This is a genomic window from Halalkalibacter kiskunsagensis (genome assembly GCF_037027555.1).
Classification (GTDB): domain Bacteria; phylum Bacillota; class Bacilli; order Bacillales; family Bacillaceae_D; genus Halalkalibacter; species Halalkalibacter kiskunsagensis.
This window is the reverse complement of sequence record NZ_JAXBLX010000014.1, coordinates 1-57,671: the sequence shown is the minus strand read 5'-3', so window position 1 is coordinate 57,671 and position 57,671 is coordinate 1. Positions and strand designations below refer to the sequence as shown.

Genomic DNA, 57,671 nt, shown 5'->3' with positions numbered 1-57,671 from the left:
TATCTTCAAAAAACAAAAAAGAACTCGCTCCCTCACCCACTACTTCAAGTTTGAAGGTAGTATGTAAGGGAGTATGAGTTCTCTCTTATTCTGAAGACTTAACAATAGTAATATCAATCTTTTGATGAGTTATATCTAACGGAAACTCTAATTGTTTATCATTAATATACAAATTTACAAACTGTGACGCTCCAAAATTAAAAATAACTTGTTCTTCAGCTTCGATATCTAGAGGAACTTCATCCCCCTCAGATGGCGTTCCACTATAAAAGGTTTTTCCTTTTGCATTTTTTACATCAATATAGGATCTACCAATTAATTCAATGCGTACATCCGAGAATTGACCATTTTCTAATTCGAAAAAAGACGTATTCCCTACGCTTTCTTTGAAAGTAAGCGTAACCTCTGGTTCAACCTCTTCTTGCTCCTCTTGTTCTTCATGTTCTTCTTGCTCTAATTCTTCCGGAACATTTGATTCTTCTTCATCTGATTCTGGTTCCACTACACCAGGATCTTCACCTACATATTCAGAAAAATCCGCTTCGAGATTTTCACCGTCATCTGGAGCAACTGCACCATCGTCCCCGGTTCCTCCTCCTTGTGCCATTAGCCATATCCCCACTATAATAATGGCTATAAAAACAATAGCAACTAAAGCAGGTAGAAAGGATCCTTTTCTTGGTCTTTTTTTGGGCGCTGAAGCCGGTTTACTACGTTCAGTCCTTGAAGGTAATGTTACAGCCTCACGTTGTGGATTTGGAAGCTCATTTTTATATTGGTCAAATAACGGATCTGGATCAAGTCCAATTGCTTCCGCATATGTTTTGACAAACGCCCTCGCATAAAAAATTCCAGGCAAAGCATCAAAACGCCCTTCTTCGATGGCAATTAAATATCGTTTCTGAATTTTTGTTGTACGTTGAAGGTCCTCTAAAGAGAGCTGCTTTTGTTCACGTTGTTCCTTTAAATGCTGACCTAATTCTGACAATCCTAACACCTACCTACACCTTTAACTTATATCAAAAGAGGAAAATCCTGATTCAACTACCTCGTATGTAATCTGCTCTCCCTCATCATTTCTTAGTTCTATAATACAGTCAAAATCTTCTAATTCATATTCTGTTTCACGGACAAAAATATCTGGATGCTCGACCACTTTTACTGCAGGTAATCTCATGATATCACTAACAAGAGTACGATGTTTTTCCGTCGATCGCATCGTTGTTACGATTCCATCGATAATAAAAATATGATCTTCACTCATTTCATCATCCGCCAATTGACTGCGAACCGTTTGTCTTAATAAAGTCGAAGAAATAAACGACCATCTCTTATTGGCACATACACTAGCTGCTACAATTGATTCGGTTTTTCCAACACGAGGCATACCACGAATTCCTACTAAAAAATGTCCTTCACGTTTAAATTGTTCTGCCATAAAATCAACAAGCAACCCAAGCTCCGTTCGAATAAAACGAAAAGTTTTCTTATCATCGGCATCACGTTCAATGTAACGTCCGTGCCTAATCGCAAGACGGTCACGTAGTCTAGGTTCCCTTACTTTTATTACGGAAATATCTTCAATGGTTTCTAATATAGCTCTAAACCTCGCTACCTGATCATCACTAGAGCTTCGAATTAACATACCACGTCGCATATTATCGACACCATTTATTGTCACGATGTTAATCGCTAACATCCCAAGTAAAGACGAAATATCACCAAGGAGCCCAGGTCGATTTTTATGTATTTGATATTCTAAATACCATTCTTTTAAAGCCATTCGCGTCACCCTTTTAAGCTGATTGAGTATCTTCTTAGGCTAATATAGATTCTCTCTCTACAATGATAATTGATTTTGATTATAAATGAAAGAACTTTGTCGGAAATAATTGTAGGTTGACATACTAAATTTAATTATGTGAAAAATCTACAAGGAGTAGTTTGCTTCACAAATGTTTCCATTATGTATAGGTCTAAGTGTTTCTAACATATGAGATAAAAAAACGCCGCAAATGCGGCGTTTTTTTATCTCATATGTTAACCTTCGTTTTGAACAAGCTTCACCATCATATTTGCAATTGCATGTTGCTCTTGCTCATCAGCTACTTTCCACAGCTCTGCAAGGACACGCTCTTGTTCATTTTTCGGATCGACCTGTTGAGCCAAATATTCACCAACTTGATACGCGACATCAGACACAACATTTTGACTCATTCCTTCAGTTTCAGCTTGATTTAAACGGCTACCTAAGAAATCTTTCCATTGTTCCCAGTTGTCAAGTACAGACATGTAAGACCCTCCTTGATAATGTACTTCTCTTCTATTTTTTCTTATTCTACCTATAATATTCATCGTTTCTTTTGTTTTTTAAAGAGTAAGTACAAAAAGGGATGCCCTTTCCCTTTTTGTACTTACTCTAAGCAATGTGCGAACCGCTGCCGGCTTTTAAGCTTTTTATGAGTGATCTTCTCATAAAAAGCTTGCAGCGTGTGGAGCCATTGCAACCTCTTGATTAACCCAATCAAATAATCAAAAAGGGATGCCCTTTCCCTTTTTGTACTTACTCTAAGCAATGTGCGAAACCGCTGCCGGCTTTTAAGCTTTTTATGAGTGATCTTCTCATAAAAAGCTTGCAGCGTGTGGAGCCATCGCAACCTCTTGATTAACCCAAATCAAATAATCAAAAAGGGATGCCCTTTCCCTTTTTGTACTTACTTTCAACAATACCAAGCACCATTTATCGATAGAATATGACCATTTATGTAGTTTGCTCGACTTGAACTAAGAAAGGCAACCGCATGAGCAACATCACTTGGCTGTCCCAGTATGTTAGCAGGAATATCAGCTTTTAACTCTTCCAAAGAATCGATCCCTTGATCACTAAGCATATTTGTCTCTATTGCCCCAGGAGCTATCCCGTTTACTTGAATATTACTAGGCGCCAATTCTTTTGCCAGACCTTTTACAAAGCTATTCACTCCACCTTTCGCAGTGGAATAAATCACTTCACAAGATGCACCTGTTAACCCCCAAATTGAAGAAATCATAATAATTTTCCCTTTGCGCTTGCGGATCATATTCGGTAACAAACTTCTTGAAATTTTCATCGGATTTACTAAATGAATATTCAACATTTCTGTCATTTGCTGATTGGTCACATCGGTAAAAAGACCAATTTGACTCACCCCTGCATTATGTATAATTGTATGAAAAGCAACTTCTTTTGGGATCGTCTTAAGTAACTGTTCATCGCCTCTATTATTCGATAAATCGGCTTGTAAAAGCGTTACTTTTGCTCCTTTTCTTTGACACTCTATTGCAAGATATTCCGCAGCTTCTACATTTTGATAATAATGCAAAAAAAGAGAGCAGCTAGGAGATGCCAGCTCTCTTGCTATTGCTGCGCCAATCCCTCCAGATGCTCCAGTAATTAAAATGTGTTTCATTCTATTCTTCAAACCCTTCTGCCTTTACTTGACATACGGTGAAACGTTCAAATTGAAAATGATCTTCTAACACTTGTTGTAAATGGTCTACTGTTAGGGTCTCTAGCATGGAAACGACATCAAACAAATTCATATTATTAAATTCATAACGTGTAAATTGATTAGCAATATATTCTGGTGAATTTAATGAACGTAAAAACGAACCAATCTTCTTTTTAATAGCTCTTGTTACTTGTTCATCAGTTAGTGATACTTGCTTAAACGACTCAATCATTTCTTTAATTTTGGAGGCAAGCTTATCAGGGTGCTTCGTATCTCCACCTATAATGGTGAAACCGAACCCTTCTTCTGCTGAATGATCAAAAGAGAAAGAATCGTCAATAAGTCCTTCATCAAATAACGTTTGATAATTTTCAGAACTTTGTCCAAACATTAGGTCAAGTAAGATGTTAAGCGATAATTCGCGCTTTAACAAATCATCCCCTTGACGCGTTGCTCCAGTTTCTTTAAAGCCGACCAAGCATTTAGGTGTTTGAACTGGCATCGTAATGACATTCTTTTCTTTGTCTACTTGTTCTGGTTCCTCTTCAAAGAATCGTTTGATTTCTTCAGGTTGAGAGAACTCTTTATTTCCTTGATTTTCTTTGACTTGTTCCATAATTTTTTCAGGATCAACTGGCCCTATAACAAATAAGAGCATGTTACTAGGATGGTAAAAAGTTTCGTAGCACGTATAAAGTAAGTCTTTTGTAATATTTGAAATTGACTCAATCGTACCAGCAATATCAATTTTGACAGGATGGTGATGGAACATGTTCTCAATCACCCCAAAATAAGCACGCCAGTCAGGGTTATCATCATACATCGTTATTTCCTGATTAATGATCCCTTTTTCCTTTTCAACACTTTCCTCAGTAAAATATGGGTGCTGAACAAAATCAAGTAATGTTTTTAGGTTATTTTCTACATTTGTCGTACTAGAGAATAAATATGCTGTACGAGTAAAACTTGTAAAGGCATTGGCTGAAGCACCTTGCTTACTAAAATCTTGGAATACGTCCCCTTCTTCATCCTCAAACATTTTATGTTCAAGGAAATGAGCAATTCCATCTGGCACCTTTATGGACTGTTCTTTTCCAAGTGGAGTAAATTGCTGATCAATCGAACCATATTTCGTTGTAAAAGTTGCAAATGTTTTATTAAACCCTTCTTTTGGCAAGATATAGACATTTAATCCATTATCTAACTTCTCATGATAAAGCGTTTCGTCTATTTGTGAGAATTGAACAGGTTTCATTTTGTTTCCTCCTTGCCTTTTAAGAAATAAATCGTATCTAATTTTACTTTCCTAGCAACTTGGACAATATCTTCTTTTGTTACTGCATCAATTTGTTGTAACCATTCGTCAATCGACCGTTTTTTCCCGCTTACGACTTGATGATAAGACAACTCAACAAATCCTCTTGCAACATCAGCTGTTTCTAAAAGCTGATTTTTCAGCATAGCCTTCGTCTGTTCAACTTCAGCTTCTGTAAAATCACCTTGCTTCATTGCTTCAAATTGCTCTTTAATAATTTCAACAGCGCGATCGTATTTAGAAAATTCAATGCCGGACATAACCATCATAATTCCCTTATGACTTTCAAATCTTGAGGCTGCATAATAAGCCAAACTTTCTTTCTCTCGAACATTAATGAACAATTTTGAATGAGAAAAAGCCCCATAAAGACCGTTACAAACTTGCATCGCAACATAATCAGAATCTGCATATGTCGTATATGTTCGAAAACCCATATGGAGCTTCCCTTGTTTTACGTCTTGCTCCTCATTGACAACACGTACGTCTTTTATCTCTGGGCTAGCAGAAGCTTGAAAAGGAGACGCTTCTTTATTAGTCGAAAGCGTTTTAAAATTTTCTGCAACGATCGTCTCAGCTTGCTCTGAATCGATGGCTCCGACCATATATAAATCAAATTGATCAGCACTTAGTATCTCTTGATAGTAATCGTAAATAGATTGTGATGAAATCGAATCCACTTCACTTTCTGTTCCAAAGGCAGTAAGAGCAAATGGTTCGTCTTTACACATTTCCTCAGTAACTCTGACATTTGCATAACGCATTTTGTCATCATAAACTGACTGAATTCTCTGTTTAAGTGAACGTTTTTCACTTTCTACTACACTTTGACTAAAGGCACCATTCTCAATATGAGGGTGCAACACAATTTCTCCTAACAATGCTATTGCTTGTTCAAATAAAGGAGTCGCATCAGATAAAAAACGCTCATTTGCCACATCTAAGCGAATGGTAATAACATGCTCTTCTCCTTTTTTTTGAACATCCGTAGAGAGCATAGCCCCATACATATCATCTAATCGTTCCCGTAACTGTTTTCTCGTTGGGCTGTTAGCCGTACCATTTTGCAAAATGTGAGGAAGTAAGGCTCGCATGGCTACCGTTTCTTTAGTTAATGGTGCTCTCATCATCAAAATGAGTGAATTGGTTTTGTATTTATCAGTTCTTACCGTATGAACCGTTAACCCTTTCAATTCTTGAATACGTTCCTCTAATTGAATCAAGTCCATCATCTCCTTTTTACCAATCACGCTTATGTTATGCTTAGACTCTTTTTCTTACTACGTGGAATTTAAATTTATCTGCACGAAAATAATTTAATGAATAAAGCAACGGTTGTTCTGACTGATCATAGTGCATTTGCTTCAATAACAATAGCGAAGAGCCGGGTTCACATTCTAGGATTTCAGAAACATGCTCGTGATAACCAATTGGCTCAATATACGTAACAGCGTACGTAATTGTTCTACCTAGCTCCTCTAAAAAACGAAAAATTGATTTTGTTTCATGGATAGAATGATTTTTCACTAAATCGTTTGGAATCTTGTCTAAACAGTAGACAACAGGTGACCCGTCAGCCGTTCTTACCCGCTCAATCTCCATGATTTCAGTTAATTCATCTTTATTAAATTTCCGCCGATCCTCATCTGTTGCTTCTTGAACAGACGAAGATAAGAAAATAGTTCCAGGTTTCATCTTTGCTTTTACTATCATATCTGTAACACTATATAACTCTTCAATACCTGCTGAGAAAAGGGGTTTTGAATGAACAAACGTACCTACTCCATGCCTGCGTACAACAACCCCTTCTTCTTCTAATAGACGCAATGCTTCACGTAGTGTCGCTCGACTTACACCGAGGATCTTAGAAAGTTCGAATTCTGAAGGTAATTTCTCGCCTTCGTCATATACTTTCTGCTCTATATCTTCTTTTAAACGGTCGATCACTTGTAAATACAATGGTCTGTGGTCTGCTCTGATCACTCTCTCCACCCCTTCTACTTTTCCCCTTTTCCATTTAAGAAGAAGCCTCATCTTCTCTAGGTTTTTCAATAAGTACTTCTCTAGGTTTGCTACCTTCATATGGCCCAACGATTCCCCGAACTTCCATCTCGTCAATTAACCTTGCAGCCCTTGTATATCCAATTCTAAATCGTCTTTGTAACATTGAAACAGAGGCTGTATTCATTTCTGTTATTAATTCAACAGCTGAATCATATAAATCATCTTCTACTTTCCCAGTCACAACTTGCTCTTCAGAAGGCGTCATATCTTCTTGATACTGAGCTTTTTGTTGTGAAATAACAAATTCAACTATTTCTTCAACTTCACCATCTGATAAGAATGCTCCTTGTAATCTCTTTGGTTTTGTTGCTCCTACTGGCATGTAGAGCATATCCCCACGCCCTAACAGTTTCTCCGCACCGCCTGAATCTAAAATCGTTCTAGAATCAATTTGCGAAGAAACACCAAATGCGATCCTTGAAGGAATGTTCGCCTTAATAACACCGGTGATCACATCGACTGATGGGCGCTGTGTAGCAATAATCATATGGATACCTGCTGCACGAGCCATCTGTGCAAGTCTAGCTATTGAGTCTTCTACGTCTCCTGATGCAACCATCATTAAATCTGCTAACTCGTCCACGATGACCACTATATATGGCAAGGTCGGTTGTTTTGCCTCTTCTGTTTCATTTTGGCGCTTTACAAGATCATTATACCCTTCAATGTTTCTCGTTCCGCTATGTGAGAATAAATCATAACGTCTCTCCATTTCTGCAACGACTTTCTTCAACGCTTGAGAGGCTTTTTTCGGTTCTGTTACAACTGGTGTTAACAAATGCGGAATTCCATTATAAACGGTCAACTCAACCATTTTTGGATCAATCATCATTAATTTTACTTCGTGTGGCTTCGCTTTAAGTAAGATACTTGTAATGATTCCATTAATACATACACTCTTACCACTACCTGTTGCCCCAGCAACGAGTAAATGTGGCATTTTATTCAAATGTGCAAGTACCGGTTCTCCAGAAATATCTCGTCCAAGACCAACTGCTAATACATTTTCCTCAGAATTAGATTCTGGTGAATCGAGTACTTCTCTAAGTGTTACGATCGCCACCTCATGGTTTGGCACCTCAATACCTATTGCTGATTTCCCTGGGATCGGTGCTTCAATTCGAATATCTTTAGCTGCAAGTGCCAGTGCTAAATCATCAGCTAAGTTTACGATTTTACTTACTTTTACCCCAACACTTGGGTTTACTTCATACTTAGTCACAGCCGGACCTAAATGCACCTTTGATACTCGCGCCTTCACTCCAAAACTTTCTAATGTTTGTTCAAGTTTTCTTGCATTTGCCGTTAGTTGTTTCTTTTCATTTGTCTGACTTGGATTATTTGGCAACTTTAAAATGTCAACATTCGGTAGCTTATAGGACTCATTCGTTTCTTGAGCGGTCACTAAAGGAACTTGAACTTCTTCTACCGTTTCCGGCTCTTCCTTTTGGTTTGTTGGCAGCTTCTTTTCTTCGGCTGGAGTTCTGTATGCCTTTTGAGTGAAATCAACAATTTCCGGCTCAATTTCTTCCGTTCCCTCTTCAGAAGCTACTGGTGCACTCGATTGTTGCTTTTCTGCTTCCCGTTCTTTCTTTCTAGCACGCTGAGCTTCTCTCTCTTCTACTATCCGTTCCTTTGCCTTTTGGCGAACAAGCCTTATTTCTTCTAGTAGACTACTAAATGTATCAATTACAAATAAATAAAATCTTCTAAAACCTTTACCTACTAATTCAGATAGAGATTTCCCTGTCATTAAGATAAACCCAATGATAAAAAGAATGAAGCATAAAAAGTATGTACCCATCTCGGCAAATAAGAAGTGGCTAACCGCAAACGCAAGCGATCCAACCATCCCACCACCTAAATCAGAAGGTGGAGTTTCACCTCTCATTTCCATCCAAAATAGGTTCCAAGTATTCCGGATGACCGATTGATCTTGAAATCCTTCTCTGGCACTTAGTTGATGAAAGAGTCCAACATGACTAAATAACACAAATGAAAGGATCGTTACATACAATCCTGAAAGTCTTCTTGTCCAAAGTTTCGGATTTTGTCGTTTTATCATGATATACAGTGAAACAACTAATAGTCCGATTGCCAGCACGACAAACCATTCGCCGAGAAAAAAACGAAATAGTCGGACAAACGTTTCTCCTACTGTCCCTAATCGTGCAAATGTAACGACGGCAATGACTAGTAAGCCGAGACCGATCAATTCATACGTTAGCTGTGATTTCCACTCGGTTTTTCTTTTTTTCTTTCGCCTTGCCATACATTTCACCCTTTACTACTATATCTTACCATCACATTTTAAAAAGCAGCCAAAATTGGCTGCTTCGACCATGCTTGGATGAAATTAATTATAGCATAAGACAAACACTCTCTACATAGCTAAAGTTGAGGTTTTGCTTGAATGATCGATCCTGGTGCATATTTATCATCTAAATAATTCATGGCATTTCCACTAATTAGGCGAACAACACGAAATTGACTATGGTTAACCTGTTCCACGACTAGATGCCCTGCTTCACAAGAAATCACTTGCTGTTGCGTAAAGTTTTGATCCTCCTCCGGGAAAATCATTTCATGTGGCATCATCGTATAGAGAATCATTGAACCACATCTCCTTCAAAATTTGGCTTATTTTGATCAATTAATTCATTTAATTTTTTTAATGCTGGTCCGATTCCGCCAACTTCATTAATTAACCCATATTCCACTGCATCTGTTCCAACTACATTTGTACCAATATCACGAGTCAGATTTCCTTTTGAGAGCATTAACTCTTTAAATTTCTCTTCAGAGATTGATGAATTTCTTGTTACAAAGCTAATCACACGTTCTTGCATTTTATCGAGATATTCAAATGTCTGTGAAACACCTATGACCAAACCTGTCAAACGAACTGGGTGGATCGTCATTGTTGCGGTTTCAGCAATAAAAGAATAATTAGCTGCTACTGCAATGGGTACACCAATAGAGTGTCCACCACCTAATACAAGCGTAACAGACGGCTTTGACATTGATGCAATCATTTCTGAAATCGCGAGTCCCGCTTCTACGTCTCCTCCAACCGTATTAAGAACTAGAAGTAGACCTTCAATTTTCGGGTTTTGCTCAATTGCAACAAGTTGTGGAATAATATGTTCATATTTCGTCGTTTTGTTTTGTGGCGGGAGTTGCATATGTCCTTCAATTTGTCCTACCACTGTCATACAATGAATATTTGAATGTCCCATATCTGGAACATTTGTTTGACCTAGTTCTTGTATTTTTTCAATGATACCTGAGTTTTTTTGATCTTTTTGTGGTGCAGGTGCTGGTTGCTGTTCAGGGTTCGGGTTTTCCATTGTCATCAACAACTTCCTCCTTTTACATATCTAGAAGTAGTATGATCCGGTTATCACTTTATCATCCAAAAAAAGAGAAGCAAATTTGTTAAAGGATTATTTTATAGGTGGACTTTTAAATTAAAAAAAACCGCACTAATATGTGCGGTTTTTCTTAAAAGAAAGTTTTATGAAAGACGCCTACGCCTTCTTTTTTATACTTCCATTATAATTGGTAAGATCATTGGACGTCTTTTTGTTTTTTCAAATAAAAAACGGCTCAACCCTTCTCTTACACTGCTTTTTAAAGAAGACCATTCATTTACATTTTCACTGACGCACTTCTTTAGAATAACACCAACTAGTTCATTTGCATCTTCTAGTAACTTCTCTGATTCACGTACGTAAACAAACCCACGTGAAATAATGTTAGGCCCAGATACAAAGTCACCCGTTTTCTTATTTAACGTGACAACAACCACTAAAATACCATCCTTTGAAAGCAAACGGCGATCTCTAAGGACAATATTTCCAACGTCTCCTACACCTAATCCATCAATCAACACATTCCCAGATGGAACCTTACCTGTTTTTCGAGCCTGTCCATTTGTAAACTCAACAACTTCGCCTTTATCAACAAGAAAAATATTTTCTGGTGCCGTCCCTGTTTGTACAGCAAGGTCACGATGGGCATGTTGCATCCGAAATTCTCCATGAATAGGAACAAAGTATTTAGGCTTCATTAAGTTTAGCATTAGCTTTAACTCTTCTTGACTACCGTGTCCAGATGCGTGCACCTTAGCTTGACCATAGACAACTTCTGCGCCAATACGGTGCAATTTATCAATGATTGCTGAAACTGATTTTTCATTACCAGGTATGGCTGAAGCTGCAATAATAACTGTATCTTCTTCAGTAATTGTAATTTGACGATGAGCTCCTTTAGCCATACGTGTTAGAGCAGACATCGGTTCTCCTTGACTACCAGTTGTTAAAATCGCTAGTTGCTGATCACGATATTTTCTAATCTCATCAATTTCGATAAACAACTCTTTCGGTGCTTCAATATACCCTAATCTAGTAGCAATTGTTATAACACGGATCATACTTTTCCCAACAACAACAAGCTTTCTTTTCGTTCTGATTGAAGCTTCGATTACTTGCTGAATCCGATGAACGTTTGAAGCAAATGTCGTGACAATAATACGTCCTTCAGTTTTTCCAAAGACTTCAGATATTCCTTTGCCTACCTCTGTTTCAGACTTTGTAATACCTGGGCGTTCTGCATTTGTGCTATCGGATAATAAACAAAGAACACCACGTTCCCCTATTGCAGCCATTTTTCCAATGTCTGCTTGTTTGCCATCAACGGGAGTTTGATCAAATTTAAAATCTCCTGTATGAACGACAGCTCCTTGAGAAGTTTCAAAACATATACCAACTGAATCTGGAATACTGTGATTTGTACGGAAAAATGACACTGATGTAGATCCAATGGTAAGACGTGAATTTTCATCAATTAACCTTAACGTCGTATGACGGATGATACCTGCTTCTTTTAACTTTTCTTCTACTAGGCCAAGGGTTAGTTTGGTCCCGTAAACTGGGACATTTATTTTCTTTAATACGTAAGATAAGCCACCAATATGATCTTCATGACCATGAGTTAAAAATATTCCCTGCACACGCTCGGCATTTTCAACAAGGTATGAAACATCTGGAATAACAATATCAACACCTAACATGTCATCATCTGGAAACATTAAACCAGCATCAACAACAAGGATGTCTTCATCTACTTCAACTACGTACATGTTTTTACCTATTTCACCGACTCCACCTAAGGCAAACACACGTACTTTCTCTATATTTTCTTTTGACAATGGACGTTCCTCCTACTAAACGAATCTCTAACCGAATTTGTTTTGTTTTATATTATTATTTTTTAATGTTACTTCCGTTCGCTCACCCTTGGCGTAGATGATAAACTATTCGCTAAAATAACAGATGATCGTAAAGACGATCCTATACAACCCGAACAAATCAATTACATTTAGTATACCTTATCGAGGAATTGAAAAACAAGACTGAACTTCCTAATTTGGGAAGGCAAAGAAAAATTAGATAAAAGTTAGTCAAATAGGTAAAAGGAAACAATTCCAATACATAAAGTCGCACATCCTCTTATTTACCTAAAAAAAGCTAACCCATTATATAATGGATTAGCTTTTTTTCTGTAACGTTTGTATTACAAATTGTTGTTGGTCATAAGAAAGAGACGTGAGCGGAAGTCGTACTCCTCCAACATCAATTCCAATAGTCTTAAGAGCATATTTAACACAAGTGGGGTTTGGTGCAACAAACATTGCTTTCATCGTTGGTAATAATGCACGGTGAAGACTAGCGGCATCCTCAACTTCCCCATCTTTATATAGTTTTAACATCTCTTTCATCTCATTACCAATCAGATGAGATGCTACCGAAACAACCCCATGTGCCCCAATCGCAACAGCCGGAAGCGTATTAGCATCATCACCTGTATAGAGCAGAAAGTCTATATCTGTAGCTGTAATAATCGCTGACATTTGCTCTAAATCACCGCTAGCTTCTTTAATAGCGACGATGTTTTCCACCTTTGATAGAGCAATTGTCGTATCAGCTTCAATCTGTACTCCTGTTCTCCCTGGCACATTATAAAGCATGACTGGAAGAGGAGTTGCTTCAGCAATTTTTTTGAAATGCTCATACATGCCTTGTTGTGATGGTTTGTTGTAATAAGGAGCAACAAGCATTACACCATCCACACCAATATCTGTTGCTTTTTTTGTTAACTCAATTGAGCTTTGCGTATTGTTACTCCCCGTTCCGGCAATAATCGGAACTCTATTATCAACATATTCAACACATAATTGGAATAGCTCTAATTTTTCTTTCGTTGTTAGTGTCGGAGATTCTCCTGTTGTCCCTGCTACAACTAACGCATCAGTACCATGAGTTATTAAATAGTCTAGTAACTCCTTTGTTCGCTCTTTATCAATTAAACCTTCTTGGTTAAAAGGAGTTACCATTGCAGTCAAAATATGGCCAAAGTTCATAACACACAACTCCTTGTAAGGGATTTCTAAGGGGTTTCTTCTTGTTGTTTCCCTACCTGTTCAAGTTGAAACATATGATGGAGTGCATTAACTGCTTTAACCATATCTTGTTCTTTTACTAAGACCCAAATTGTTGTATGAGAATCAGCTGATTGAAGTATTTGAATGTTTTGCTCGGATAATGCACTCACGATTTTTGCAGTAACACCAGGAACGCCACTCATTCCAGCTCCTACCGCTGACACTTTTGCACAATTCCTCATCACTTCTGGTTCATATCCTAATTGATGAAGAATATCTATTGCCTTGTCAGCTACATCCTCCATTACTGTATAGCAGACTCCTCTTAGGTTGATATTAATAAAATCGACACTTATTTGAGCAGCTGCCATTGCTTTAAATACCTTTTCTTGTAATTTGTATTCCCCATCTTTAGCGAATACTTTAATTTGGGCTACATTCGCTAAGTTCGCAATGCCGGTGATAACGCGGTCCTTCACTTCAGTCTGCGGCTTGGCGATTTTAGCAGTCACAAGAGTACCTTCTCCCCCCGAATAAGTAGACCTTACTCGAATGGGAATTCTAGCTTGCATAGCAACCTCTACAGCTCTTGGATGAATAACTTTAGCGCCTTGATAAGCCATATTACAAATCTCTTCATATGACATAGCATCAAGTGCACGTGCATCTTCTACTATACGAGGATCTGCCGTCATAACACCTTCTACATCTGTAAAAATATCTACCCACTCAGCTTCCAACGCTGCCCCTAAAGCAGTTGCTGATGTATCACTTCCACCTCTACCAAGTGTTGTGACCTCTCCATTGAACGTTTGCCCTTGAAAACCAGCGACGACCACGACATCACTTGTTTCAAGTTGCTTTTTCACAATATCGCATTTCATATCAATGATCTTTGCATTAGCGAAATCTTCATTCGTTCGAAATCCTGCTTGCGCACCCGTAAATGCGATCGAATTAAGGCCCATGCCTTGCAATAGATCTGAAAAAACAACAGACGAAATCACTTCACCACAAGAAACAAGGAGGTCTTGCTCCCGCTTTGGTAGCTGCTTTTGATTAATCAGTCCAAGCAATGTGTCGGTTGCATACGGTTCGCCCTTACGCCCCATTGCAGATACAACAACAATGACCTTGTAGCCATCTTCAACAGCTTTCTTAACATGGTTTGCTGCTAGCAACCTACTGCTGTTATCTCTAACAGATGTGCCACCAAACTTCTGAACAATAATTTTCATATGACACCTTCTTATTTACGATAAGAGACCTAACTTCACAAGACTTTCAGCAATTTGAACTGAATTCCATGCTGCACCTTTTAGTAAGTTATCTGAAACGATCCACATATGATATCCGTTATCACGATCAAGGTCATGACGAATACGTCCAACAAATACATCGTTCTTTCCTACACATTCTGAAGCAAGTGGATATAGTTGATTTGCTGGATCATCTTGTAAAGTAACTCCAGGAGCAGATGCAAGAAGCTCTTTCACATCAGCAATTGTTGCCCCGCCTTTTTCTGTTTCAATATAAACTGATTCCGAGTGCCCTGTTTCAACTGGAAGACGGACACAAGTTGCAGCAACTTCAAGCTCTGCCATTTCCATTATTTTCTTAGTTTCATTTATCATTTTCATTTCCTCGAATGTATAACCATTGTCTTGAAATAAATCAATTTGAGGAATCGCATTGAATGCAATTTGAAAGTGCTTTTTGTCTCCACCTACTGGCAAAATCTCAGGTGTAAACTCATTCCCGTCTAAAATATCTCTTGTTTGTTGCTTCATTTCTTCAATTGCCTCAAGTCCTGCTCCAGAGACAGCTTGATAAGTTGAAACAACAACCTTTTTTAGTCCATATTTTTCACGGATAGGCTCTAATGCCACAACCATTTGAATAGTTGAACAATTCGGATTGGCAATAATACCATTATGATTACGTAGTGCTTCTTCATTTACTTCTGGAACGACAAGTGGAACAGTTGGATCCATTCTAAAAGCACTTGTATTGTCAACAACAATCGCCCCACGCTTAACAGCTTCTGGTGCTAATGCCTTTGAGACAGAACCCCCTGCTGAAAATAACGCAATTTGAACACCTTCAAAAGCTTCAGGTGTTGCTTCTTCCACTGTATATTCATTCCCTTTAAAAGTTAAGACTTTACCTGCAGAACGTTTTGAAGATAATAGTTTCAAACTAGCAATTGGAAAATCTCTTTCCTCTAAAGTTTTTAGCATTTGTTGCCCTACTGCACCTGTTGCGCCGACTACGGCTACATGATAACTTGACATCTTGATAATCTCCCCTCATTTACTTGCATTTTAATAGAGTTTTTTTCACTAAGATGGAATGATTATAGCATATCCGAATTAGTTTGTATCTCTTGTTTTCTCTATTAAACTTTAAGGGAAATATTTCATTTGTGCAACTACGCGATTGTCTTAATCTCTGAATTTTTCAACTAGGACAGGCTGATATTGCTTGCCAGCTATTGCAGACTCAACCGTATCCACTAATGCTCCCATTCTGGCTACTAACGAGTTAGGCTTTTTGACAGGATCATCTTGACCATACGGAATAAAATATATATTTTTTGTTGCCATCAATCTCATAATATTTACACCGTTTAAACCTAGTGCATCATTAGTAGAAATTCCTAGTACAACTGGATTCCCACTTCGAAGAGTTGCTTTTGCCCCCATTAAGACAGGTGAATCTGTTAACGCATTAGCTAGTTTACTCGTTGAGTTTCCAGTTAAAGGAGCAATTACCATACAATCTAATGGTGTTTTTGGTCCAAACGGTTCTGCTTTGACAATCGAATCAACAATAGGTTCTGACGTAATTTCTTGAATTTTTTTCAGCCAATTTGCACTTTCACCAAATTTTGTATCTGTTGTTTGTACGGTATATGAAACAAATGGCGTTACTTTTGCACCTAACTTAACTAACTTCTCCATTTCTGGCAGTACTGCGTCATACGTACAATGTGATCCTGTTAACCCAAATCCAATATGCTTTCCTTTTAATGACATGATTCATCCTCCTCCTAATTGGTAGCTTCGTTTGTTAACAACTCCGCTAGAACGTCAGCTAATATTTGTCCGGCTGTTTTTGGAGCTACGATACCTGGTAAGCCTGGAGCAAGTAACGCCTTCATTCCCCGTTTTTCTGCATAACGAAAGTCTGTTCCACCTGGCTTTGAGGCTAAATCAATAATGAGAGTATGAAGAGGCATTTCTGCTAATACCTTTGCTGAAATGATGAGTGCTGGTATCGTGTTAATGCATAAATCAACATCCTTAAGCTCTTCTTTTACGTTATCTGTGTGAAACGGAGTTAATCCCATTTCAGTAATTCTTGCTAATTGATGAGATTCATAAGCACCCACTTTCACATCTGCGCCTAAAGCACTAAACGTTCTTGCTACTGACATACCCACTCTACCTAATCCTAGAACCGCTACTTTAGCCCGATGAATCGTTATATCGGTATGTTGAATCGCCATCATGACTGTACCTTCTGCTGTTGGAATTGAGTTGTAAATAGCAACATCATCACGTTCCATTAACTTAACTAAGGAACGGTTGGATTTCTCCACACATTCGTCAAGAAATTCATTGCTAATCCCCGAATAAATCACACAATGCTCTGGTGTTTTATTCAATTGTTCTGTTTTCAATTCCAGTGCCTCATTAGAAAATACAGTATCAATTTTTCCATCAGTACTCATTCCACTTACCGGGAGCAAAATAGCGTCAACAGTTGACCAATCAATGCCATCCATCGTTTGCTTTGATGCACCAATGAAACCATCATTTAGCTGATCAAACCCTACCATAGAAATCTTGGCATCTAACGTAGAAAGCTTTCTGATGATTTCTAGTTGTCGTGCATCTCCTCCAATAATTGCTACATGTTTGTCTGTTAACATTGTTCTTGTTCTCCTTTCATTCATGCGAATCTGATCATCATCGCAGGCCGCTTAAGAAAGAGAAATTACGCCTTAACGAGTAACAAAAACCTCTATCACACAAGCGACAACAAATATCCCTCTTCCTCTGAGCTAAGGATGAACAGCAACGATTCACCATAGCATATGTACTATGTAATCGATAGGTGATTATCATTCTTTAACAAAGGTACCTAGTTGCTCATTGAAATGATAATTTGGATTCACATGCTCATTTACATAAAAAAACCCTCCTGTTAAAGAGGGCTTAATGAATCACTTTTTCATTATTCAAACTGATCAAGATTGATAATAATCATATCTTCACCAATTTTTTTAACTTGCTCCCAGTATACCGTGACTTCCTTATCTTTTTTTCCGAACCCAAACCACTTCATTGTTGGAATAATAAATGCCTCGATTTCACCAGTTTCTTCATTTACCAATAAATCAGTTTGGCCTAAAATCCCTAACCTTTCTCCTTTTTGATAATCTATAATTTCTTTGCTGCTAATTTCACTAAGTCTCATTAGATTACCTCCTCGTCCCTCTATAGTAGTAAGCGTATGAGCAGAAACACTAAAAAAGACCAGCCTTTTTTAGATAAGACTGGTTTTTTGGGAAACGACTATGAGCTGCTAGGTCCTTTTATAGAAAATTTATTCAAGCACCGTCGGAAGCTCACCAGAAGCGTTTATCAATGAAACAGAAGGCGTTCCCTGAAGGAGCGAAGCAGCTAATTGATTAACTTGTGAGATTGTCACTTCATCAATTTCTTCTACAATATCATCTAAAGAACGGTGTTTTTTTAGTAATAGTTCATTTTTGCCGTTTCGACTCATACGACTATTCGTACTTTCTAAGCTTAACATTAAGCTACCTTTCAGTTGTTCTTTTCCATTCTTGAGTTCTTTCTCTGTCATACCTGTACTTGCTAATGTATAAGCTGTTTCTTGCAATGCTTTTGTTAAATCTTCTAATTGGTTATGAGCTGTGGCAGCATAGATCGTTAACATTCCACTATCCTGGTACGAAGAATGATAAGAAAAGACTGAGTAGCATAGACCTCTTTTTTCACGAATTTCTTGAAACAATCGACTACTCATACTCCCGCCCAGTAAATTATTTAATAACACAAGTGCATATACATTTTTTTCTCCAATGGCTAGGCCGGGATAACCAAGACAAAGATGCGCCTGTTCTGTTTCTTTTTTGCGAACGATCGTGTTCGCCAAAAAGGCTGGTACTTCGTTCTGGTGTTGATAAGATGTTGGTTCAACTTTCGAAAATGTTTCTTTTAATTGCTCTATAACTTCATCTGTAATATTTCCTGCAATTGAAATGACAACATGATCTCCCGTGTAAAACCTCGACATATACTCTCGTAATGAATCTCCATTGAAAGTCTCAAGTGTATCGACCGTACCAAGGATTGGATATCCGAGGGCATGACTGCCATAGGTTGCTTCACTTAATAAGTCGTGAACAATATCATCTGGTGTATCATCTACCATTTTTATTTCCTCAAACACAACATTCTTTTCTTTTTGAAGCTCCGTTTCATCAAAAACAGAATCAAAGAACATATCAGCTAAAACATCAACCGCATATTCTGCATGATCATCAAGAACCTTTGCATAATAACAAGTATATTCTTTTGATGTAAAGGCGTTAACTTGACCGCCAATTCGATCAAACGACTCTGCAATTTCAGCAGCTGTCCTTGTCTTTGTTCCTTTAAAGAACATATGCTCCAAAAAATGTGAAATTCCGTTTTCTTCTTTCTTTTCAAACCTTGATCCCGTTCCTACCCAAACTCCTATCGAAACGGAACGAACTGTTGAAATATTCTCTGCTAAAATACGTACACCATTATCTAATTCAATTCTAGTTACCACTCTGAATCCCCCTATTGTCATCAAGGGTTACACCTAAGGTGACTCGCTCTTCCGATAACACTTCAGATACAGTTCCAATTTTATATCCTTTATCCTGTATTCCGGTAATTAACTGATCAAGTCCTTTGGACGTTGGTTCTGTTGGATGCATTAAAATCATAGCTCCATTGTGAACTTTTGACAGCACACGTTCAACCATTTCCGTTGGATTCGGCTTTCTCCAATCAATAGTATCAACAGACCACAATACTGTCTTCATCCCCTGTTTATCGGCAAGGTCAACGACTGCTTGATTGTAGCTACCACTCGGAGGAGCAAACCATTTAGGTGTAACATCTATTGTTGCTTCTATGACAGAATTTGTTTTTTGTATTTCTTCGTCTATTCGTTCTGCTGTTAATTTACTCATATCTGGGTGAGAATAGGCGTGATTTCCAATTTCGTGTCCTTCTTCAACGAGCATCTTCGCAAGGTTCGGATTGTTCTTGACCCATGAACCATCTAAAAAAAATGTTGTATGTAGTTCATGTTTCTTTAATGTTTTTAACATCTCAGGTAAATATTCATTTCCCCAAGCTACATTTACTAAAAATGTAACTACTGGCTTATGTTCATTCCCTTTATAAATAGGTGTTGGCGGTAAATCATCGAGATGAACATTTGGGCTAGTTTGGCTAAAGACGATCCTTTTCTCATCAAAGGTATCAAGCTTCTTCATCTTATCATAGGAGGCTTCTACGTCAACCTCTACACCATTATACCCAGGAACGGCCTTCCACACTCTATCTATTCTTGCATCTATTGCTGGCTCTAAATATGATTCAGCCCTTGCTACTATTTCTTCGTAAAGAGAGTCCTGTTCTTTTAAAACCATCTGACTGTCACGTTTTAATTCACTAATATAGTTTATTGAAAATGGATTTTGAACAGCGCCAATAGATAGAATCACAATAATACAAAACACACTTACGTGAACAACCTTTTTCTTCATTCACCAGTCCCTCCTCTAGTCCGATTGTATGCTAGAAGAGGACAGGTTAGAACGCAAAAGGAGACTAGGTATAATCCCCAGTCTCTTTTTGAACATGCTATATTACTTTTGTGCTTGCTGTTGACGTTCCTTTTCTTCTTTCAGGATCACTTTACGTGATAAATTGACTCTTCCTTGATTATCTATTTCTGTTACACGAACAAGGATTTCATCACCTAACTTAATAACGTCCTCTACCTTTTCAATACGTTCTTCAGCTAGTTGAGAAATATGAACTAAGCCATCTTTTCCTTTAAAAAGCTCAACAAAAGCACCGAATTTTTCAATTCGTTTTACTTTCCCTAAATACGTCTGCCCAACTTCTACTTCTCGAATGATATCTTCAATAATAGAGCGAGCCTTTTCATTCATAGCCATATCCACTGAAGAAATGTACACAGTACCGTCTTGTTCAATATCAATCTTAACTCCTGTTTCTTCAATGATTTTGTTAATCATCTTCCCACTAGGTCCAATGACATCACGGATTTTATCAGGGTTAATTTTCATTGTCATGATTTTAGGTGCATACGTAGAAAGCTCTTTACGTGACTCAGCAATTGCCGAAAGCATGTTATCTAAAATATGCATCCGACCACTTTTTGCTTGTGCTAGTGCTTCTTTAAGTACATCACGATTGATACCGTCAATTTTAATATCCATTTGTAGTGCAGTTACGCCTTCACGCGTACCAGCTACTTTAAAGTCCATATCACCTAGCGCGTCTTCCATACCTTGAATATCAGTTAGAACAGATACATGTTCCCCTTGTTTAACTAGACCCATTGCAATACCTGCAACTGGTGCTTTAATCGGTACGCCTGCATCCATCATTGCTAATGTACTTGCACAAATACTCGCTTGTGAAGTTGAACCATTTGATTCTAACACTTCGGATACAAGGCGAATTGTATAAGGGAAATCGTTCTCATTCGGAATCACAGGTTCAAGTGCACGTTCACCTAAAGCACCGTGACCAATTTCACGACGGCCAGGTCCACGAATTGGCCCTGTTTCACCAACACTGAATTGAGGGAAATTATAGTGATGCATAAAGCGCTTTGATTCTTCAATGCCAAGGCCATCGAGTATTTGTACATCACCTAATGCACCTAACGTACAAATACTTAGCGCTTGAGTTTGTCCACGTGTAAACAGTCCAGAACCGTGCGTACGTGGTAGAAGATCTACTTGTGAAGCTAATGGACGAATCTCATCAACTTTACGTCCATCTGGGCGAATTTTATCGACTGTAATAAGACGACGAACTTCTTCTTTCACAATTTTATGTAAAACTTCTTTAACGTCACCTAAATTAATTTCCTCTCGTTCTTCAAACCTAGCTACTGTATTGTTTTTCACAGCATCAATTGCTTCAGCACGAGCGTGTTTTTCTTGAACTTGTACAGCTTCTTTTAATTCTGCTTCAGCCAATTTACGAACTTCTTGCTCAAGATCAGCTTCCACTTGTTTTAATTTAACTTCTGATTTTTCTTTTCCTACCGCTTTTGCAATTTCTTCTTGGAAAGCAATAAGCTTTTTGATCTCATCGTGGCCAAACATTATTGCTTCTAACATGATTTCTTCTGTTACTTCATCAGCACCAGCTTCAACCATATTAATAGCATCCTTTGTCCCTGCCACAACAAGGTCGATGTCACTTTGTTCAAGTTGCTCGGTTGTTGGGTTAATAACAAATTTTCCATCCAAGCGACCAACCGTTACTCCGGCTATTGGTCCGTCAAATGGAATATCTGAAACGCAAAGCGCAAGAGATGAACCTACCATTGCCGCCATCTCAGAAGAGGCATTTTGATCAGAGCTCATAACAATACTTATGACTTGTACTTCATTACGAAATCCATCTGGAAATAAAGGACGGATAGGACGATCAATTAAACGACTCGTTAAAATTGCACGTTCACTTGGTCGACCTTCACGTTTAATAAACCCTCCTGGAATCTTACCAGCTGCATAAAGACGTTCCTCGTAATTAACTGTTAGTGGAAAGAAATTCAAATCTTTTGGTTCTTTCGAAGCGGTAGCTGTTGATAGTACAGCCGAATCACCATACCTAATAAGCACTGCGCCATTTGCTTGTTTCGCTAATTGACCTGTTTCAACAGTCAATTCTCTTCCAGCCCATTCCATTTTAAATACATGCTTTGTTTCTTCCATTACGCGTACTCCTCTCGTACACCAGTATTCATCATCTTACTTTATTATTGCCAAACTCATTGAAAACTAAAAGAATATATAATATTGGATAATTTTAGTCAAATTCCCAATGTTAATAGATCAAGAAAAAAGCGGGACATTATCCCGCTTTCATCACGATTATCGGCGTAAACCAAGCTTGTCAACTAGGGTACGGTAACGTGTAACATCCTTGTTACGTAAGTATGTTAACAAGTTACGACGTTGACCTACCATTTTAAGAAGACCACGACGTGAATGGTGATCCTTCTTATGAGTACGTAAATGCTCATTCAATGTGTTGATTTGCTCTGTTAGGATAGCGACTTGAACCTCTGGAGAACCAGTGTCCGTGTCATGCGTTTTGAAATCAGCGATTAACTGATTTTTGCGCTCTTGTGTTAAAGCCATCCTATTCACCTCCCTTATAAGAATCTCCTATTCCCTAGCAAACGTCGGTGACTCGATCTGCCAAGAAACGGATTGTACTTGAAGTACAAACAATACTATACCTTTTTTTATCCAAAAATGCAAGTATTCCTTCTTAAGGTTTATCAAATTAAGACGGAGTTCTATACATTAACTTATTTAACAGATTTAGAAGCAAAAAAAGTGAGTGCTTTTTCTTTATCAAGAGTAATTTGAGTTTTAAGGTCGTCTATACTAGCAAACTTTTGTTCTGATCTAATACGCAAAAACCAACGAACTTCAACTTCTAATCCATAAATATCTTGATTAAACCCAAAGAGATGCACTTCGATTGAGGGATGAGATTCTTTTTCATTATGAAAAGTCGGCTTGTAGCCTACATTACAAACTCCCTCATATTGTTCGTTATTAATCGTTAATTTTACAGCATACACACCCGTTCTAGGAACAATGTAACGTTCAAGTGGCTTTATATTAGCTGTCGGGAATCCAATTGTCCTACCGCGCTTTTCACCATCTACAACGGTTCCCTTCAAGGAATATTCTTCTCCTAAAAGTTTTGATACGTAGTTAACATCTCCACTCTCAAGTAGCTGGCGGACTTTAGATGAACTCACTTTTTCGCTATTCTCTTCAAATTTTTCAACAATCGTTGAATCTAATCGATTACGAGCATGAAAAGGTAAAGTTTCCATCGTTCCTTTCCCTAACGAACCGTATGTAAAATCAAATCCCGCCACTGCATGTACAACATTTAACCCAATTAAGTAGTCATCAACAAATTGTTGTGGGGTTAAATTAGCAAATGCAGGTGTAAAATTAACGACATAAAGTGTATCTACGGCAAAGCCTTCAATTTTTTTTATTTTATCAGTCAAAGGTGTTATGTAATTCATTTTTGTTTTCCTCAATACTTCCTTTGGATGAGGATGAAACGTCATAACTGATGTTGATGCTCCTATCGAAGCAGCAATTTTGTTAGCTTCTTTTATAACGGCTTGATGACCAAGATGAACCCCATCAAAGTAGCCTAATGCCATAACAGTTCTACTGCGATTTAACGTTCTTCCATCTATAGGATGTTTCAAATAAATGGTATCCATTTAAGAATCCCCTTTTCACTCCCAAATTCTTAAGAAAGCTCTCCTGTCCAGAACATTTTTTCTGGTTTGATGAGACCTTCCTTCGTTGGATGGCGCTTGTAAACAGCTAAGCACTCTCCCTCTTCATTATAAACGGTAAATCTCATTTGTTCTAACCCTTTCTTTAAAGGCAAGACTGATCCATTCTTAATTTGCTGTTCCGTCTCTTTATCTACCACACATTTGGGTAAGTATTGAACTGCCGTATCAAATGGAATCAATCGTGAATATAGCGAATCATCTTCTTTGTATTCTTCTAATTGTTCAAACGTGATGCTATCTTCTAACGAATAAGGGCCTGATGAGGTACGAACTAAGTCAGACATATGTGCTGGATATCCAAGTTTTTGTCCTATATCAACTGCTAATGTTCGAACGTAAGTCCCCTTACTGCAATGCACTCGGAATTTAAACGTAGCAGTTTCTTTCTGATAAGAAAGATCTGAAAGAAGTTCAAGCGAATGAATCGTAACCTCTCTTTCCGGTCGTTCAACTTCTTTACCAGCACGAGCATATTCATACAGTTTTTTTCCATTTACTTTTACGGCTGAATACATTGGCGGTACTTGAACAATATTGCCTCTAAAGTACTCAAGGACCGTTTCTATTTCTTCGTTTGTCCACTTTTTCATTACTGGTTTAGAATCGATAATCTCCCCACTTTTATCTTCAGTTGTTGTAGAGATTCCAATTGTTACTTCACCTTCATACTCTTTTGAGTAACCAGACATGTATTCTACGACTTTCGTTGCTTTGCCAATACAAATTGGCAACACTCCATTTACGTCTGGGTCTAGCGTTCCTGTATGACCGACTTTTTTTGTTTGGTACAGACGTCTTATTTTCATCACACAATCATGTGATGTCATTCCTCTTGGTTTATGTAAATTTAAAATTCCGTTTGGTTTCATTATTTCCTCCAAATTGTTTAAAGCTTGGTCTTAAAGTAAGTTCAATAAGGGAAATTCGACGTGACGTAGCTCTCCGACGGATTGCAATGGCTCCACTCGCTGTACGCCTGCTATTGAGAAAGGCACTCATAGCAGGCTAAAAAATACAGCGGATTCGCTCATTGCTTAGAGTGTTACCCAAAGGGTAAAATTCAACCTTTTGGATAACACTCTAAAAAAAGGATAGAAGAGCATTTGCCCTCCTATCCTCTTATAATTACCGTTCATTTTTATTTAAATCTGAAAGAAGCGTTTCAATACGATTTCCGTACTCAATCGATTCGTCGAATTCAAAGACAATATCGGGGGTTTTACGTAGACGGATTCGTTTCCCAATCTCAGAACGAATAAATCCTTTCGCTTTCGATAAAGCTTGAAGAGTCGCCTCTTTTTGTTCGTCACTTCCAAGAACTGTAATAAACACTTTAGCTTGTTGAAGATCTCCCGTAACGTCTACTCCCGTAACTGTTACAAAGCTAACACGAGGATCCTTAAGTTCACGCATGATAATATCACTTAGTTCTTTCTTCATCTGTTCACCAACACGATGTGCACGAACATTACTCATATTTCTCACCTCTGTCCTCTACATTAGAGCCATTCATAATCCGTAACCGTTCTTTCTGCCTCAGGTTCCCCATCAATTAATGCAAGAGCTTTTTGTAATTCGCGCTCACAAACGGCACGCTCATTTGAAACAGTTACCATCGTTAATTCAGCACGTTGCCAAACATCATGATGATCCGTTTCTGCAACAGAAAGATTAAAACGCTGCTTCAATCTTGTTTGAATACTTTTTAAAACAGATCGTTTTTCTTTCAAAGACCCGGCATCATAAATGAGGAGTTCGAGGCGCACGAACCCTATAATCATTTACGCTCGATTTCCTCCATTACATACGCTTCAATAATGTCGCCTTCTTTAATATCATTGTATTTTTCAAGGGTAATACCACACTCGTATCCTGCAGCAACTTCTTTGGCATCGTCTTTAAAACGTTTCAATGCATTAATTGAACCCTCATAAATAACAATTCCATCACGGATTAGACGCACTGTCGAATCTCTTGTTACTTTTCCTTCTGTTACGTAAGCACCTGCAATCGTTCCGACTTTTGATACTTTGAAAGTTGTTCGAACTTCAACTTGACCAATGACTTTTTCTTCAAATTCTGGATCAAGCATCCCTTTCATTGCAGCTTCAATTTCATCAATTGCATTATAAATAACACGGTGTAGACGAATATCAACTTTCTCAGCCTCTGCCGTACGTTTTGCATTTACGTCAGGACGTACATTAAAACCAATCACTATCCCATTAGAAGCTGATGCTAGCATTACATCGTATTCTGTAATTGCACCCACACCTGCGTGAATGATATTTACTTTTACACCTTCAACATCGATTTTTTCTAATGAACCGCGCATTGCTTCAACAGAACCTTGAACATCAGCTTTAATAATAATATTGATGTCTTTAACTTCACCTTGCTGGATTTGATTGAATAGATCATCTAAGCTGACTTTCGAGCTTTCTGAAAGGTTCTCTTCACGGTGACGAGACATTCGTGCCTCACCTATATGACGAGCCTTCTTCTCATCTGCAAACGCTTGGAATTGATCTCCGGCAAGTGGAACATCATTGAGTCCAGTAACTTCAACTGGAGTAGATGGGCCAACTTCTTTTACGCGACGGCCAAGATCATTGACCATTGCACGAACACGTCCAAATGAAGAACCAACTACAATTGGATCACCGACCTTTAACTGCCCGCTTTGTACAAGAAGAGTTGCAACAGCTCCGCGACCTTTATCTAACTCAGCCTCAATTACAGTACCTTTTGCTAATTTGTTTGGATTGGCTTTCAATTCTTCTACCTCTGAGACAAGAAGAATCATCTCGATTAATTCATCAATACCTGTACCTGCAAGAGCTGACACATTCACAAAAATTGTATCTCCTCCCCATGCTTCAGGAACAAGTTCATACTCAGTTAACTCTTGCATAACACGATCTGGATTTGCTGCTTCTTTATCAATTTTGTTAACCGCTACAATAATCGGCACACCTGCTGCTTTCGCATGGCTAATCGCCTCTTTTGTTTGTGGCATAACACCATCATCTGCTGCTACAACAAGAATTGTTATATCTGTTACTTGAGCACCACGTGCACGCATGGTTGTAAACGCTGCGTGACCAGGCGTATCAAGGAACGTGATTTTCTTTCCATTTGATTCAATTTGATAAGCACCAATATGTTGTGTGATCCCCCCAGCTTCTCCTTCCGTCACTTTTGTATGACGAATAGAGTCAAGCAACGTTGTTTTCCCGTGGTCAACGTGTCCCATAATTGTCACAACAGGTGGTCTCTCTTGTAAGTCTTCCTCTGAATCGTCATCAACATAACTTTCAAAGTCCATTTCATCTATAACAATTTCTTCCTCAACCTCAACACCATAATCACCAGCGATTAATTCAATTGAGTCTTTGTCTAACTCTTGGTTGATTGTCGCCATAACACCTAAGCCCATCAGTTTCTTAATAATTTCTGAAGGTTCCTTATGTAACTTCTTAGCTATTTCACCAACCGTTAGAGAACCGACAAATGTAATCTTTTCTGGCAAAGGCTTTGGTTTCGGCGGCTCTTGACGTTGTTGTTGCCCACCACCACGCTTGTTGTTTTGTCCTTTGTTTCCACGATTTTGTTGACCTTGTGTTTTGTTTTTTTGTTGTCTTGATTGGTTATGTTTCCCATCATTCTTTTGTTGCTTAGAAGGACGATTGTCTGTTTGCTCACTCGACTTTGTGGCTGTAGCCGTACTTTGAGAAGAGCTAGTCTTCTTTCCTGTTAAAGTTTCCATCATCTTTTCATCGATAACAGACATATGATTTGTTACTGTAAATCCTGATTCTTTCAATTGATCAATAATCACTTTACTTGCTACGTCTTTTTCTTTTGCATATTCATATATTCTCATTTTTTTCATATACTTACCTCCAGAATCATTGGTCGATTAATGCGGTCATTTTCTTCGCAAATCCATCATCCATTACACCAATGACGACTCTCTCCGCTTTGCCGATAGCTTGCCCAAGTGTTGCACGCTCAGACGTTATTCGTACCGGTATGTTGTAATGGCCGCATTTGTCCAATACTTTTTTCTTTGTTTGTTCTGCAGCATCAGAAGAGAGAATGACTAATCGTACTGATTTTCTTCTCACTTCTTTCAAAACTAGCTCTTCCCCTGTTACAAGTTTTCTTGCTCGTGCAGCTAATCCAAGTAATGACAACCATCCTCTATTCATTTTCGACTCCGTTTGCTTGCTTCACGCAATTCATCATAAATAGTAGGATCTACTTTAGTTTGCAAATGTCTTGATAATACATCTTTTTTCTTAGCTATTTCAAACACTTCATCATCGTTAGTCATATAGGCTCCTCGTCCATTCTTCTTTCCAGTTATATCAACTGCTACAGTTCCCTCTGGAGAACGAACGATACGAATCAATTCTTGCTTTGGCTTCATTTCATTTGTTACAATGCATTTTCGAAGAGGAACTTTTCGTTGTTTCACCGGCCCCATCTCCTTTTATTCTTGATCTTCAAAATCTGGAACAAAGACATCTTCTTCGTTCGCTACTGGTTCAAGCTCTTCTTCTTCACTTAGTAAACCGAGCTCTCTTGCATCGGATTCACTCTTAATATCAATTTTCCAGCCTGTCAACTTGGCCGCTAACCTTGCATTTTGTCCACGCTTGCCGATAGCAAGTGAAAGTTGATAATCCGGAACAATAACCTGAGTCATTTTTTCTTCTTCATTGACATTTACTTTTAATACTTTAGACGGGCTTAATGCATTTGCTACATATTCAACAGGATCTTCTGACCAACGAACGATATCAATCTTTTCACCCTTTAACTCGTTGACGATGGTTTGAACTCGCTGTCCTCTAGGTCCAACACACGCACCTACCGGGTCGACTTCTGGATTATCTACATGCACGGCAATTTTCGAACGGTCTCCTGCCTCACGAGAAACGGATTTAATCTCAACAGTACCATCATAAATTTCTGGAACTTCAAGCTCAAATAGACGTTTTAACAAGCCTGGATGTGTACGTGAAATTAATATTTGTGGACCTTTAGTCGTTTTCTCGACCTTCGTTATAAATGCTTTGATTCGATCATTATGTTTATAACTTTCATTCGGCATTTGCTCACTTAATGGCAAAAGTGCTTCAACTTTTCCTAAATCCACATAAATAAAACGATGATCTTGACGTTGAACAATCCCTGTCATAATGTCTTCTTCTCGATCAATAAAATCAGAATAAATAATTCCACGTTCAGCTTCACGTACTCGCTGCGTTACTACTTGCTTTGCTGTTTGTGCGGCAATTCGCCCGAAATCCTTCGGTGTGACCTCAATCTCAACAATATCATCTACTTCATAGCTTGGATTTATCTTTTGTGCCTCGGCTAGTGAAATTTCAAGACGTGCATCAAAAACCTCTTCAACTATTACTTTTCTTGCAAAGACGCGAATACTACCGTTATCTCTGTTTACATCGACACGTACATTCTGAACTTGATTAAAGTTACGTTTATAACCAGATATAAGGGCTGCTTCAATGGCCTCGATGATGACATCTTTTTGGATCCCTTTTTCTCTTTCTAATGTTGCCAACGCATCCATAAATTCACTATTCATGGATTATACTTCCCCCTTTCAATCGTCAAGACAAAGCATACTAGTCTCCATTTAAACAATTAGAAAATAATAGCTAGCCTTGCATTTGCTACTTTATCATATGGTATAGTGTAAACTTTTTTACGAGTTTTTACTTTCACTTCGATTTCTAAATCTTCACCATCAAAGTCAATTAATTTTCCTTCAAAGGCCTTTTCGCCTTCAATGGGCTCGTATGTTGATACGTAGACATTCTTTCCTATTGCCTTTATTATATCTTTTTCCTTTTTAAGTGGCCGTTCTGCCCCTGGTGAAGAAACTTCAAGAAAGTAAGGCTGCCCAATAGGATCAAGTTCATCAAGCTTCTCGCTCACTTTTTCACTCACTTGTCCACAATCTTCTAAGTCAACACCCGTATCTGAGTCTATAAAAATTCGGAGAAACCAATTCGGACCCTCTTTTTTAAACTCAACATCAACAAGCTCAAGATTTAAATCATCTAATATAGGGGTTACTAATTCGCTTGTTAACTCAGTAACTTTCTTACTCATCTGTACCCTCCTCGCTGTTCTACTATTTCATGTATAATAGCTAACCGAATGATCGTTACTTACTTTGTCTTCAGTTACGCCGCTTTTTTAGAATAAAGTAGAGCGAACAACGAAAGAGTGGGTTTCCCCACTCTTTTTGCGTAACGTATTCTAAGTATTACCATCTAACACAATACCATACTCTTAATAGCATTGCAACAGAACAGGGGCTTGACTAAAACAGAGAAAGCTGATTAGAATTAGGCATTCCCTCTAAGCAACCATGATCATCTAAATGCTCTAGAACCGTTTTTGTTAATTTACTTCTTTGTTGCAAATCTTCTTTTGAGAGAAACTCTCGATCTCCTCTTGCTTTCACGATATTAAGTGCTGCATTTGTACCAACACCCGTCATCGCATTAAAAGGAGGTAATAATGTTTGATCTTCAACAATAAATTCGGTAGCACTCGAACGATACAAATCAACTTTTTGGAATGAAATCCCTCGCTCACACATTTCAAGAGCAAGCTCAAGAACGGTTAAAACAGACTTCTCCTTAGGCGAGGCATCTAAGCCTTTTGCGTTAATCTCTTGTACTTTTGCTTTAATTGCCGCTGATCCCTTAATCATCGTATCTAAGTCGAAGTCATCTGCGCGAACAGTAAAATAAGATGCATAATACAAAATTGGGTGATGCACTTTAAAGTAAGCAATGCGCACAGCCATTAACACATAGGCTGCAGCATGGGCTTTCGGAAACATATATTTAATTTTAAGACATGAGCCAATATACCAATCTGGGACATCATGCTTTTTCATTTCGTCAATCCACTCTGGTTGGAGTCCTTTGCCTTTTCGAACAAACTCCATAATTTTAAAGGCTAATGAAGGATCGAGACCTTTATAAATTAAATAAACCATAATGTCATCACGACAACCGATCACATCTTTCAATTCACAAGTGCCATTATAAATTAGTTCGTTTGCATTGTTTAGCCAGACATCCGTACCATGCGAAAGCCCTGAAATCTGCACGAGTTCAGAGAATGTACTTGGCTTTGTTTCTTCAAGCATTTGACGAACAAATCTAGTTCCAAATTCAGGAATTCCAAGCGTTCCTGTTTTACACATAATCTGCTCTTCAGATACGCCTAACACTTCAGGTCCACTAAAGATTTTCATGACTTCAGGATCATCTGTCGGAATCGTTTTCGGGTCTATTCCGCTTAAATCTTGCAACATCCGAATGACTGTTGGGTCATCGTGACCAAGAATATCAAGTTTGAGCAAATTATCATGAATGGAATGGAAATCAAAATGAGTCGTCTTCCATTCAGAGTTCTTATCATCAGCTGGGAATTGTATTGGACAAAAATCATGTATGTCCATATAATCTGGAACAACAATAATTCCACCTGGGTGTTGTCCAGATGTCCGTTTTACTCCTGTACAGCCAGAAACAAGTCGATCAATTTCAGCACCTCTCATATGAAGGTCATGATCTCCTTGATAGCCTTTTACATATCCGTATGCCGTTTTTTCTGCAACTGTCCCAATTGTCCCTGCACGATACACATATTCCTCACCGAACAATTCCTTCGTATAGTGGTGGGCTCTCGGTTGGTACTCCCCTGAAAAATTTAAATCAATATCGGGGACTTTATCCCCTTTAAATCCTAAAAAAGTTTCAAATGGGATATCTTGTCCATCTTTTACATAAGGGGTTCCACATTCTGTACAATCCTTATCCGGTAAATCGTACCCTGAACCTACTGAACCATCATCGAAGAAATGAGAATGATGGCACTTAGGACAAACGTAATGAGGAGGAAGTGGATTGACTTCTGTTATTTCTGTCATCGTTGCCACAAACGAAGAACCTACAGACCCACGCGAACCAACTAAATAGCCATCAATTAATGATTTTTTAACAAGTTTATGGGAGATTAAATAAATAACGGCAAAACCATGACCAATGATACTCTTTAGTTCTTTCTCAATTCGTGCCTCGACAATCTCCGGTAACTCTTCCCCGTAAATGCTTCTAGCCATGTTATAACTCATTTGTCTTATTTCATCATCAGCACCTTCAATTTTAGGAGTGTAAAGGTCATCAGGTATCGGATGAATTTCGTCAATCATATTGGCTACTTTTTGTGTGTTGGCTACGACGATTTCTTTAGCCTTCTCTTCACCTAGAAAAGAAAAAGCATCAAGCATTTCAACAGTCGTACGGAAATGAACTTCAGGTAATGTTTGTTTATTTAATGGATTAGCACCACCTTGGGATGCGATTAAAATTTTTCGATAAACATAGTCTTCTTTGTGTAAATAATGGGCATTACCCGTAGCGACAACTGGCTTTTCTAACTTTTCTCCTAGCCGAACAATATTCGAAACTATTTCTTGCAATGCTTGTTCACTTTTAACTAACTCTTTTTCGATTAAATGCTGATACGTAACAAGAGGTTGTACTTCAAAATAATCGTAGAACTTAGCGATTTCTTCTACCTCATCCGCTGATTTTTGCATCATACCTTCAAACACTTCACCTTTGTCACACGCTGATCCAATTAATAAACCCTTTCGATGTTTTTGCAGCTGTGACCTAGGAATGCGTGGAGTTCGAAAGAAATAATCAACATGCGACATTGACACGAGTTTATACAAATTTTTTAGTCCTTCTTGTGTTTGAGCTAGTATCGTACAATGTGCAGGGCGTTGCCTATGGAAGTTCCCTTGCCCCATATGTTCATTTAATTGATCATGATATTGTATATCCCGTTCATTTGCGTCCTTTACCATCTTCCAAAGTAAATATCCTGTCGCTTCGGCATCATAAATTGCCCGGTGATGACTTACTAGTTCAATATCAAACTTCTTACACAAAGAATTAAGTCGATGATTCTTTAACTCTGGGTAAAGAAAACGACCAAGCTCTAACGTATCAATAACTGGATTTGACGCTTCATCAAGTCCAATTTTTTGATATCCAACATTTAAGAATCCCATATCAAAACTAGCATTGTGTGCAACTAAAATCGCATCGCTAGTAAATTCTTTAAAATCTCGTAAAACATCGGCTATTTCTGGCTGCCCTCTTACCATGTCATCTGTTATTCCTGTTAGTTCAATGATCGTATTGGTTAACGGCTCGTGGGGGTCAGCAAAAGATTCAAAACGATCAATGATTTCTCCACCTTTTATTTTGACTGCAGCTAGCTCAATGATCGTATTGTATACAGCAGACAAGCCTGTTGTCTCAACGTCAAATACAACATATTCATCTTCCATTAACAAACGATGGGCTTCATTATAGACAATTGGAACACCGTCATCAACTAGATTAGCTTCAAGTCCAAACAAAACTTTAATTCCATGCTTCTTCCCTGCAGAATAAGCTTCTGGAAATGCTTGTACAACCCCATGGTCTGTTACAGCTACTGCTGGATGTCCCCATTTTGCAGCTTGCTCTACGTATCTTCCTGCCGATACTAGTCCATCCATTTGACTCATTGTCGTATGAAGATGTAACTCCACTCTTTTTTCTCCATCACTCGCTGAATCAAGCTGTTCAACTGGGCTCAACTGATTCACATCATTTCCAATCATGACAAGATCACGTACAAACGTATCATTTTGGATGCCGCCTCGTACTTTTAACCACATTCCTTTTTTAATTGCTTGCAGAAGAGGCACATCTTCTTTATCTCTTGAAAACATTTTTACTAATATTGAATCTGTATAATCGGTTATTTTAAAAGTTAATAAAGTCCGCCCACTTCGTAGTTCCCTTGTTTCTGCATTAAATACGTACCCTTGCACTGTTACACGGCGTTCTTCATCCACAATCGCTTCAAGTGGCATTGGCTCATCTTTTATTGGATATCCAATTACTAAAGGCTTACCACTCAATTCTTTTTCAGCCTGCTTTTCATTTTTCTTCTTCTCAAGTATTGCTTCTACCACTTTCGAATGATCTTCTTGATCACGTTTTTCCACAAACTTTTCAAATTCTTGTTTTGATTCATAAATATGAGTATCTATTTTAATAGGCGGCAAGCTTAATGATGAAATTGTTTCTTGAAACGGTTCTGTTAATTTACGTTTCAACGCTACAGCTTCTGTTTCATTGCGAACTTGGATAACAAGCCTTTTTCCATCATAAGTTGGCGTTTGTTTATTTAAGAGTTCACGTATGCCCTCGGATATTTGAGATATTTTCGAAATAATTAATGGCCAATAATCAATCCACTGTGATTCTTGCAGTTCATTGCTTGAATAATGAAAACTGAATGTAGCATTCGCAATATGCTCAAATGTGACACGCAATCGCTCAGAAAACAATTCAAAGATTGACGCTGGAACGACTACAGGTACATCAATATGAAAATGCCATGCTCTTTTTTCTTTCGAGATGACTAATTTACGGATCATCGCACCTTGAAAATGAGTTTTCATTATTTGTTCAGGTATTTGTAACTGCTGGAGAAGCAATTGAAGCCGTTCTTTGCGGACCTGTTCATCTTGTGACATAGAATCATTCCTCCCCCATTTTCTTTTAAATGATGTTTTTCACATGAAAAGAGAAGAGGCTGACTCACAAGAACCTCTCCTAATTCAATAGCTGCAGTGAGTTAAGTTCACACGCGCCTACCGACTAGAAATCAGAACCTGATTGCTGAGTCACCCTCATTTGTGTACTTATAATTGACGAAATAGCTTGTTTAATGTTTCTACTAGTTCGGACACATGTACTTCAATCATATCTCCGGTCTTCCTTACCTTTACCTCAACAATACTTTCTGACGCTTTTTTCCCAACGCCTATTCGTATTGGAAGACCAATTAAGTCTGAGTCTTTGAACTTAACACCTGCACGTTCCGGTCGGTCATCAAATAAGACTTCGTATCGTTCTTGCTTTAATGTTTGATAAAGTTCTTCTCCTAATTGCTTTTGTTCTTCGTCTTTCACATTGATTGTCACAAGGTGAATATCAAATGGTGCGACTGATGCCGGCCAAACAATCCCATTCTCATCATGATGCTGTTCAACAATAGCTGCTACCGTTCTTGATACACCAATACCATAACAACCCATGATCATCGTTTGTGATTTTCCATTTTCATCTAAATACTTCGCTCCAAGGGCCTCGCTATATTTCGTACCTAATTTAAATACATGACCAACTTCAATCCCCATTGCAAATTGAATCGTCCCTTTGCCATCAGGTGAAGGATCTCCTTCTTGTATTAATCGAAGATCCTCATAACAAGACACTTGAAAGTCACGACTTGGATTTACATTTTTATAGTGCTTTCCCGCTTCATTTGCCCCACATACACCGTTCACGATGAACTCCACTGCATGATCAGCAATAACCTTTACTGAATCGGACACATTTATCGGTCCTATATAGCCCGTTTCGCAACCTAATATAGTTGCCGTTTGTTCAGGTGTAGCAAGTTCTATAGACGCTTTTCCAAGAACATTTCCTACTTTGATTTCATTCACTTCATGATCGCCACGCACTAGAACAAGAACTGGTTGTTCATCGAGAATATAAAGAAGTGACTTAATCGTATTACTAGAATTCACTCCTAAAAAGGAAGTTACTTCATCAATCGTCTTCACATTTGGAGTATTAACGAGTTGAAGTTCTCCGAATGCTTCTTCTGATTTTGTATAGCTAACACGAACAGGGGCAATTTCAATATTTGCTGCAAAGTCAGATTCGTTTGAATAAGCAATTGTATCTTCTCCGATCTCACTAAGTACCATAAATTCATGCGTATCCGTTCCACCAATTGCTCCTGAATCAGCTTCTACTGCACGGAAATTTAGATTGCAACGCGAGAAAATATTCTGATAAGCATCATACATCTTCTCGTAACTCTCATCTAACCCTTCTTTAGATGTATCAAATGAATAAGCATCTTTCATAATAAACTCACGCGAACGAAGTACCCCGAATCGCGGTCTTCTTTCATCACGATATTTGGTTTGGATTTGATACAAATTCATTGGCAGTTTTTTGTATGATTGAACATCGTCACGTACTAATGTCGTAATCACTTCTTCGTGAGTTGCACCTAGAACGAAGTCACGATTATGACGATCTTTCAACCTCATTAATTCAGGACCGTAATCTCCTAAGCGACCAGACTCCTCCCAAAGCTCAGCAGGTTGAATAGCTGGCATTAGCACTTCCTGCCCGCCAGTGGCATCCATTTCATCGCGAATGACCTCTTCTACCTTTCTTAGGACTTTTTTCCCTAATGGAAGATAAGAATAGATACCTGAAGCTGTTTGACGAATCAAGCCTGCTCGTAACATGAGTTGATGACTTTTAATTTCTGCATCAGCAGGTACATCCCGTAATGTTGGTGATAAATAATTGCGTTGTCTCATTGTGAAAGTCCTTTCCAACTCTTCTATTTACAATTTACATAAAAAACTTATTTATGTCGTTCCAAGTAACAACAATCATTAACAGCATAAGTAAAGCAAAGCCAATAAAGTGAACAAGTCCTTCTTTCTGAGGGTCCATTGGCTTACCTCTAACTGCTTCAAGTCCAATGAAAATCAGCCGTCCACCGTCCATTGCAGGAATAGGAAGTAAATTGATTATGCCTAAATTGACACTTAAAGCAGCTGCCCATTGCATTAATACAAAGATCCCCATTGCCGCTGCCTCACCAGTATAATTATAAATTCCAACAGGGCCAGCAACATAATCCAATGAAAAGTTTCCTGTAACAATCATCCCTAACACTTCAAAGATCATTGTCATAAACATATACGTTTGCGTAAAACCAAACATTATAGAACCCATAAGTGAAAATTCAGTTGGCCTAGCAATCCCAACAAAACCTTCAGGATCTCCAAATTGTCCAACTCTTTCTGATGGCGTTACAGGGATGGTTAAAGATTGTCCTCTCCGCTCTACTTCAAAGACAATTGATTCATTTGGATGTTGTTGAATAATGCTTGTCATCTCATCCCATGTATCAATCGGTTGTCCATCAATCGCTATAACCTGGTCTCCCTCTTGTAATCCAGCTTCAATGGCTGCACTATCAGGAGTTACATCACCTATTTGAGCTTCATCAACAGGCATCCCTTGGAATAATGCAAATGCGATTAAGATTACAACTGCTAAAAGAAAATTCATCATCGGTCCAGCAAAAATAGCTAAAGCACGCTGACCAACTGTTTTCGAGCCAAACTGACGGTTCCACGGGGCTATTTGCGTCTCCTGTTCATCTTGAACAAGGATTGCTTGATTATCAATTTTATACTGCATTCGCTCGCCTTCATCATTATAAGCTTCAATGATGAGTTCACGTTCTAAATCTATTTTCTCAACTTGGACAACAAGTGCCTCCGGATGTTTAGACTTGTTGTTAATGATAATTTTGCTTACCTTACGCGCTGCATTAAATACAAGTCCAATCTCGTAGCCAGGCTTAATATCAATCATTTCTGGGTCTTCCCCGGCCATTCTTACAAAGCCACCTAGTGGAAGCAAACGAATCGTATAAACCGTTTCATTTCGTTTAAAAGAAAAAATTTTCGGACCAAAACCAATCGCAAATTCCCGACATAAAATGCCAGCCCGTTTTGCAAAGTATAAATGTCCCCATTCGTGAATGAAAACTAGAAGGCCGAAAATTACAATGACTGATAATAAAGTATTCATCGCTTAAAATTCCACCTTTCTTATTTGATCGTTGAGTGGATAAAGGCTCTCGTCTCAGCATCAACTGCAATTATTTCTTCCAATGTTGGCTTTTTAATAAGAGAATGTCTTTCAAGAGCTTGTTCAATAACATGTTCAATTTCTAGAAAAGACAATCGGTTTTCTAAGAAATATGCAACTGCTGTTTCATTTGCAGCGTTTAAAACTGTCGGCATCGTCCCACCAAGTTTCCCAGCTTCATAAGCGAATGATATACACCGGAATCGATCCATATCAAGCTTAGTAAAGTGCAAGGCTCCTAATTCCCAGAGGTTTAATCTCTCATGTGAAATCGATTGAAGTCGTTTCGGATACGTAAGTGCATATTGAATAGGAACTCGCATGTCTGGTGTTCCTAATTGAGCAATCACACTCCCGTCTATGTATTCAACCATTGAGTGTATAATACTTTCTTTATGTAGAACGACATCAATTTTCTCATAAGGCATATCGAAAAGCCAACGTGCTTCAATTACTTCAAGCCCTTTATTCATCATTGTTGCAGAATCAATTGTGATCTTTGCACCCATAGACCAATTCGGGTGGTTGAGCGCTTCGCGAACGGTAACATTCACAAGGTCTTCGCGCGAACGGTCACGAAAACTTCCACCGGAAGCCGTAAGAATTAGGCGGTCAGCTTCTTTTATATTCTCCCCGTTCAATGCTTGAAAAATCGCAGAGTGTTCACTATCAACTGGCAGAAGCGATACATTATATCGTTTCGCTTCTTCTGTCACAAGATGACCAGCTGTTACTAGCGTTTCTTTATTAGCGATAGCGATTGTCTTTCCCGCCTGTATTGCAGCGAGCGTTGGCGACAAACCCACACTACCAAGAACAGCATTGACAAGAATTTCTGATTTCTCTGTTGTTGCTACTTCTATTAACCCATCGTTTCCATGAACAACTCTTGTCGAACTAGGCACCTCATGTATTAGTTTATCATAATCTTCTTCCGACTGTACGGATAAAAGCTTTGGAGTAAATTCATGAACTTGTTCAATCGCGAGTTCTATATTTTTCCCTACTGACATTGATTCTAATTTAAAGTGGTTAGGGTGCTTACGAATAACATCTAACGTTTGTGTTCCGATAGAACCAGTAGCACCTAATAAACTAATATGCTTCAACTTACTCACCTACTATTATAAATTATCTCACATATTGCTTTAATTGTTGGCCTAGATTAGTTGAAGCAAATGAAGAATAGGCATGACATAAATCAAACTATCAAATCGATCTAAAATACCTCCATGGCCTGGTAAGACATTTCCTGAGTCTTTGACAGCATAATGCCTCTTTAAAGCTGATTCTACTAAATCACCTAATTGACCAAATATCGATGCAACAATAATTACAAGTAAAGCTGTTATATAACTTGAAAAAACGGGAAAGAAAAAGTAAAAAATAGTACCGACAATCAAAGCTGCTACAATTCCACCAATAGAACCCTCAATTGTTTTCTTCGGACTAATATCTGGCCATAACTTATTCCTACCCCATTTCCGACCGACAAAGTACGCACCTGAATCGGTTGTCCAAATTAATAACAGGACATAAAATACAAGAAACAAACCATGTTCTGGTATATCACGTGTCATAATTAAATAATGAAATCCAAACCCGACATATACCGAAGATAGGATAACAAAACCAACTTGGTCAAAAGTAAATGAGTTTTTTGTAATAACGGTAAACATAAGCAAGACCAAGATCATAAAGATGAAAATTTCAACTTTTGTAAAATAAGAAGGAACTACTAGTTCAAACCAATTTGTCGGTACGAGTAGTAGCCACATTGAAAATAAACTAATAATCCCCATTAACGAGAGTGGAGCTATTTTTTTCATTTTCAATAACTCCATCATTGCAATAGATGCGACAATTGAAATAAACAACGCAAAAACCCAACCACCAAATAAAACCATCGTGACAAAGAAAGCTCCACCAATAATCCCTGTTATTATTCTTTCTTTCAATTTAACATCGCCCCTTTAAACGCCACCGTATCTACGAGCTCGTTTTTGATAGACGGCAATGGCTTCCACTAGGTGCTGTTCATCAAAATCCGGCCACAAAACATCTGTAAACCAAAATTCACTATACGCGACTTGCCATAACATGAAATTACTCAAGCGAATTTCTCCACTTGTTCGAATTAGTAAATCTGGATCACGTAATTCAGCGGTCATCAGATTCTCCTTTAAAACAGATTCATTAATCTCTTCAGCTGATAACGATCCATTTTCAATTTGATTTGCAATTTTTTTTACAGCTTCCATTAATTCAAAACGGCTTCCATAGTTAAGTGCAAAATTTAAAATGAGACCTGTGTTCTTTTCTGTATCTTTAACAGCTTTAGAAACAGCTCGTTTCGTATGCTCAGGTAAGTTTTCAATACTTCCCATTAAACGCACTTTCACATTTTTCTCCATTAACATTGGTAATTCTTTGTTCAGAAAGCGTTCAGGTAATTTCATTAAGTAATCCACTTCTGTTTTTGGACGCTTCCAGTTTTCAGTTGAAAATGCGTATAATGTTAAGATTTCAACACCAAGCTCATCTGCTTTTCGAACAACTTTATTAATGACTTTCATTCCTTCACGATGTCCAGCAATTCGTGGTAATCCCTTTCTTTTTGCCCAACGACCATTCCCATCCATGATAATAGCGATATGCCGTGGGACATTTACATCTTCTATCTTCGGTCCTTCTTGTGAAGATAAAGACGACTTCCATTTTGTTAACTTTTCAAGCATGTTCGCGCCCTCCATCTATGTAGCAGCAGGTTCGTCTCCTTCTAGCTTTACCTTTTTTTCGAAGACTCATAACAAGTAAGAAAGTGTAAAAAACCCCCTAAGATAAGAGAGGGTCTTTTACTATGTCTATTTTACATGGAACTGGCTTACACTTCCATGATTTCTTTTTCTTTCTTTTCTGCTACGTCATCAACTTGAGCAATACTCTTATCGGTTAATTTTTGAACATCATCTGTGCTACGACGTAGCTCATCCTCTGTCATTTCTCCATCTTTTTGACGCTTCTTTAAATCATCATTTGCGTCACGACGAACATTACGAACCGCAACTTTCGCTTCTTCAGCTGATTTTTTTACTAGCTTTACAAGATCCTTCCGGCGTTCTTCTGTTAATGGAGGGATTTGAATTCGAATAACCGCACCGTCATTCGAAGGTGTTAACCCAAGGTCAGCCATTTGAATAGCACGTTCGATATTGGCAATAGAAGACTTGTCAAATGGTTGAATCAATAGTAGCCTTGCTTCCGGTACCGATATCGTTGCCAATTGATTAAGTGGCGTTTCAGCACCATAGTATTCTACCGCAACACGGTCAAGCAATGCTGGATTAGCACGCCCAGCTCTTAATTTAGCTAATTCGCGGTTTAAAGCTTCTATCGCTTTTGCCATTCGTGTTTCTGCATCTTTTTTCACTTCTTGTGACATTATGAATTCCCCCTTACTAATGTGCCAATCTCTTCACCTAGTACCGCTCGCTTAATATTGCCTTCTTCCATAATAGAAAAAACAATTAGTGGAATGTCGTTATCCATACAAAGTGATGAAGCTGTTGAATCCATAACAGCTAACCCTTCTTTTAATACATCCATATAAGAAATCTTTGTATATTTCTTAGCAGTAGTATCTACAGAAGGATCTGCACTGTAAACTCCATCTACTTTATTTTTAGCCATTAAAATAACTTCTGCCTCAATTTCCGCTGCTCTTAGAGCAGCAGTAGTATCCGTAGAGAAATATGGATTTCCTGTCCCTGCTGCAAAGATAACAACACGTTTCTTTTCAAGATGACGAATTGCTTTACGACGAATATATGGCTCTGCTACTTGACGCATTTCAATCGACGTTTGAACTCTAGTTTCAACATCAATATCTTCCAAACTATCTTGCAAAGCCAACGAATTCATGACGGTTGCTAACATACCCATGTAATCAGCCGTCGCACGATCCATTCCCTTTGCACTTCCAGCCATCCCACGCCAGATGTTTCCGCCTCCAACAACAACAGCTACTTCTACTTCTAATTCAACAATTTCTTTAATTTGTTTCGCTACAGATTGGATCACTATTGGATCAATACCATAACCTTGTTCTCCTGCTAATGCTTCACCACTTAGCTTCAATATTACTCGATTATATGTTTGCATGAAAACCTCCGAAATGAGATGAAGTTATTAATACCTCTCTGAAAAAAGGGACACATTGTGCCCCTTCATTTTGATTACTTCTTCACTTGAGACATTACTTCTTCAGCAAAGTTATCTTCGCGTTTTTCGATACCTTCTCCAACTTCATAACGGATAAAGCTCTTTACTGACGCACCTTTACCTTGAACATATTTGCCTACTTTTTGATCGCCATCTTTAACAAATGGTTGATCAAGTAAGCATACTTGTTCAAAATACTTAGAAAGACGCCCTTCTACCATTTTCTCAACGATCTTAGCCGGTTTTCCTTCGTTTAATGCTTGTTGCGTAAGAACCTCACGTTCACGCTCTACTTCTTCTTGTGATACTTCGTCACGAGAAACATACGTTGGATTAATAGCAGCAACGTGCATCGCAACATCTTTTGCCAATTCTGAGTCAGTTGAGCCACTTACAACTGAAAGCACACCAATACGGCCACCCATATGTAAGTACTCACCAAAAGCATCTCCATCTTCTTTTTCGACAATTTCAAAACGACGAAGAGAGATTTTCTCGCCAATTTTAGCAATTGAAGCATTAATGTATTCTTGAACCGTTTGTCCATTTGCAAATGGTTGCTCTAAAGCTACTTCAACAGAAGATGGTGCATTAGCAATAAGGTGTGAAGCTAAATCCCCAACAAGCTTTTGGAAATTTTCGTTCTTAGCAACGAAATCTGTTTCTGAATTAACTTCAACGATTACCGCTTTGTTGCCTTCAGATTTCACAGCAGCAAGACCTTCTGCAGCTACACGATCCGCTTTCTTAGCAGCACTTGCAATCCCTTTTTCACGTAGAAAATCAATTGCTTTCTCCATATCACCGTTTGTTTCTGTTAAAGCTTTCTTACAATCCATCATCCCTGCGCCAGTTTTTTCACGCAATTCTTTTACCATGCTCGCTGTTACAGCCATCAAAAACGCCTCCTTAAAGTGTCAGTATGTACAGGTACATCATCTTATAAACTTAATTACGAGTTCATAAAAAAAAGGTGGTAAAGGGTAATACCCCTTTACCACCCTTTTTTAGCAAATGAAATTAAGCTGTTGTTGTTTCTTCAACTTCTACCTCTTCTTCAGCAGAAGTAGATTCGATTACCGCATCGGCCATTTTACCTGTTAAAAGTTTAACAGCACGAATTGCATCATCGTTACCAGGAATTACATAATCAATTTCATCAGGGTCACAGTTTGTATCTACAATCGCAACAATTGGGATGTTTAGCTTGTGAGCTTCCGCAATTGCAATGCGCTCTTTACGAGGATCAATTACAAAAAGTGCATCAGGAACACCTTTCATATCCTTGATACCACCTAAGAACTTCTCTAAACGATCCATTTCCTTCTTAAGAAGAATAACTTCTTTCTTAGGAAGAACATCAAAAGTACCGTCTTCTTGCATCTTTTCAAGCTTTTTAAGACGAGTAATACGTTTTTGGATTGTTTCAAAGTTCGTTAATGTACCACCTAACCAACGTTGATTAATGAAGTACATACCACAACGCTCAGCTTCTTCTTTAACAGAATCTTGAGCTTGTTTTTTTGTACCTACGAAAAGGATTTTCCCTCCGTCAGCAGCTAAGTCACGTACAAAGTTATACGCTTCCTCAACCTTTTTGACTGTCTTTTGTAAGTCAATAATGTAAATACCGTTACGTTCTGTGAAGATGTAGCGATCCATCTTAGGGTTCCAACGACGAGTCTGGTGACCGAAGTGTACCCCAGCTTCTAATAATTGCTTCATGGAGATTACTGCCACATCAAACACCTCCTTTAAAATTGGTTTTTTTTTAGCCTCCGCCCTCATCATCTTTATGAGAGACTGGATATCCAGCACCTTCACATAAATTAGAAAGCGTGTGTGATTAACACCGTTGATTACTATATCATATTGATAATGTTGTTGCAAGCATAATTAGACATTAACGGTAAAATTTCAACATTAATTCTACCTCTCCTTTTCCTAAATGTAATCTTTTCGCAATTTCTTCAGCGTTTAATCCTTTTTTCGAAAGAGAAAGTACTTTTGCTGTATCAGATTGCTCATATATATCCTCTTCCACCTCCAAATTCGAGATGGGAGGCAAATAATTGTTATAACGATCCTTTTCTCCATTATGACTCTCTGGAAAACAAGTGGCGATTATTGATTTGGATATTTGGATGGGCAATTTAGATATCTTAATGGGATTATCACCTCATGGATTTATTGGAAAGTCAACTATCTATCTTGGATATTATTGAGGAAAGTCCATCTGGCATTTCCTATATTGGGGGTGGGTCTGATTTTTCGAAGCTTGTTGATTTGAATGTTGAGCGTTTACATCGTTTCTTTTCTCAACTTGAATTACTTGTCAAAAGTTTGATTACATCTTTTTGGATATGGGCGCCTACTTCCCTCCTCTTATCACCGTTTGCAAATTTGTAAATCGTCCATTCAATCGATCAATCATTGCATTATAATAAATTTGATTTTTGGCCAGCTCAGCCATCTCCAAATCAATATTTTGATTATGATTGTACGTTGTAGATCGATTAGCTTCCACAACTGTAGACAGTTTTGCTGTACTAAAATCTACATGAAGCTCATTTGTCCGATTAGCTTTTAATTTTGTCTCATTTAAAGCATCGTTTAATGTATGTTTAAAATTAACTTGCTTTGCAGTGTAATTGGGAGTGTCGAGATTTGCTATATTTTGAGATATGCTGTTCTGTCGTAAATGGGCACCAGTTAACCCTCTTTCTAACACTTTAAATGTTGAACTTCCAAAAAGATCCAAGATCAATCACCTTCCGACACTAATTATGAATTCGACAACATTCGCACTTTATTTTCACATATTTTCACAAAGTCTCTATGAGAATAGTATTAAAACTCGTTCCAAAAGTCTAACATCGTTTTTGTCATACTAGCATTCGTGATAAAAGAACTATATAAAATGTAGACTTTTGTCACAAGAACCTTTGATAATATTATTAACCACCACTAACATAACACGCATTTCGACATGTTTCTTTATGATCCTTCATACTCTTATAGAATTCTATCACAGTCTTCTCATATATCCGGACTATTATTATGTCAAAAAAAGAACAAGGGTATATCCAAGGTCTTTATAACCTTTGAACACACCCTTGTTCTTTTTCATGCATTTCACGAAAGCAACTTATCAATAAGAAACACTTTCTCTTAATGCTATACTTTTTTACTTCGCTTTTAATTTATCCAATTCTAGTAAAAACTTATCATTTAAGACTTTAATATATGTTCCCTTCATTCCTAGTGAACGCGATTCAATAACACCAGCACTTTCAAGTTTGCGAAGAGCGTTAACAATTACAGAACGGGTAATCCCAACTCGATCAGCAATTTTACTAGCCACTAGTAATCCTTCTTTTCCATCTAATTCATGGAAAATGTGTTCAACAGCCTCTAGTTCACTGTATGAAAGAGAGCTAATTGCCATTTGGACAACTGCTTTGCTTCTTGCTTCTTCTTCAATTTCCTGTGTTTTTTCATGCAGAATTTCCATTCCAACAACTGTTGCTCCATATTCAGCTAAAATTAAATCATCATCACTAAAGGAATCATTCAAACGAGCAAGAATTAATGTACCAAGTCTTTGCCCACCGCCTAGAATTGGAACAATTGTTGTTAAACCACTACTAAACAATTCCTTATTTTCTACGGGAAATGCCGTATAGTCACTTTCAATATCCAGGTTAGCAGATGTTTCTTCGATTTTGAAAAGTCCATCTGTATACTCTTCTGGAAAACGACGATCTTCAAGCATCTTTTTCATACGCTCATTTTCAATTTCTTGTTTTATTGCATAGCCTAAAAGCTTTCCACGACGACTCACAACGAAAGTGTTTGCACTAATCGTATCTCGAAGCGTTTCAGCCATATCTTTAAAATTGACATGCTGAACCCCTGTTTTTTGAAGCATTTCGTTAATTTTTCTTGTTCTTGATAATAAATTCATTCCTTCTCCTCCTACAACATTACAAAATAAATTGACTAAGATCTCGATTCTTTGCAATAGAAGCCAGTTTTTCGTCTACATATTCAGGCGTTATGACAATTTCCTCTAAATTAATATCTGGTGCTTCAAATGATAGATCCTCGAGCAATTTTTCAAGAATTGTGTGCAAACGTCTTGCACCTATATTTTCGGTTTCTTGGTTTACCTCCGTTGCAATAGTCGCAATCTTATGAACAGCTTTGTCCGAAAACGTTACTTTTATACCTTCCATTTCAAGAAGTGCCACATATTGCTTAATTAATGCATTATTCGGTTCAATTAAAATACGTACAAAATCATCAACTGATAAATTAGCAAGTTCAACTCTTATTGGAAAACGTCCTTGAAGCTCCGGAATTAGATCAGATGGTTTTGCCATATGAAATGCTCCGGCCCCAATAAAGAGAATGTGATCTGTTTTAACCGATCCATATTTCGTAACAACATTCGAACCTTCTACAATAGGCAAAATATCACGTTGCACACCTTCCCGTGATACATCAGCAGATTGTTGACCTTTGCTAGCTACTTTGTCAATTTCATCTATAAATATGATCCCTAACTGTTCTGCTTTCGTCACAGCCTCTTGACTCACTTCATCCATATCAATTAGCTTTTGAGCTTCTTCTTCTATTAGAACCTTTCTAGCATCCGAAACCGGCAAACGTCTTTTCTTTCTTTTCTTAGGTAACATCCCACCAAGCATTTCTTGCATGTTCATTCCCATTTGCTCCATGCCTTGCCCTTGAAACATATCCAAAAAGCTTTGTGACTGTTCATCGACTTCTATCGTTACTATGTGATCTTCTAGTTCCCCTAAAGCAAGCTTATGCGCCATTTGTCTTCGCTTTTGAGCTATGTTTGTTTCTTCACTTGGCTCTGGCTCTACTTCTTGTGTTGCTTGCCCACCAAAAATCATCTCAAAGGGATTTTTATAAGAAGACTGCTTTTTTGCTTGTGGTACGAGTAAATCCACAAGACGACCATTTGCATTTTCCTCAGCTTGTGCACGAACTTGCTGCATTTTCTCTTCTTTGACAATTCTCACACTAGTTTCTACAAGGTCTCTGATCATTGATTCAACGTCACGACCAACATAACCAACCTCAGTAAATTTTGTTGCTTCTACTTTAACAAAAGGAGCTCCTACTAGCTTCGCTAGTCTACGAGCAATCTCCGTTTTCCCAACGCCTGTAGGACCAATCATTAAAATGTTTTTTGGCGTAATTTCTTCTTTCATTTTGTCATCAAGTAAAGATCTACGGTAGCGGTTACGCAAGGCAATAGCTACGGATTTCTTTGCATCTTCTTGTCCTACAATAAATTGATTCAAACGTTCAACAATTTCACGCGGAGTTAAATTTGCTTTCACATTGTCACTCTCCAATCTGGATTCAGTCAACTATTTAAGTTCTTCAACTACTATATTCAAATTGGTATACACACAAATTTCGCCAGCTGTTTCCAATGCAGCTCTGGCAATCTCTTTAGCCGTTAACTCAGAAGCATGTTTCTTTAAAGCACGCCCCGCAGATAGTGCATAATTGCCACCAGAGCCAATCGCTAATATCCCATCGTCGGGTTCAATCACTTCACCTGTACCTGACACAAGTAACAAATGCTCTTTATTCATTACGATCAACATCGCCTCAAGCCTTCTAAGGACTTTATCACTTCTCCACTCTTTTGCAAGTTCAACTGCAGCACGTTGAAGATTACCGTTATACTCTTCAAGTCTTGCTTCGAACTTTTCAAACAGTGTAAACGCATCAGCTACAGAACCAGCAAAGCCAGCTATGACTTTCCCTTGATAGATTTTACGAACTTTTTTTGCAGTATGTTTCATTACGACAGCATTTCCAAATGTAACTTGGCCATCCCCCGCCATAGCACATTCACCATTATGTTGAACCGCAAAAATAGTTGTTGCATGAAAAGATTGATCCATATATATCCTCCTTACATCCTTTTATGACCTTGGATGAGAATGTTTGTATACGTCCCGTAATCGATCTTTTGTTACATGTGTGTATATTTGAGTTGTTGAGAGATGTTCATGACCTAAAAGCTCTTGAACTACACGCAAATCCGCTCCGTTATTTAACATATGTGTTGCAAACGAATGCCTTAAATCATGAGGACGTAACTTTTTATTATCAGATACCCTTTCCATTCGCTTTTTCACAATCGTTCGAATACTACGATCAGATAATGTACCTCCTCGGTAATTTAAGAACAATGAGGAATTGGGTTGCTTTGCTTTGGCCAAGAGAGAATTTCTTCCCTTATCACAATACTTCTGCAAGGCATCGCTCGCAAATGCGCCTATTGGTGTGTAGCGCTCTTTGCGTCCCTTCCCAACAATTAATACTGTTCCAATTGAAAAATCAAGATCATTTAAATCAAGTTGGCTACATTCACTTACACGCATACCAGTCGCGTATAATAGCTCTAATATAGCACGGTCTCTTAGATCTAGTGGTTCAGAACCCGTTAATGAATCAAAAAGCTCTGTCATTTCTTCTTCATATAAGAAAGTCGGCAAACGCTCTCCACTTTTTGGAAGGGTAACTGCTACAAACACATTTTCATTTACCCTCCCGTCCCTCATATGAAACATGTAAAAGCTTCGCAAAGCGGAAATTTTACGAGAGACCGTCTTTCTCGCATATTGTTTATCAAAAAGCAATAATAAATAGTCGCGTACATGTTGAGTCGTAACGTCAGAAAAACAAACAATGCCACGTTTTTTCATAAACAACTCAAAGTCTGCAATGTCACGAGCATAATTCGTTGTCGTATGTATAGAACTACTTTTCTCTAATCGCAAATATGTAAGAAATAAATCTAGCCAGGACTGTTTTCCCAATCTAAACACCCTCATCACTCACAGAGCTACTAAATTCTAACATGATTAAGTAGCTCTGACAACGTTATTTACATTTTTTTCACAAAATTCTGAATTGTACTGATTGCACGGTTAGCTAAGGTCTTATAACGCTCTTTTTTATCACGAATTCGCTCTTCTAAAGGTGGTAACAACCCAAAGTTTGCGTTCATCGGTTGAAAGTTCTTAGAATTCGCCGTTGTAATGTATGAAGCCATACTTCCAATAACCGTCGTATCCGGGAATGTTATAAGCTCTTTTCCTTGTACATAGTTCGCGGCATTTATTCCAGCTACAAGACCTGCCGCTGCCGACTCAACATATCCTTCTACACCTGTAATTTGACCTGCAAAAAACAAATCATCACGCTCTTTATATTGATACGTTGATTTCAGTAAGTTTGGTGAGTTGATAAATGTATTTCGATGCATAACGCCATACCGAACGATTTCAGCATTTTCAAGGCCAGGGATTAATTGCAGTACTTCTTTTTGTGGTCCCCACTTTAAATGAGTTTGAAATCCAACAATATTGTAGAGTGTACCTGAGGTATTGTCCTGTCTTAGTTGAACTACAGCAAACGGCCTTTTACCCGTTTTAGGATCTTCTAACCCAACTGGTTTCATCGGTCCAAATAACATTGTTTTTCGGCCACGCTTTGCCATTACTTCTATCGGCATACATCCTTCAAAGAAAATTTCTTTTTCAAACTCTTTCAAAGGAACCGTTTCTGCTGCAATAAGCGCCTCATAAAATCGATCAAACTCTTCTTCCGTCATTGGGCAATTTAAATAAGCCGCTTCTCCTTTGTCATATCTTGACTTTAAATAAACTTTATCCATATCAATTGATTCAGTTTCAATAATCGGAGCAGCTGCATCATAAAAATATAAGTATTCTTCGCCTGTTATTTCTCTTAACTCTTTTGACAGACTCTCTGAAGTCAAAGGACCTGTAGCAATAATCGTTGGACCTTCAGGAATCGAGGTGATCTCTTCATTGAATACGGTAACATTCAGATGATTTCTGACACGGTCTGTAACCGCACCTGCAAATTCATGCCGATCAACAGCTAGTGCTCCTCCTGCTGGAACTGAGGCATCATCTGCAGAGCGAATAATAACTGAATCCAAGTTACGCATTTCTTCTTTCAGAACACCTACAGCATTCGTTAATGCATTTCCTCTTAATGAATTACTACATACTAATTCAGCAAATTTATCGGTATGATGAGCCGGCGTTTGCTTTACCGGGCGCATTTCATATAAATGTACAGTAACGCCTCGTTTTGCAAGCTGCCAAGCCGCTTCGCTACCAGCTAGACCTGCACCGATCACGTTAACATGTTGCTTCTTCAAAATAATCCCTCCATCTTACAGTAGAAATGAGGGTGACCCATAAAAATCTGACACCTAGTATTTACACAATATATCAGAGTGAGCAATTTCACAGCTTATATATTCTGCACTAGGGGACAGACTTTTCTTTCCTGAGCCACCCTCTCTTTTTCATTAAACTATATTATCATAATACAGCAAACAACTACAAGATTTTTCACTTTCCCGTCAATTAATTAGATTCTTCCTTGTAGTCACACGCCGAACACTCAACATTAACGCCTTTTTTACTCTTTTTCTCTACAAGCATTTTTCCGCACTTCGGACAAGGACGCGCGATCGGCTTATCCCACGAAATAAATTCACACTCAGGATAACGGTCACACCCATAAAAAATACGTCGTTTCTTACTTTTCCGTTCAACAATATTGCCTTCTTTACAAGTAGGACATTTCACCCCGATATCTTTGACAATTGCTTTTGTATTACGACACTCCGGAAAGTTTGAGCAAGCCATAAATTTCCCATAGCGCCCCATTTTATAGACCATTTCATGACCACATTTTTCACAATCTTCACCAGCAGGTTCATCTTTAATTTCTACTTCTTTCATTTCTTCTTCTGCAACGGCTAAGCGTTTCTCAAAGCCATTATAGAACTCATCAATAATTCGTATCCATTCCTTCTGACCATCTTCTATTGAATCAAGATCATTTTCCATCTTCGCTGTGAATTCAACATCAAGAATCTCAGGAAAAAATTCAACAATAAGCTCCAAGACGATTTGACCTAATTCTGTTGGAATGAATCTCTTGTCCTCAAGAGCTACATACCCACGCCTTTGGATGGTATCTAACGTAGGTGCATAGGTAGATGGGCGACCTATTCCAAGCTCTTCCATCGTCTTTACGAGTCTCGCCTCTGTATACCTTGGAGGCGGCTGTGTGAAGTGTTGATTCGGTTCTATTTCTACCTTCTCAACCTTATGACCTTCTTCCAAGTTCGGTAATAGACGATCCTCTTCTTTTTTGCCGTCATCATTTCCTTCTATATACACTTTCATAAATCCGGCAAACTTCACCTTTGATCCGGTAGCTCTAAATTGGACTCCATTTTGTTCAATGTCCACGGTCATTGTGTCCATAATAGCTGGAGCCATCTCACTTGCAACCATCCGCTCCCAGATAAGTTTATATAGTCGTAATTGATCTCTAGACAAGAAGCTTTTTACGGTCTTTGGATCTTTAAAGACAGATGTTGGTCGAATTGCCTCATGCGCATCTTGTGCCTTTTTATCTTTTTTCACAACACGTTTTTCAGTACGTGTATATTCATCACCAAATGTTTCTTGAATGTACTGCTTTGCTTCTTCCTGAGCGGTTTCTGAGATACGAGTTGAATCTGTACGCATGTAAGTTATCAACCCTACCGCACCTTCTTTTTTATCTAACTCAATTCCCTCATATAACTGTTGGGCGATCATCATTGTTTTCTTTGCTCTAAAATTCAACTTACGTGCAGCTTCTTGCTGAAGTGATGAAGTTGTAAAAGGAGAAACAGGATTCCGTTTCCGTTCTTTCTTCTTTACTGACACCACATCAAACTGATTATTTGACAGTTTCGAAAGAACATTTTTTACATCGCCTTCAGATTTCAATTCTTGCTTTTTTCCTTCTATTCCGTAGAATTTTGCATCAAATGTCTCACCCTCAAGTGAAAATTGCGCAGGAATGCTCCAATACTCTTCTGGTACAAAGCTTTGTATCTCTTTCTCACGTTCTATAATCATTTTTACAGCAACAGATTGAACCCGTCCAGCACTTAACCCTTTTTTCACTTTCTTCCATAATAATGGGCTAATGTTGTACCCTACTAACCGGTCTAGAATTCTCCGAGCTTGCTGTGCATCAACCAAATCCATGTTTATCGGACGTGGTGTTTTGAAAGCGTCCTTAATTGCTTGTTTTGTTATTTCGTTAAAGACGACTCTACATTCTGAATTTTCATCAATATCAAGACTGTGAGCGAGATGCCAAGCAATCGCTTCACCTTCTCTATCAGGGTCAGCTGCGAGATAGATTTTTTTTACTTTTTTTGCAGCTGTTTTTAATTCTTTTAAAACGGGACCTTTTCCACGAATTGTAATGTACTTGGGCTCATAATTTTTTTCTACATCTACTCCCATTTGACTTTTTGGTAAGTCTCTAACATGTCCCATTGAAGCTTTTACTATAAACTTTTTCCCTAAATATTTTCCAATGGTCTTTGCTTTGGCGGGAGATTCAACGATTACTAAATAATCGGCCATGTAAGCAACTCCCTCTCTCGAAGATATAATTAAAATCTTCCCTATTATTAAACAGACTTTTACCATTTGTCAAACAGGAGTTGGAAATGGAGGGAATAAGATGTGGTTGCTTTTTGTCGAAATGTGTATTATTTTCACTTTAATGCTCCTGTAATTCTTGTAAAATATCCTCTTCATGTAACACTAATTTCGCTCCTTGTTGGATAAGTAAATTCGTCCCTTTTGATTGAGATGAAAAAATAGAACCAGGAATAGCAAATACATCTCTTCCTTGCTCTAAAGCCTGATCTGCCGTTATTAAAGAACCACTTCGTTCTTTCGCTTCAATAACAAGGACAGCTTTACATAGTCCACTAATCACTCGATTTCGTGCAGGAAAATGCCATTTTTGTGGGGGGGTATTAGGTGGGTATTCAGACAGGATAAGATGGTTTTTCGACATTTGTGAAAACAAATCAAAATTTTCTTTCGGATATAAATAAGATAGACCTGAACCGAGAACGGCGATTGTTTTTCCCGACGCATTAATCGTTTGCCAATGAGCTAAAGAATCTATGCCTCTTGCAAAACCACTAACAATTGTCCAGTCGTTTCGTGAGATAGCTGGAATCAGCTTAGAAATCGTTTGTACTCCTATAGACGTTGGTGCACGTGTTCCAACAACAGCTAATCGTTTTTCTGATGCTAGAATCGTTCGTAGCCCCATCCCATATAAAACGAGTGGTGGATCGTATATTTCTTTTAATAAAAGAGGGTAGTCTGAATCTAGAATCGTTATTGTAAAAATGTTTTTTGAATCAAAATAAGCTAAAAGTTGTTCAGGAGAAGTAGCACGAAGGTATTTATAGATGCTTAGTGCCTTACTATGAGGTATTTTGAATTGGGTTTGCAGATCAGACACAGAATCACCATAAATCTTCTGCAAATCAGGGTCAGCGAAAAGGATATTGCGTAAGAGACTTCTAGACATGTCTGAACAGCTATGAACATGAACGAGCCGTTCTCTAATAAATGGCATCAATTAACCAGCTCCTTTTTAATTAGAAGAAAGCCCCCAACTACCTGAGGACTTTCTCCAATTATATTAGTTTGTTACTTTATGTGTTGTACACTTTTCTAGTAAATCCTTCTCTTTAAGGACAGAAATGAGTGTCTCACCCATAACAGATGGAGTTTCAGCTACTTTAATACCACAAATTTCCATTGTTTTGATTTTTTCCGCAGCTGTCCCTTTACCACCAGAAATAATTGCACCAGCATGTCCCATACGCTTTCCTGGAGGAGCTGTTTGACCACCAATAAATCCAACAACTGGTTTTGTCATGTTTGCTTTTACCCATTCAGCGGCTTCTTCTTCAGCCGTACCACCAATTTCACCAATCATAATAACTGCATACGTTTCTGGGTCTTCATTGAAAAGATTTAAAACATCAATGAAGTCTGTTCCATTTACTGGGTCTCCACCAATCCCTACAGCTGATGACTGACCAATCCCATTTGTAGATAATTGATGTACTGCCTCATACGTAAGTGTACCAGAGCGAGATACAACTCCTACATGACCTTTTTTATGAATGTATCCTGGCATAATACCAATTTTACATTCTTCAGGCGTAATAACACCTGGGCAGTTTGGTCCGATAAGACGAGTTTTCTTGCCTTCCATATATCGCTTAACATTAACCATATCCATTACTGGAATTCCTTCAGTAATACAAATAGCTAAATCCAGACCAGCATCTGTTGCTTCCATAATTGCATCTGCAGCAAATGCAGGTGGCACGTAAATAACAGATGCATTTGCACCAGTTGCCTTTACTGCTTGTTCTACTGTATCAAATACCGGAATTCCTTCTACTTCTGTACCACCTTTACCAGGTGTTACACCACCGACAATATTCGTACCATATTCAACAGCTTGCTTTGTATGGAACAAGCCCGTAGCTCCTGTAATCCCTTGAACAATAACTTTTGTATCTTTGTTAATAAGGATACTCATTATAGATGTCCCGCCTTTCTATTTCACTAATGAAACGATTTTTTGTGCGCCATCAGCCATTGAATCTGCAGCTGTAATATTTAAACCTGAATCTTTAAGAATTTGCTTACCAAGATCAACATTTGTACCTTCTAAACGAACGACAAGTGGAATTTCAAGACCCACTTGTTTCGTAGCTTCAACTACACCTTCAGCAATAATGTCACACTTCATAATTCCACCGAAGATATTAACAAAAATTCCTTTTACGCTCTCATCTGAAAGAATGATCTTGAACGCTTCAGTAACTTTTTCTGCTGTTGCACCGCCACCTACATCAAGGAAGTTAGCAGGATCGCCACTATAATGTTTAATAATATCCATTGTTGCCATAGCTAGACCGGCTCCATTAACCATACAACCGATATTTCCATCTAAAGAAATATAGCTTAAGTCGTATTTTGATGCTTCAATCTCTTTTGCGTCTTCTTCTTCAAGATCACGATATGCAAGAATATCTTTTTGACGATAAAGAGCATTTGAATCAAAGTTCAATTTTGCGTCTAACGCCATAACTTTTCCATCACCAGTAGTGACAAGTGGGTTAATTTCAGCAATCGAACAATCTTTTTCTACAAACACTTTGTAAAGGCCGAGCATAAACTTAACTGCTTGTCCTACTAGTTCTTTTGGAATATTAATATTAAATGCAAGGCGACGTGCTTGGAAACCTTGCAAACCGACTGCTGGGTCTATTATTTCCTTAAAAATTTTCTCAGGAGTCGCTTCAGCAACTTCTTCAATTTCTGTTCCGCCTTCTTCAGAAGCCATCAAAACAACGCTTGAAGTAGCACGGTCTAATACTAGACCAATGTAATATTCATTTTTAATATCGCAGCCTTCTTCAACAAGTAAGCGCTTTACTTCTTTGCCTTCTGGTCCAGTTTGATGAGTTACAAGCGTCTTCCCAAGAATCTCATTTGCATATGTACGAACTTCATCTAAACCTTTTGCAACTTTAACACCGCCGGCTTTTCCGCGACCACCTGCATGGATTTGTGCTTTTACAACACTTACTTTAGACCCTAGTTCCTTTGCTGCCTCAACTGCTTCATCTACTGAGAACGCTACTTTTCCGTTAGGAACCGCAACACCGTACTGACGAAGTAGCTCTTTTCCTTGATACTCGTGGATATTCATTCTCTCTCCAGCCTCCTATCAATTGCATGTAATTTCATGCCATTCAACACATACGATGTGAAATGACTGAATCCTTCTTTATTCTACCATTGTTTTGTCAAAATGGGGAGGGGAAATTCCCTCTCCCTTTCAAATTAATTGAAAAAGTTTGACATTATCCAATTTTCTCTTCTGCAATGTTTGAATAATCAGTTTCACTTTCTTCATAACCTTCCACTAATTCATAAGGATATGGATTTTTCAAAAACAGTCCAACACTTCCAAATACGCTATTTACGTTGTTTCTTTTTCTCTTCTTGGTTTTCCTTGTCTGCATCTTTATCCTTTTGATTCAAGATATATTTCATTAGATTTGTCTTTGAATCAGACTCTTGTACAGAGTGATGGAAACCAAATTCATGCGCATACTCTTCCCTGAATTGTTTCAGAAGCATTTCTGCTTCTCGTACGGATGATTTATCATCTTTCATCTCACATCGCCTCCCTTACTAAATTTATCCCACCAATAAAAAAAGCTTGCACACATAGTATGTCCTAAACTAGACGTGCTACTTGTACGATACTACTGAAAAAGGTTGCTTTTTGAGCGCTTTGAAAAAGATCGATTTTTTTACCTTTTTCAGTGCCTTCTGGTTTTCACCTTTTACAGTGGCTTCACTTATACCAACTCTTTTTTATACATTACGATCAATACGATAAATAAATGCAAACACTTCAGCTACCACTTCATATAGTTCCTGAGGGATCGCTTGATTCAATTCCAGCTCGGCAAGCACATCTACAAGAGAAGCATCTTCTTGAATATGACTCGGAAAAATATTCGTAATTCTCCCATGAAACAGTTGGCCTGTTGTTAAGGAAAAGCTTTTATACTGTTTTGTACTTTGTATTTTCTTCTCTGAGTGATTTTGAATGTAAGAATGAAGCAATGGACTCAACTCCTACTTATGTAACTAGTAGACTATCTTTAATTGGTCGAAAAGATCTCCTGTGTTCTCGTGTAATTCCTAACTTAGAAATAGCATCTAAATGTTCTTTCGTACCGTAACCTACATGATTAGTAAACCCATATCCTGGAAATTCTTTATCCAGCTCAGTCATGTACCGATCTCTTGTTACTTTCGCTAATATCGAACTCGCAGCGATTGAAATGCTTTTTTGATCGCCTTTTATTATAGGCGTTTGTTCAATTGATACATCAAGAGTAATCGCATCTAATAACAAATGATCTAATTGGCATGTCAAATCTTTCACAGCTTTTGACATTGCTAGTTTTGTAGCTTCATATATATTTATCTCATCAATTTGAGCAGCATGAACCATTTGAATTGAATAGGCAACTGCTTCTTCTCTAATAATCTCATAAAAAATTTCTCGCTTTTCCTTCGATAGTTTTTTCGAATCAGTTAGTCCTAGTAACTTAAATTCAACAGGCAAAACAACTGCAGCTGCTACAACTGGGCCAGCTAATGGACCTCTTCCTACCTCATCTAGACCAGCTATGTTTTTATTTCCGTTTTTTCGAAGAGTGTTTTCATATTTAGTCATTTGTACGTGCATTTCTTCTAATGCAAATTGTTTATTTTTCATCGTTTCATATCGTTTTAATAATCTCTGTACACCTTTCCTCTCATCCTTTCGTAGTGTCTCTAACATTTCTTGATCCGTTTCATTTTTGTGAATTAATTTTTCTTCTAATTCTTTTATCGAAATTGACATTACTAACTCCTTCCTTCTTAGTCAAAGGTCTGTTGCTTACAGTGAACTACCCACCACTTACCACCCTTACGGGTTGCTTGAAGTGGGGGCTTCTTGGGTAATCACCACTTTTAGCA

Annotated in this window: 54 protein-coding genes; all 54 read right to left on the bottom strand. The window is 38.1% G+C overall.

Annotated features, from left to right (window positions below; all coding sequences use genetic code 11):
• Positions 1–85 precede the first annotated feature (85 nt).
• Positions 86–997 (bottom strand): helix-turn-helix domain-containing protein, encoded by a 912-nt coding sequence (locus SLH51_RS10055; RefSeq protein WP_335961128.1) that lies wholly within the window; start codon positions 995–997, stop codon positions 86–88.
• A gap of 12 nt (positions 998–1,009) precedes the next feature.
• On the bottom strand, positions 1,010–1,783 hold the full coding sequence (locus SLH51_RS10050; RefSeq protein ID WP_335961127.1) for a DUF3388 domain-containing protein: 774 nt from the start codon (positions 1,781–1,783) through the stop codon (positions 1,010–1,012).
• Between the two features lie 257 nt (positions 1,784–2,040).
• Positions 2,041–2,292 (bottom strand): DUF3243 domain-containing protein, encoded by a 252-nt coding sequence (locus tag SLH51_RS10045; protein WP_335961126.1) that lies wholly within the window; start codon positions 2,290–2,292, stop codon positions 2,041–2,043.
• 428 nt (positions 2,293–2,720) lie between these two features.
• The gene (gene ymfI / locus SLH51_RS10040; RefSeq protein ID WP_335961125.1) at positions 2,721–3,449 is read right to left on the bottom strand and encodes an elongation factor P 5-aminopentanone reductase; all 729 of its coding nucleotides are present in this window, start codon (positions 3,447–3,449) and stop codon (positions 2,721–2,723) included.
• 1 nt (position 3,450) lies between these two features.
• On the bottom strand, positions 3,451–4,746 hold the full coding sequence (yfmH, locus tag SLH51_RS10035; RefSeq protein ID WP_335961124.1) for an EF-P 5-aminopentanol modification-associated protein YfmH: 1,296 nt from the start codon (positions 4,744–4,746) through the stop codon (positions 3,451–3,453).
• Positions 4,743–6,029, bottom strand: a complete 1,287-nt coding sequence (gene yfmF / locus SLH51_RS10030) for an EF-P 5-aminopentanol modification-associated protein YfmF (RefSeq protein WP_390183927.1) — start codon at positions 6,027–6,029, stop codon at positions 4,743–4,745. Before yfmF ends, yfmH begins: the two co-directional genes overlap by 4 nt.
• Positions 6,030–6,069: 40 nt before the next feature.
• A complete protein-coding gene (locus SLH51_RS10025) occupies positions 6,070–6,789 on the bottom strand; it encodes a GntR family transcriptional regulator (protein ID WP_335961123.1) in 720 nt (239 codons plus the stop codon).
• A gap of 34 nt (positions 6,790–6,823) precedes the next feature.
• Positions 6,824–9,142 carry an FtsK/SpoIIIE family DNA translocase gene (locus tag SLH51_RS10020; protein ID WP_335961122.1) on the bottom strand — a complete coding sequence of 773 codons (2,319 nt, stop codon included), beginning with the start codon at positions 9,140–9,142 and terminating at the stop codon, positions 6,824–6,826.
• Between the two features lie 119 nt (positions 9,143–9,261).
• Complete coding sequence (locus SLH51_RS10015; RefSeq protein WP_335961121.1) at positions 9,262–9,483, bottom strand: YlzJ-like family protein; 222 nt, start codon at positions 9,481–9,483, stop codon at positions 9,262–9,264.
• Positions 9,480–10,220, bottom strand: a complete 741-nt coding sequence (locus SLH51_RS10010) for a ClpP family protease (protein WP_335961182.1) — start codon at positions 10,218–10,220, stop codon at positions 9,480–9,482. The genes SLH51_RS10015 and SLH51_RS10010 overlap by 4 nt, the downstream gene beginning before the upstream one ends.
• Positions 10,221–10,414: 194 nt before the next feature.
• The gene (locus SLH51_RS10005) at positions 10,415–12,082 is read right to left on the bottom strand and encodes a ribonuclease J (protein WP_335961120.1); all 1,668 of its coding nucleotides are present in this window, start codon (positions 12,080–12,082) and stop codon (positions 10,415–10,417) included.
• Between the two features lie 339 nt (positions 12,083–12,421).
• Complete coding sequence (gene dapA / locus SLH51_RS10000; RefSeq protein WP_335961119.1) at positions 12,422–13,294, bottom strand: 4-hydroxy-tetrahydrodipicolinate synthase; 873 nt, start codon at positions 13,292–13,294, stop codon at positions 12,422–12,424.
• Positions 13,295–13,320: 26 nt separating this feature from the next.
• Positions 13,321–14,553, bottom strand: a complete 1,233-nt coding sequence (gene dapG, locus SLH51_RS09995; RefSeq protein ID WP_335961118.1) for an aspartate kinase — start codon at positions 14,551–14,553, stop codon at positions 13,321–13,323.
• A 15-nt stretch (positions 14,554–14,568) separates the two neighbouring features.
• On the bottom strand, positions 14,569–15,609 hold the full coding sequence (gene asd / locus SLH51_RS09990) for an aspartate-semialdehyde dehydrogenase (RefSeq protein ID WP_335961117.1): 1,041 nt from the start codon (positions 15,607–15,609) through the stop codon (positions 14,569–14,571).
• 150 nt (positions 15,610–15,759) lie between these two features.
• Positions 15,760–16,353 carry a dipicolinate synthase subunit B gene (gene dpaB, locus SLH51_RS09985; protein ID WP_335961116.1) on the bottom strand — a complete coding sequence of 198 codons (594 nt, stop codon included), beginning with the start codon at positions 16,351–16,353 and terminating at the stop codon, positions 15,760–15,762.
• Positions 16,354–16,367: 14 nt separating this feature from the next.
• Positions 16,368–17,252 (bottom strand): dipicolinic acid synthetase subunit A, encoded by an 885-nt coding sequence (dpaA, locus tag SLH51_RS09980; protein ID WP_335961115.1) that lies wholly within the window; start codon positions 17,250–17,252, stop codon positions 16,368–16,370.
• Between the two features lie 305 nt (positions 17,253–17,557).
• Positions 17,558–17,800 carry a YlmC/YmxH family sporulation protein gene (locus tag SLH51_RS09975; RefSeq protein WP_335961114.1) on the bottom strand — a complete coding sequence of 81 codons (243 nt, stop codon included), beginning with the start codon at positions 17,798–17,800 and terminating at the stop codon, positions 17,558–17,560.
• Positions 17,801–17,929: 129 nt separating this feature from the next.
• The gene (locus SLH51_RS09970; protein ID WP_390183929.1) at positions 17,930–19,168 is read right to left on the bottom strand and encodes a M16 family metallopeptidase; all 1,239 of its coding nucleotides are present in this window, start codon (positions 19,166–19,168) and stop codon (positions 17,930–17,932) included.
• Positions 19,158–20,159: a polysaccharide deacetylase family protein gene (locus SLH51_RS09965; protein WP_335961112.1), complete on the bottom strand. Its 1,002-nt coding sequence runs from the start codon at positions 20,157–20,159 to the stop codon at positions 19,158–19,160. The genes SLH51_RS09970 and SLH51_RS09965 overlap by 11 nt, the downstream gene beginning before the upstream one ends.
• 102 nt (positions 20,160–20,261) lie before the next feature.
• Positions 20,262–22,376, bottom strand: coding sequence for a polyribonucleotide nucleotidyltransferase (pnp, locus tag SLH51_RS09960; protein ID WP_335961111.1), 2,115 nt, complete (start codon positions 22,374–22,376; stop codon positions 20,262–20,264).
• 159 nt (positions 22,377–22,535) lie between these two features.
• Positions 22,536–22,805 carry a 30S ribosomal protein S15 gene (rpsO, locus tag SLH51_RS09955; RefSeq protein ID WP_335961110.1) on the bottom strand — a complete coding sequence of 90 codons (270 nt, stop codon included), beginning with the start codon at positions 22,803–22,805 and terminating at the stop codon, positions 22,536–22,538.
• A 173-nt stretch (positions 22,806–22,978) separates the two neighbouring features.
• Positions 22,979–23,926: a bifunctional riboflavin kinase/FAD synthetase gene (gene ribF / locus SLH51_RS09950; RefSeq protein ID WP_335961109.1), complete on the bottom strand. Its 948-nt coding sequence runs from the start codon at positions 23,924–23,926 to the stop codon at positions 22,979–22,981.
• A gap of 29 nt (positions 23,927–23,955) precedes the next feature.
• Positions 23,956–24,876, bottom strand: a complete 921-nt coding sequence (truB, locus tag SLH51_RS09945; protein ID WP_335961108.1) for a tRNA pseudouridine(55) synthase TruB — start codon at positions 24,874–24,876, stop codon at positions 23,956–23,958.
• 256 nt (positions 24,877–25,132) lie between these two features.
• On the bottom strand, positions 25,133–25,483 hold the full coding sequence (rbfA, locus tag SLH51_RS09940) for a 30S ribosome-binding factor RbfA (protein ID WP_335961107.1): 351 nt from the start codon (positions 25,481–25,483) through the stop codon (positions 25,133–25,135).
• 23 nt (positions 25,484–25,506) lie between these two features.
• The gene (locus tag SLH51_RS09935) at positions 25,507–25,788 is read right to left on the bottom strand and encodes a DUF503 domain-containing protein (RefSeq protein WP_335961106.1); all 282 of its coding nucleotides are present in this window, start codon (positions 25,786–25,788) and stop codon (positions 25,507–25,509) included.
• Positions 25,785–27,902, bottom strand: coding sequence for a translation initiation factor IF-2 (gene infB / locus SLH51_RS09930; protein WP_335961105.1), 2,118 nt, complete (start codon positions 27,900–27,902; stop codon positions 25,785–25,787). Before infB ends, SLH51_RS09935 begins: the two co-directional genes overlap by 4 nt.
• Positions 27,903–27,918: 16 nt before the next feature.
• Entirely contained in the window at positions 27,919–28,221 is a 303-nt protein-coding gene (locus SLH51_RS09925) for a YlxQ family RNA-binding protein (protein WP_335961104.1), read from the bottom strand.
• On the bottom strand, positions 28,218–28,490 hold the full coding sequence (gene rnpM / locus SLH51_RS09920; protein ID WP_335961103.1) for an RNase P modulator RnpM: 273 nt from the start codon (positions 28,488–28,490) through the stop codon (positions 28,218–28,220). The genes SLH51_RS09925 and rnpM overlap by 4 nt, the downstream gene beginning before the upstream one ends.
• 15 nt (positions 28,491–28,505) lie before the next feature.
• On the bottom strand, positions 28,506–29,627 hold the full coding sequence (nusA, locus tag SLH51_RS09915) for a transcription termination factor NusA (RefSeq protein ID WP_335961102.1): 1,122 nt from the start codon (positions 29,625–29,627) through the stop codon (positions 28,506–28,508).
• Between the two features lie 59 nt (positions 29,628–29,686).
• Positions 29,687–30,157: a ribosome maturation factor RimP gene (gene rimP / locus SLH51_RS09910; protein WP_335961101.1), complete on the bottom strand. Its 471-nt coding sequence runs from the start codon at positions 30,155–30,157 to the stop codon at positions 29,687–29,689.
• Positions 30,158–30,371: 214 nt separating this feature from the next.
• A complete protein-coding gene (locus tag SLH51_RS09905) occupies positions 30,372–34,673 on the bottom strand; it encodes a PolC-type DNA polymerase III (RefSeq protein WP_335961100.1) in 4,302 nt (1,433 codons plus the stop codon).
• 168 nt (positions 34,674–34,841) lie between these two features.
• The gene (locus tag SLH51_RS09900) at positions 34,842–36,548 is read right to left on the bottom strand and encodes a proline--tRNA ligase (protein WP_335961099.1); all 1,707 of its coding nucleotides are present in this window, start codon (positions 36,546–36,548) and stop codon (positions 34,842–34,844) included.
• 34 nt (positions 36,549–36,582) lie between these two features.
• Complete coding sequence (rseP, locus tag SLH51_RS09895; protein ID WP_335961098.1) at positions 36,583–37,839, bottom strand: RIP metalloprotease RseP; 1,257 nt, start codon at positions 37,837–37,839, stop codon at positions 36,583–36,585.
• A gap of 20 nt (positions 37,840–37,859) precedes the next feature.
• Complete coding sequence (locus tag SLH51_RS09890) at positions 37,860–39,008, bottom strand: 1-deoxy-D-xylulose-5-phosphate reductoisomerase (protein ID WP_335961096.1); 1,149 nt, start codon at positions 39,006–39,008, stop codon at positions 37,860–37,862.
• Positions 39,009–39,059: 51 nt separating this feature from the next.
• A complete protein-coding gene (locus SLH51_RS09885; protein ID WP_335961094.1) occupies positions 39,060–39,857 on the bottom strand; it encodes a phosphatidate cytidylyltransferase in 798 nt (265 codons plus the stop codon).
• Positions 39,858–39,872: 15 nt separating this feature from the next.
• Complete coding sequence (locus tag SLH51_RS09880; protein WP_335961092.1) at positions 39,873–40,637, bottom strand: isoprenyl transferase; 765 nt, start codon at positions 40,635–40,637, stop codon at positions 39,873–39,875.
• Between the two features lie 146 nt (positions 40,638–40,783).
• Positions 40,784–41,341 carry a ribosome recycling factor gene (gene frr / locus SLH51_RS09875; protein WP_335961090.1) on the bottom strand — a complete coding sequence of 186 codons (558 nt, stop codon included), beginning with the start codon at positions 41,339–41,341 and terminating at the stop codon, positions 40,784–40,786.
• A complete protein-coding gene (gene pyrH / locus SLH51_RS09870) occupies positions 41,341–42,060 on the bottom strand; it encodes a UMP kinase (RefSeq protein ID WP_335961088.1) in 720 nt (239 codons plus the stop codon). The genes frr and pyrH overlap by 1 nt, the downstream gene beginning before the upstream one ends.
• Positions 42,061–42,134: 74 nt before the next feature.
• A complete protein-coding gene (gene tsf / locus SLH51_RS09865) occupies positions 42,135–43,016 on the bottom strand; it encodes a translation elongation factor Ts (protein WP_335961086.1) in 882 nt (293 codons plus the stop codon).
• A 124-nt stretch (positions 43,017–43,140) separates the two neighbouring features.
• Positions 43,141–43,860, bottom strand: coding sequence for a 30S ribosomal protein S2 (gene rpsB / locus SLH51_RS09860; RefSeq protein ID WP_332690264.1), 720 nt, complete (start codon positions 43,858–43,860; stop codon positions 43,141–43,143).
• Between the two features lie 163 nt (positions 43,861–44,023).
• Entirely contained in the window at positions 44,024–44,164 is a 141-nt protein-coding gene (locus SLH51_RS24445) for a DUF6115 domain-containing protein (protein WP_390183935.1), read from the bottom strand.
• A gap of 327 nt (positions 44,165–44,491) precedes the next feature.
• Positions 44,492–44,881 carry a flagellar basal body rod protein FlgB gene (gene flgB, locus SLH51_RS09855; protein ID WP_335961084.1) on the bottom strand — a complete coding sequence of 130 codons (390 nt, stop codon included), beginning with the start codon at positions 44,879–44,881 and terminating at the stop codon, positions 44,492–44,494.
• A 426-nt stretch (positions 44,882–45,307) separates the two neighbouring features.
• The gene (codY, locus tag SLH51_RS09850) at positions 45,308–46,087 is read right to left on the bottom strand and encodes a GTP-sensing pleiotropic transcriptional regulator CodY (RefSeq protein ID WP_335961082.1); all 780 of its coding nucleotides are present in this window, start codon (positions 46,085–46,087) and stop codon (positions 45,308–45,310) included.
• 19 nt (positions 46,088–46,106) lie between these two features.
• Complete coding sequence (gene hslU / locus SLH51_RS09845) at positions 46,107–47,498, bottom strand: ATP-dependent protease ATPase subunit HslU (RefSeq protein WP_335961080.1); 1,392 nt, start codon at positions 47,496–47,498, stop codon at positions 46,107–46,109.
• Between the two features lie 30 nt (positions 47,499–47,528).
• Positions 47,529–48,074 (bottom strand): ATP-dependent protease subunit HslV, encoded by a 546-nt coding sequence (gene hslV / locus SLH51_RS09840; protein ID WP_335961078.1) that lies wholly within the window; start codon positions 48,072–48,074, stop codon positions 47,529–47,531.
• A 21-nt stretch (positions 48,075–48,095) separates the two neighbouring features.
• Positions 48,096–49,010, bottom strand: a complete 915-nt coding sequence (gene xerC / locus SLH51_RS09835) for a tyrosine recombinase XerC (protein WP_335961077.1) — start codon at positions 49,008–49,010, stop codon at positions 48,096–48,098.
• A 53-nt stretch (positions 49,011–49,063) separates the two neighbouring features.
• The gene (trmFO, locus tag SLH51_RS09830; RefSeq protein ID WP_335961074.1) at positions 49,064–50,371 is read right to left on the bottom strand and encodes an FADH(2)-oxidizing methylenetetrahydrofolate--tRNA-(uracil(54)-C(5))-methyltransferase TrmFO; all 1,308 of its coding nucleotides are present in this window, start codon (positions 50,369–50,371) and stop codon (positions 49,064–49,066) included.
• Positions 50,372–50,582: 211 nt separating this feature from the next.
• Positions 50,583–52,658: a type I DNA topoisomerase gene (topA, locus tag SLH51_RS09825; protein WP_335961072.1), complete on the bottom strand. Its 2,076-nt coding sequence runs from the start codon at positions 52,656–52,658 to the stop codon at positions 50,583–50,585.
• A 139-nt stretch (positions 52,659–52,797) separates the two neighbouring features.
• Positions 52,798–53,676: a DNA-processing protein DprA gene (dprA, locus tag SLH51_RS09820; protein ID WP_335961181.1), complete on the bottom strand. Its 879-nt coding sequence runs from the start codon at positions 53,674–53,676 to the stop codon at positions 52,798–52,800.
• 66 nt (positions 53,677–53,742) lie between these two features.
• Positions 53,743–54,657 carry a succinate--CoA ligase subunit alpha gene (gene sucD, locus SLH51_RS09815; RefSeq protein ID WP_335961070.1) on the bottom strand — a complete coding sequence of 305 codons (915 nt, stop codon included), beginning with the start codon at positions 54,655–54,657 and terminating at the stop codon, positions 53,743–53,745.
• A gap of 18 nt (positions 54,658–54,675) precedes the next feature.
• Complete coding sequence (sucC, locus tag SLH51_RS09810) at positions 54,676–55,836, bottom strand: ADP-forming succinate--CoA ligase subunit beta (protein WP_335961068.1); 1,161 nt, start codon at positions 55,834–55,836, stop codon at positions 54,676–54,678.
• 269 nt (positions 55,837–56,105) lie between these two features.
• On the bottom strand, positions 56,106–56,306 hold the full coding sequence (locus SLH51_RS09805) for a hypothetical protein (protein ID WP_335961066.1): 201 nt from the start codon (positions 56,304–56,306) through the stop codon (positions 56,106–56,108).
• Positions 56,307–56,510: 204 nt separating this feature from the next.
• Positions 56,511–56,765, bottom strand: coding sequence for an EscU/YscU/HrcU family type III secretion system export apparatus switch protein (locus SLH51_RS09800; RefSeq protein WP_335961065.1), 255 nt, complete (start codon positions 56,763–56,765; stop codon positions 56,511–56,513).
• A 16-nt stretch (positions 56,766–56,781) separates the two neighbouring features.
• Complete coding sequence (locus SLH51_RS09795) at positions 56,782–57,555, bottom strand: ribonuclease HII (protein ID WP_335961063.1); 774 nt, start codon at positions 57,553–57,555, stop codon at positions 56,782–56,784.
• Positions 57,556–57,671: the final 116 nt, after the last annotated feature.

What these genes read in the sequence shown, in the direction of transcription:
- SLH51_RS10050 (WP_335961127.1), bottom strand. Translation starts at nt 1,783, where the DNA reads ATGGCTTTAAAAGAATGGTATTTAGAATATCAAATACATAAAAATCGA.
- SLH51_RS10045 (WP_335961126.1), bottom strand. Translation starts at nt 2,292, where the DNA reads ATGTCTGTACTTGACAACTGGGAACAATGGAAAGATTTCTTAGGTAGC.
- ymfI (WP_335961125.1), bottom strand. Translation starts at nt 3,449, where the DNA reads ATGAAACACATTTTAATTACTGGAGCATCTGGAGGGATTGGCGCAGCA.
- yfmH (WP_335961124.1), bottom strand. Translation starts at nt 4,746, where the DNA reads ATGAAACCTGTTCAATTCTCACAAATAGACGAAACGCTTTATCATGAG.
- SLH51_RS10020 (WP_335961122.1), bottom strand. Translation starts at nt 9,142, where the DNA reads ATGGCAAGGCGAAAGAAAAAAAGAAAAACCGAGTGGAAATCACAGCTA.
- SLH51_RS10015 (WP_335961121.1), bottom strand. Translation starts at nt 9,483, where the DNA reads ATGATTCTCTATACGATGATGCCACATGAAATGATTTTCCCGGAGGAG.
- SLH51_RS10010 (WP_335961182.1), bottom strand. Translation starts at nt 10,220, where the DNA reads ATGGAAAACCCGAACCCTGAACAGCAACCAGCACCTGCACCACAAAAA.
- dapA (WP_335961119.1), bottom strand. Translation starts at nt 13,294, where the DNA reads ATGAACTTTGGCCATATTTTGACTGCAATGGTAACTCCTTTTAACCAA.
- dapG (WP_335961118.1), bottom strand. Translation starts at nt 14,553, where the DNA reads ATGAAAATTATTGTTCAGAAGTTTGGTGGCACATCTGTTAGAGATAAC.
- asd (WP_335961117.1), bottom strand. Translation starts at nt 15,609, where the DNA reads ATGTCAAGTTATCATGTAGCCGTAGTCGGCGCAACAGGTGCAGTAGGG.
- dpaB (WP_335961116.1), bottom strand. Translation starts at nt 16,353, where the DNA reads ATGTCATTAAAAGGAAAGCATATTGGATTTGGGTTAACAGGATCACAT.
- dpaA (WP_335961115.1), bottom strand. Translation starts at nt 17,252, where the DNA reads ATGTTAACAGACAAACATGTAGCAATTATTGGAGGAGATGCACGACAA.
- SLH51_RS09975 (WP_335961114.1), bottom strand. Translation starts at nt 17,800, where the DNA reads ATGAGACTTAGTGAAATTAGCAGCAAAGAAATTATAGATTATCAAAAA.
- SLH51_RS09965 (WP_335961112.1), bottom strand. Translation starts at nt 20,159, where the DNA reads ATGAAGAAAAAGGTTGTTCACGTAAGTGTGTTTTGTATTATTGTGATT.
- pnp (WP_335961111.1), bottom strand. Translation starts at nt 22,376, where the DNA reads ATGGAAGAAACAAAGCATGTATTTAAAATGGAATGGGCTGGAAGAGAA.
- rpsO (WP_335961110.1), bottom strand. Translation starts at nt 22,805, where the DNA reads ATGGCTTTAACACAAGAGCGCAAAAATCAGTTAATCGCTGATTTCAAA.
- ribF (WP_335961109.1), bottom strand. Translation starts at nt 23,926, where the DNA reads ATGGATACCATTTATTTGAAACATCCTATAGATGGAAGAACGTTAAAT.
- truB (WP_335961108.1), bottom strand. Translation starts at nt 24,876, where the DNA reads ATGAAACCAAACGGAATTTTAAATTTACATAAACCAAGAGGAATGACA.
- rbfA (WP_335961107.1), bottom strand. Translation starts at nt 25,483, where the DNA reads ATGAGTAATGTTCGTGCACATCGTGTTGGTGAACAGATGAAGAAAGAA.
- SLH51_RS09935 (WP_335961106.1), bottom strand. Translation starts at nt 25,788, where the DNA reads ATGATTATAGGGTTCGTGCGCCTCGAACTCCTCATTTATGATGCCGGG.
- infB (WP_335961105.1), bottom strand. Translation starts at nt 27,902, where the DNA reads ATGAAAAAAATGAGAATATATGAATATGCAAAAGAAAAAGACGTAGCA.
- SLH51_RS09925 (WP_335961104.1), bottom strand. Translation starts at nt 28,221, where the DNA reads ATGAATAGAGGATGGTTGTCATTACTTGGATTAGCTGCACGAGCAAGA.
- nusA (WP_335961102.1), bottom strand. Translation starts at nt 29,627, where the DNA reads ATGAATAGTGAATTTATGGATGCGTTGGCAACATTAGAAAGAGAAAAA.
- rimP (WP_335961101.1), bottom strand. Translation starts at nt 30,157, where the DNA reads ATGAGTAAGAAAGTTACTGAGTTAACAAGCGAATTAGTAACCCCTATA.
- SLH51_RS09905 (WP_335961100.1), bottom strand. Translation starts at nt 34,673, where the DNA reads ATGTCACAAGATGAACAGGTCCGCAAAGAACGGCTTCAATTGCTTCTC.
- SLH51_RS09900 (WP_335961099.1), bottom strand. Translation starts at nt 36,548, where the DNA reads ATGAGACAACGCAATTATTTATCACCAACATTACGGGATGTACCTGCT.
- rseP (WP_335961098.1), bottom strand. Translation starts at nt 37,839, where the DNA reads ATGAATACTTTATTATCAGTCATTGTAATTTTCGGCCTTCTAGTTTTC.
- SLH51_RS09880 (WP_335961092.1), bottom strand. Translation starts at nt 40,637, where the DNA reads ATGCTTGAAAAGTTAACAAAATGGAAGTCGTCTTTATCTTCACAAGAA.
- frr (WP_335961090.1), bottom strand. Translation starts at nt 41,341, where the DNA reads ATGTCACAAGAAGTGAAAAAAGATGCAGAAACACGAATGGCAAAAGCG.
- pyrH (WP_335961088.1), bottom strand. Translation starts at nt 42,060, where the DNA reads ATGCAAACATATAATCGAGTAATATTGAAGCTAAGTGGTGAAGCATTA.
- tsf (WP_335961086.1), bottom strand. Translation starts at nt 43,016, where the DNA reads ATGGCTGTAACAGCGAGCATGGTAAAAGAATTGCGTGAAAAAACTGGC.
- codY (WP_335961082.1), bottom strand. Translation starts at nt 46,087, where the DNA reads ATGAATTTATTATCAAGAACAAGAAAAATTAACGAAATGCTTCAAAAA.
- hslV (WP_335961078.1), bottom strand. Translation starts at nt 48,074, where the DNA reads ATGGATCAATCTTTTCATGCAACAACTATTTTTGCGGTTCAACATAAT.
- xerC (WP_335961077.1), bottom strand. Translation starts at nt 49,010, where the DNA reads ATGAGGGTGTTTAGATTGGGAAAACAGTCCTGGCTAGATTTATTTCTT.
- topA (WP_335961072.1), bottom strand. Translation starts at nt 52,658, where the DNA reads ATGGCCGATTATTTAGTAATCGTTGAATCTCCCGCCAAAGCAAAGACC.
- dprA (WP_335961181.1), bottom strand. Translation starts at nt 53,676, where the DNA reads ATGCCATTTATTAGAGAACGGCTCGTTCATGTTCATAGCTGTTCAGAC.
- sucD (WP_335961070.1), bottom strand. Translation starts at nt 54,657, where the DNA reads ATGAGTATCCTTATTAACAAAGATACAAAAGTTATTGTTCAAGGGATT.
- sucC (WP_335961068.1), bottom strand. Translation starts at nt 55,836, where the DNA reads ATGAATATCCACGAGTATCAAGGAAAAGAGCTACTTCGTCAGTACGGT.
- SLH51_RS09805 (WP_335961066.1), bottom strand. Translation starts at nt 56,306, where the DNA reads ATGAAAGATGATAAATCATCCGTACGAGAAGCAGAAATGCTTCTGAAA.
- SLH51_RS09795 (WP_335961063.1), bottom strand. Translation starts at nt 57,555, where the DNA reads ATGTCAATTTCGATAAAAGAATTAGAAGAAAAATTAATTCACAAAAAT.